Source organism: Cytobacillus kochii, assembly GCF_020171845.1.
In the GTDB taxonomy this organism is placed as follows: Bacteria; Bacillota; Bacilli; order Bacillales; family Cytobacillaceae; genus Cytobacillus; species Cytobacillus kochii.
In genome coordinates, this window is the sequence record NZ_JAIVAM010000003.1 from 403,700 (window position 1) to 461,370 (window position 57,671).

Consider the following 57,671-nt stretch of genomic DNA (forward strand, 5'->3'; position numbering starts at 1 on the left):
AAGCAGAAAACTATATATAGATATCAATAAACGGTTAAGACGTTCCATGAATGTTGTAAATGAACGAAAGCAAAGGGAATTCTCACATCTTATATCAAAATTAGAGACGTTAAGTCCGTTAAAGATTATGGACCGTGGATATAGTTTGCTGTATTCGGAAAAGGAAGAACTCATCAAATCTATCCACCAAGTTAAACAAAATGACGAAATAAAAGTAAAGGTAAAAGATGGTACGATATTAGCTGAAGTAAAGAATATAATCGATAATCGAGGTGAAAAGTAATGGCTAAAGAAAAAACACCTACTTTCGAAGAAGCAATGGAGCAACTTGAGCAAATCGTAGAAAAGTTAGAGGAAGGGGATGTCCCTCTAGAAGAGGCCATTTCCATTTATAAAAATGGGATGGAACTTTCCAAGCTTTGTCACGATAAACTAAAAAATGTAGAAGAGCAATTAACAGAAATGATTACTGATGATGGAAAAAAACAGCCGTTTGTTATACATGAGGAGGAGTAGGGAGAATGGGTGAGTCACTACAAGCTTTTTCACAACATCATAAAACACTACTGGAAGAGAAAATGGCATCCTTTGTTGAGAGATTAGAATCTCCAGCTGTGCTAAAAGAAGCAATGCAATATTCTTTGTCGGCTGGAGGTAAACGCATCAGACCTTTATTGCTTTTCGCTACTTTAGCTGCTTATGGACAAGAAACAATTAAAGGACTTAACAGTGCATGCGCACTTGAAATGGTGCACACATACTCTCTTATTCACGATGACCTTCCTAGTATGGATGATGATGATTTAAGAAGAGGAAAGCCGACAAATCATAAAGTGTATGGGGAAGCCAATGCAATTTTAGCAGGGGACGCGCTTTTAACTTATAGCTTTCAATTAATAGCAGAAACGGATGAAGCATTTGCTTCTCCTGAAGCTAAATTAGATTTAATTAAGGAATTTGCTCAATCAGCAGGAGCAGAAGGTATGGTTGGTGGCCAAGTTGCTGATATGTTGGGCGAACAGAAAACACTTACGCTTCCTGAATTAGAATACATTCATGTACATAAAACAGGAAAGTTACTAAGTTTTGGTGTCATCGCTGGTGCCATTTTAGCTGGTGCCTCAGATAAGGAAAAACAGCTTTTACTTGAATTTTCCACACATTTAGGTTTAGCCTTTCAAATAAGAGATGACATTTTAGATTTAGAAGGTTCTGAGGAACTTATTGGTAAGCCGGTAGGTAGTGATGAAGTCAATGCGAAAAGTACTTATCCAAGCATCCTAACAATGAATGGTGCAAAAGCAGCACTTGATGAGCATACACAGCTAGCGAAAGAAAAATTAGCAAAAACAGGTTTGAATACTTATTACTTGGAAAAAATTACAGATATGCTAGCTGAAAGAAACCATTAAAAGGGATAACATTTGGCTTATTTTTATTTTTGCTGTAATCTAGTACTAATCATGAAAAGGAAATGAGAAGAAGTATACTAATTTATGAATAAGTAATGAAAGTGAGTGATCCGGCTTATGGATCTGTTATCAATTAAAGACCCAAGCTTTTTAAAGAAGCTCTCTAATGAGGAATTAGAGAATCTAGCCTCGGAAATTAGACAATTTTTGATTGAAAAATTGTCAGTTACTGGTGGTCATATTGGGCCTAATCTAGGTGTGGTTGAATTGACCATCGCTCTGCATAAAGCGTTTGATAGCCCAACAGATAAAATTTTATGGGATGTTGGGCATCAGTCATACGTTCATAAAATCCTTACTGGTAGAGCTAGCCAATTCGATACCTTAAGAAAGTATAAAGGATTATGCGGGTTTCCTAAATTGATCGAAAGTCCTCATGATGTATGGGAAACTGGCCATAGCTCCACCTCTTTATCAGGTGCTATGGGAATGGTCATTGCAAGAGATATTAAAAAAGAAAATAGCCATGTGATACCAGTAATAGGGGACGGTGCCTTGACTGGTGGAATGGCATTAGAAGCGCTTAACCATATTGGTCACGAGCAGAAAAACATGATTGTTGTTTTGAATGATAATGAAATGTCAATTGCTCCTAATGTTGGCGCCCTTCATAATGTTCTAGGTCGTCTTAGAACTGCGGGGAAATACCAATGGGCAAAAGATGAATTGGAAGCTTTTCTGAAAAAGATTCCAGCTGTCGGTGGTAAAATTGCTTCAACAGCTGAAAGGTTAAAAGATAGCTTAAAGTATTTACTTGTTTCAGGCGTGTTTTTTGAGGAACTCGGTTTTACTTATCTTGGACCAATTGATGGTCATAATTATGAAGAATTATTTGAGAACATTAATTATGCCAAGAAAACAGAAGGTCCTGTTCTCTTACATGTAATTACGAAAAAAGGCAAGGGCTATGAGCCTGCAGAACGTGATACTGTTGGTACTTGGCATGGAACAGGCCCTTATAAAACGGAAACAGGTGACTTCCTGAAGCCTGTGAATACTGCACCTGCATGGAGTAAGTTAGTTAGTGAAACAGTCAGAGAACTGGCAAGAGAAGATGAACGAATTGTTGCCATTACGCCTGCAATGCCTGTGGGATCTAAGTTAGAAGGTTTTGCAAGTGAATTTCCAGATCGCATGTTTGATGTAGGAATAGCGGAACAACATGCGGCTACAGTAGCGGCAGGTCTTGCTACACAAGGAATGAAGCCATTTTTAGCAATTTATTCGACATTTTTACAAAGAGCATATGATCAAATGGTCCACGATATTGCTAGGCAAAACCTAAATGTTTTTATTGGGATCGATCGTGCTGGTTTAGTAGGTGCTGATGGAGAAACACACCAAGGTGTTTTCGATATTGCCTTTTTAAGACATTTGCCAAATATGGTACTGATGATGCCGAAAGATGAGAATGAAGGTCGTCATATGACATATACCGCTATTCAATACAATGATGGTCCAATTGCAATGAGGTTTCCAAGAGGAAATGGACTTGGAGTTGAGATTGATGAAAAGATGACGGCACTTCCAATTGGTTCATGGGAAGTGTTAAAAGAAGGTAAAGACGCAGCTATTTTAACATTTGGAACAACCATTCCAATGGCTATGGAAGCGGCAGCTCTTCTTGAAACGAAAGGCTATTCAGTAAAAGTTGTTAATGCCCGCTTTATTAAACCATTAGATGAGACAATGTTACATGATATTTTAAGTATGAACATGCCTATTTTGACAGTTGAAGAAGCGGTCTTACAAGGTGGATTTGGTAGCGCCGTGTTAGAATTTGCTCATGATCATCATTACCATCATGCGAAAGTGGATAGACTTGGTATCCCAGATCATTTTATAGAACATGGTAGTGTGGACAAACTCTTAGAAGAGATTAATTTAACATCTGATGAAATTGTAAAGCGCATGAGTAGATTAGCTGAAAAAAAACAAAAGAGGGCATGAAGCGATAATGAGTAAAAAGGAACGAGTGGATGTTCTTCTTGTAGAACGAGGCTTGGCAGAAACAAGAGAAAAAGCAAAAAGAGCGGTAATGGCAGGCATCGTTTATAGTAATGAAATGAGGCTAGATAAACCTGGAGAAAAGGTAAAGAGTGATATTCCATTACAAATCAAAGGGAAAGCAATGCCTTACGTAAGTAGAGGTGGCTTAAAGCTCGAAAAAGCATTAGAGGTATTTGATTTAACCGTTGAAGATAAAATTCTATTAGATATTGGGGCATCAACAGGGGGCTTTACAGATTGTGCATTGCAAAATGGGGCACAAATGTCTTATGCCCTAGATGTTGGATATAATCAGTTAGCCTGGAAGCTAAGACAGGATGAACGCGTGGTTGTAATGGAGCGCACTAATTTTCGCTATGTGACACCTGCTGATTTAGTCGGTCAAATGCCAAATTTAGCTTCCATTGATGTCTCATTTATATCTTTACAACTAATTCTTCCTGTTTTGCGAACATTACTCGTACCTGGTAGTGACGTGATCGCATTAATCAAGCCTCAATTTGAAGCAGGAAGAGAACAAGTTGGGAAGAAGGGAATTGTTCGTGATTCGTCCGTACATGAACAAGTAATCGACAAAATTCTAACCTTCGCTCAAACAGAAGGATATCACATTAAAGGCTTATCATATTCTCCGATTACAGGAGGAGATGGTAATATTGAATTCCTCGCTCATTTGCAGTGGCAACATGGCCCAGAGGAAGTGCATGCTACGAATGATTTTGATATCCAATCAGTAGTAAAAGAAGCCCACAAGCAATTAAAAGCAAAACTGAAAGAATAAACACAGACTAAAGTAAGCAGGCTAGGGGAGCATTTTCCAGCCTGTTCTTTTGTGTCAGGCATCATAACGGATATAAATGATATTTTGAAATTCTCTTAAGAAACAATCTTTTTTACCAAAAAAACACAAATTATGCAGAATAAATTGTACAATATAGAGAAAATCAGCTAACATATGAATTAAAAGATAATGAGAATCGTGTTGCTAGTTTCAGGCAACGCTTTGCATTCATAGAGGTGAAAAGAATGAATAAAGGACAACGACATATTAAGATTAGGGATTTAATTACGAACAATGATATTGAAACCCAAGATGAACTAGTAGAAGAGTTAAGAAATGCTGGGTTTAACGTGACACAAGCAACGGTTTCACGCGATATTAAAGAACTACATTTAGTGAAAGTTCCCCTTTTGGATGGAAGATATAAGTACAGTTTACCAGCTGATCAACGCTTTAACCCTTTACAAAAATTAAAGCGTAACTTAATGGATGCATTTGTTCGTCTAGATTCTGCCGGTCATTTACTTGTGATGAAAGTTTTGCCAGGGAATGCAATGGCGATTGGTGTATTGATGGATAACCTAGATTGGGATGAAATATTAGGAACAATTTGTGGCGACGATACTTGCTTAATTATCTGTCGAACACCTGAACAAGCTGAAGTGATTTCCAAAAGATTTTTAGAAATGCTATAAGCTGGGGTGAAATGTCAGTGTTAAATGAAATATCAATTAGAAACTTTGCTATTATCGAATCAATTACAATTGCCTTTAATAAAGGGCTAACTGTGCTTTCAGGAGAAACAGGAGCAGGAAAATCAATTATTATTGACGCCGTTCACTTGCTCGTTGGTGGCAGGGGTTCTTCAGAGTATGTAAGACATGGTGAAGAGAAAGCCGAGATAGAAGGTTTATTCATATTAGACGATGAACAACATCCGTGTTACAAACGGGCGTTAGAATTTGGTATAGATATCGATGAAGGAATGTTGATTCTGCGACGAGATATATCTAAATCAGGTAAAAGTGTCTGTCGAATAAATGGAAAACTTGTAACCATTTCTATCCTTCGAGAAATTGGTAGTACGCTAATTGACATACATGGTCAACATGAACACCAAGAATTAATGAATGAAAGTTTGCATCTGCCTTTATTAGATCAATTTGGTGGTCCCAAAATCGCTAAAAGTAGACAAGAATACGAAGAGGTCTATAGAGAATACGAGCAAACAATGAAAAGAATCAAGACATTAACAGAAAATGAACAGCAAATGGCTCATCGACTGGATCTTATTCAATTTCAATATGAAGAAATAACAAACGCCAATTTAAAATTGCTTGAAGATGATGCCCTCCTAGAAGAGCGAAACCGCTTACTTAATTTTGAGAAGATGTATGAAGGCGTAAAAATTAGCTATAATGCCTTGCAAGGAGAACAAAAAGGGCTTGATTGGATTAGTTTAGCTATGAATCACCTTCAACAATCGGCAGAAGTTGATGAAGAGTTAGTTGAGTTGCAAGAAGTAGTTGCCAACAGTTTTTATCAATTAGAGGACACGGTAGCTATTTTAAGGAGTAAATTAGATTTTATGGAATTTGATCCTGTTCGTTTGAATGAAATTGAAGAGCGATTAAATGAAATCAATATGCTCAAACGAAAATATGGACCATCAATAGAGGAAATATTAGAATATGTTGCAAAGATTGAGGAAGAAATTGAAACATTAACCAACAAAGAAACACATATCGAACACTTGCTCAAGCAGGCTAAAGAATTACAAGCTGATTTACTTGTCGAAGGACAGGAATTGAGTGAATTAAGAAGAAATGCTGCGGAACGATTAACAAAAATGATTCATCGTGAATTAAAAGCACTTTATATGGAAAAGACTGTATTTGAGGTCCATTTTACTACGGATAAAGAAAGCTTTCATAAAAAAGGTATTGATACAGTCGAATTTTACTTATCCACTAACCCAGGAGAACCGTTAAAACCATTATCAAAAATTGCATCAGGTGGGGAACTATCCCGAATTATGCTTGCTTTAAAGAGTATCTTTTCTAAACATCAAGGGGTAACATCTATTATCTTTGATGAAGTTGATACAGGGGTAAGCGGAAGAGTCGCACAAGCTATTGCTGAAAAAATTCATCAAGTAGCGATTGATTCGCAAGTTCTTTGCATTTCCCACTTGCCACAAGTGGCTGCAATGGCAGATACGCATTTATTTATTTCTAAAACACTCAAAGCTGGCCGTACAAAAACAACGGTAAAGCCGTTGGATGACGAGGAAAAGATTAAAGAAATTGGTCGTATGATCTCTGGTGTGGAAATGACTGAACTGACAAGGGAGCATGCGAAGGAACTACTGAGCCTTGCCAAAAATGTAAAAATACCATGAAAAGCTATCCAATGGAGGGTAGCTTTTTTTATTAAGTTGCCAGTTATAATTGCTCTTGAAGCAGGCAAAATTATATATGTAGCCATGAAACAAGAAGCGAGGAGAGTGTTGAAATGACAAGAGATATATTGAGAAAAATAATTGGTGGAATTCTCCTTGTTTCAATCATATGTATAGGATTTTCTAAACCGTTTCAAGAGTATATTCACATTCCTATAAACCTTACCGTATTTGAGGGTGAACAAGTACGATATAATATGGCGGAAACTGTAAATGCAACAATACAAGCACCCGATGGACAATTGGCGGTTGTTCAGGATAAAGAAGTCATTACACTCTCTGCTAATGAACCAGGCAAGAACGAAATGTTTCTTGATTTGGCTGGTTTCCCGATAAAAAAAGTAGATGTGGAAGTTTTAAAGGACTTTAAAGTTATACCGGGTGGGCAATCAATAGGTGTAAAATTGAATACAGTTGGCGTATTGGTGGTCGGACATCACCAAATTAATACAATAAATGGAAAGATGTCACCGGGAGATTTAGCAGGTATTAAAATAGGTGATATTATTACAGAAATAAACGGAACAAAAATTGAAAAAATGTCTGATGTTGCTCCATTTGTACAAGCAGCAGGAGATAGTGGTAAACCCCTGAAAATATCAGTTACTCGTGATGAAGGAAAATTTGAGACAGAATTATTACCATTGAAAGATAAAAATGAACCAAACTTTAAGCTTGGATTATATATCCGTGATTCAGCGGCTGGAATAGGCACAATGACTTTTTATCATCCACAATCAAAAAAATATGGTGCTCTTGGTCATGTTATTTCTGATATGGATACAAAAAGGCCAATTGTCGTTGATGATGGTCAAATACTACGGTCTACTGTTACTTCCATTGAAAAAGGGAGTAATGGGAATCCAGGAGAAAAATTAGCACGCTTTAAAGATGAAAAAGAAGTTATAGGCAACATTGATCGAAATAGCCCATTTGGCATTTTTGGAAGGCTTAATCGTGGATTGGCTAACGGGCTAATGGATAAACCAATGCCAATTGCTCTTTCACATCAAGTAAAGGAAGGACCAGCAAAAATTCTAACAGTCGTTGAAAATGATAAAGTTCAACTGTTTGATATCGAAATTGTTAGTACGATCCCGCAAAAATTTCCTGCTACAAAAGGAATGGTCATCAAGGTCACTGACGATGAATTGCTTGAAAAAACTGGGGGCATTGTCCAGGGTATGAGTGGCAGCCCAATTATTCAAAAGGGCAAGGTTATAGGAGCGGTGACACATGTTTTTGTTAATGACCCGACGAGTGGTTATGGTGTGCATATTGAATGGATGTTAAATGAAGCGGGCATTAATATTTATGAAAATAATGAAGAGCGAGCATCTTAAACAAAAAAGCGGTTATGCCCGCTTTTTTGTTTGTTTAGATATATAGTCAGGTGTATGTTGAGTTGAAATCATTTAATTTAGATTCTATAAGAAAAAGCATGACAAACATAAATATGTTAAAATAAGCAAGAAACAAAGATTTTTCGACAATGAAGCAGAAAGACATCGATTATAGTCGAATAATAGAGGAAAACAAAGAAAACTTAAGATTTTATTAGTTTTTTAAAGAAAAATAAAATTTGGTAAAGGATTTTTATCCCCTTTGTCGAAATTGTCACTTAGCAAATAGAGACAAAAAAATAGAAAATAGATTCAACTATGGGTTGAGGAGGAAAAAAATAGTGAAAAAAATCAAAGTGTGTGTAGTTGATGACAATCGAGAGCTAGTAGCTTTGCTTGAAGAGTATATTTCATCTCAAGAAGATATGGAAATAGTCGGAGTGGCGCATAATGGACAAGACTGTTTAAATATTCTTGATGAAATCGAAACAGATGTGCTTGTATTAGATATCATAATGCCGCATCTTGATGGACTGGCAGTTCTTGAAAAAATGAGAGAACTTAACTTGAAGACTCTTCCTAGCGTTATTATGTTAACTGCTTTTGGTCAAGAAGACGTGACAAAGAAAGCTGTTGATCTTGGTGCATCTTATTTTATATTGAAACCTTTTGACATGGATAATTTGGCTAGTCATATCCGCCAAGTGAGCGGAAAATCAAGTCCGATGATTCGTAAATCACCTTCTACAACCAATTACCGTACACAAGCAGAGGCAAAACCCAAAAATCTTGATGCCAGTATTACAAGTATCATACATGAAATTGGTGTGCCTGCTCATATAAAGGGTTACTTATATTTAAGAGAGGCAATTTCAATGGTATATAATGATATTGAGTTACTTGGCTCGATTACAAAAGTTCTGTATCCTGACATTGCCAAGAAGTATAATACAACAGCTAGTAGGGTGGAAAGGGCAATTCGTCATGCAATTGAAGTGGCATGGAGCAGAGGGAATATTGACTCTATCTCTTCTTTATTTGGTTATACAGTCAGCATGACAAAGGCCAAACCAACAAACTCTGAGTTCATTGCCATGGTGGCCGATAAGTTAAGATTAGAGCATAAGGCTTCTTGAAAAAGCTAGGCGTGTGAACAGATCGTCCACACGAATAAACAAAAAAGCGTCAGCATTTTATTATGCTGACGCTTTTTATGATTCCTTCTTAAAACGGTCTTGCACTTTATTTCTTTTACGATCACGATGCAAAATAAATCCGGCGATAAAGCCAATTCCTAATATAACAAATAATAATCCACACACAAACTGCAAAGGTAAAGATGGGAAAGGGCTTTGTAAAATGCCAAATACCATATCCCTCATTAATTTAATTCCATATACCGCTAAAACACCGGGAAGTACAAGTATCATTAATGCTATTAGTCTAATCATATTTTTCCTTTCTTCCGCTGCTAAAATATTCAATAAACTCATTATATATGATAGGAAACGTTTATTAAAGGGAGATTTCATTGGTGGAACGTATGAGAAAAATATTAACACTAACAGTAGAAGATATTTGTCAACAAGGACAATTAAGGTTACATTATAAATGAAAGAAGTTGCATAGTAGATTTGAAAGAATATTCAGGGTAAGGTGAAAGTATGCAAAAAGTAATTATCATCGGGGCTGGTCAAGGTGGCTCCTCAATATATCGATTATTAAAAGAAACAGAAATGTTAAAAGTAACAGCGGTTGTTGATATTAATCGCGAAGCAAATGGACTACAACTTGCGAGTGAAGATGGTGTACAAATTGGTTACGATTGGCGCCAATTTATTAAAGAACCTGTTGATATTATTATTGAAGTAACAGGAGACGAAGAAGTTAGTAAACAAATTAGATCTTCAATCAAAGAAGAGATCATTTTTATCCCTGGTAGTGTCGCTTATTTAATGGCCAAACTTTTGTATCAAAAGGAAGAGCTCATATCCGCACTTTCTAATCAAACATATAAATTCAACCTCATTTTTAATACAACCGATAACGGTATGATCGTCATTAATCCTGACGAGGAAATTATACTTTTTAATAAAAGCGCAGAAACGATGACAGGAATAGAAAAGAAACAGGCGATAGGTAAGAAAATCGGAGATGTAATTAGTGGAAGCCTACTGCCGAGAGTATTGCATTCAAGGAGAGTGGAAACAAACCAAGAGTTTGTTTTAGGTAGTGGGTTGAAAATTATTACTACGAGAATCCCTGTAATCGGTGATAACGGTCAATTAATCGGTGCGGTTTCTATTTTTAAAGACATTACGGAGTTAGTTGATTTAGCTGAAGAAATTACTGATTTGAAAAACTTAAAAACAATGCTTCAAGCTATTATACAATCAAGCGATGAAGCGATCTCTGTTGTAGATGAAGATGGGAAGGGATTAATTATTAACCCGGCCTATTCAAAAATCACTGGATTAGCAGAAGAGGAAGTCATTGGTAAACCGGCAACTGCTGATATCTCAGAAGGTGAAAGTGTTCATATGAAGGTGCTCAAAACACGCAGAGCCATAAGGGGTGTACCAATGCGTGTAGGTCCGAAGAGAAAAGAAGTTGTCGTCAATGTAGCGCCAGTAATTGTAGATGGCATTTTAAAAGGAAGCGTCGGGGTTTTGCATGACGTTTCAGATCTGCAAAGTATGAGTCGCGAATTAAACCGCGCGAGACAAATTATTCGAAATTTAGAAGCTAAGTATACTTTTGAGGATATTATTGGTCAATCTGATGAAATGGCCATTGCTATTGAGCAAGCTAAACTTGGAGCAAAAACGCCAGCAACCGTTCTATTGAGAGGTGAATCTGGCACAGGAAAAGAATTATTTGCACATGCCATTCATAATGCAAGTGACCGTAAATATAATAAATTTGTTCGTGTAAACTGTGCTGCCTTATCGGAATCATTACTAGAAAGTGAATTATTTGGTTATGAGGAGGGTGCTTTTTCTGGCGCGAAAAGAGGCGGAAAAAGGGGTTTATTTGAAGAAGCGGATAAAGGAAGTATCTTTTTGGATGAAATTGGCGAGTTAACTGCCAGCACACAGGCTAAACTATTAAGGGTGCTACAAGAAGGAGAGATTACCCGAGTAGGTGGTACAAAGCCTCTTCAGATTAACGTTCGAATTATTGCTGCAACGAATGTTAATCTGGAAAAAGCCATTGCGAACGGCGGATTTAGAGAGGATTTATACTACCGTTTGAATCGAATGCCAATTCATATTCCGTCCTTGAGAAAAAGAAAAGAAGATATTCCTTTATTAGTGGACCGCTTAATTGAAAAAATCAATATTGAATATGGCCGTAATGTAGAAGGTGTAACGGAAGAAGCGATGAAGGTTTTAATGGCATATGATTGGCCAGGTAATGTCCGTGAACTAGATAATATTATTGGAAGAGCGATTATATTTATGGGCTATCAAACACATATTGACAGTGAACATTTATCTACATTAGCGAATAGTGACAGTCCAGTTCTCGTAGATTCCGAAATGCATGCATCTATTCAACAAGGAGAGCCATTAGCAAAGCAACTGGAAGGTTTTGAAAAAGAAATTATTACGAAAGCAATGAAACAAGCTGAGGGTAATAAGACACAAGCTGCCAAACATTTAGGGTTGTCTGTAAGAAATTTATACTATAAATTGGAAAAATATCAGATTGAAAATAAAAGCATGCAATAATTTGCATAGTTTGCAATAAATTTCACAGTGGGTTTTTAGTAATAAAGCGTTTTCATCGCGTTTTAATTTTGGCACGGTAATTGCATAATAAAAAGATGAGTGCAGCAAAAAAACATTTTACTTGCACGCACTTTGAAGTAAAGGGGTTGAGACAGATGAAATTGGATTCGCTTATAGAGAAAGCAACCCAATATGAAGGCAATGTAGTTGCAGTTGCCGCAGCAGAAGACGAAGAAGTCTTAGAAGCTGTAGCTGGTGCACTAAAGAAAAACATGGCAAGCTTTCTGTTATTCGGTAACTCTGAAAAGATTACACAAATACTGAATGCAAACCATGCAGATGTCGCTAGTAGCGACCACTTAACAATTATGCATGCTGAAACAGCTGCTTTGGCTGCTGAAATGGCGGTTAAATCTGTCAAAGAGAAAAAAGCAAGCGTACTTATGAAAGGAAATGTTCCTACAGCAGTTATTTTAAAAGCCGTACTTAACAAAGAATATGGCTTGAGAACTGGTAGCGTTCTTTCACATGTTGCTGTGTTTGAAGTTCCTAACTTTGACAAATTTACGATTGTCACTGATGCTGCGATGAACATTGCGCCTGATTTGAGTCAAAAAGCGCAAATAACAGCTAATGCAGTAGGTATTGCTAAGAGTATTGGGGTGGAAATGCCTAAAGTTGCACCAATTGCTGCGGTTGAGGTAGTAAACCCAAATATGCAAGCAACATTAGATGCAGCGGCATTAACGCAAATGAATCAACGTGGTCAAATTAAAGGCTGCATTGTTGATGGACCTTTAGCACTTGATAATGCAGTTTCTATTGAAGCTGCTGAGCATAAAGGCATTACAAGTGATGTTGCTGGACAAGCAGATATCTTACTTGTACCTACTATTGAAGTTGGAAATGCTTTATACAAATCATTGATCTACTTTGCTCAAGCAAAAGTTGGTGCAGTGATTGCAGGTGCAAAAGCACCAATCGTTTTAACTTCCAGAGCAGACTCAGCAGAGAGTAAGTTATATTCACTTGCTTTAGCTATTTGCTCTGCTAAATAATATATTTTCTTTTAAAAACAAGGAGGATTTACAACCATGGAAATTTTTAAATATCTAGAGAAATATGATTACGAACAAGTCGTTATTTGCCAAGATAAAGAATCAGGATTAAAAGCAATCATCGCTATTCATGATACAACTTTAGGACCTGCACTAGGCGGAACACGTATGTGGACTTATGAGTCAGAAGAAGCAGCGATTGAAGATGCTCTTCGTCTTGCAAAAGGTATGACTTATAAAAATGCTGCAGCTGGACTTAACCTTGGTGGCGGTAAAACAGTTATCATCGGTGATCCTAAGAAAGATAAAAATGAAGCATTATTCCGTGCTTTCGGACGTTATATTCAAGGTCTTAACGGACGTTATATCACTGCAGAGGATGTTGGTACAACTGTAGCTGATATGGACTTAATTCATGAAGAAACTGATTATGTAACTGGTATTTCTCCAGCATTTGGTTCTTCTGGTAACCCTTCTCCTGTAACTGCTTACGGTGTGTACGTAGGTATGAAAGCAGCAGCAAAAGCAGCATTCGGAACTGACTCTCTTGAAGGTAAAACAATTGCTGTTCAAGGTGTAGGTAATGTTGCATATCACTTATGTAAACACCTTCATGAAGAAGGAGCAAAATTAATCGTAACTGATATTAACAAAGAAGCTGTTCAACGTGCAGTTGATGATTTCGGTGCAGAAGCAGTAGGAATTAATGACATTTATGGTGTTGAATGTGATATCTATGCGCCATGTGCATTAGGGGCAACTGTAAATGATGATACAATTCCACAACTTAAAGCAAAAGTAATTGCAGGTTCTGCTAACAACCAATTAAAAGAAGAACGTCATGGTGATCAAATCCACGAAATGGGTATTGTATACGCTCCTGACTATGTAATCAATGCTGGTGGTGTTATTAACGTTGCTGACGAACTTTACGGTTACAATGCTGAACGTGCAATGAAAAAAGTTGAAGGTCTATACGATACAATTGACCGTATTATGCAAATTTCTAAAGAAGAAAATATCCCAACTTATAAAGCTGCTGACCGTATGGCAGAAGAAAGAATTGCGACAATGAAACAATCTCGCAGCACATTCCTTCAAAATGGTCATCACATCTTAAGTCGCCGTAAGTAATTATGGTTCATATTGAAGTGGCGAGCGCTTTAATAAGCGCTAGCTACTTCCTTATGTAATTTCAAAAATGGATAAATAATGGAGGGTCTGTTGTGCAAGATCAAATCAAGAGAATGCTCGTCATCAACCCAGGATCTACTTCAACGAAGATCGGTGTTTTCGATAATGATAGTTCTGTGTTTGAAAAAACATTAAGACATGATACAGACGAGATTAAAAAGTTTAAAACAATTTTCGATCAATATGAATTCCGTAAAAACGCTATTTTAGAAACTTTAGACGCTGAAGGAATTAACATTTCAAAACTAAGCGCAGTAGTCGGTCGCGGAGGACTTTTACGCCCAATTCCTGGTGGTACTTATGCGGTTAATAATGAAATGATTGAGGACTTAAAAGTTGGTTATGCTGGTCAGCACGCATCCAATTTAGGTGGGATTTTGGCTTACGAAATTGCTTCAGGTCTAAATATTCCTTCCTTTATTGTCGATCCGGTTGTCGTTGATGAATTAGCACCGATCGCCCGCGTTACTGGTTTCCCACAAATTGATAAAACAAGCATATTCCATGCATTAAATCAAAAGGCAGTAGCAAGAAGAGTATCAAAAATATTAGGTAAGAAATACGAAGACTTAAACTTAATTGTTACGCATATGGGTGGCGGTGTTTCTGTTGGTGCTCATGAAAAAGGTCGTGTAATTGATGTGAATAATGCACTTCATGGAGAAGGACCATTCAGTCCTGAGCGTGCAGGAACGGTTCCAGCTGGCGATCTTATTGATATGTGCTTCTCTGGTGAATATTACCGTGAAGAAATCATGAGTATGTTAGTTGGTGAAGGCGGACTTGTTGGCTACCTTGGAACAAACGATGCTGTAAAAGTTGAAAAAATGATTGAAGCTGGCGATGAAAAAGCGAAGCTCGTTTATGATGCGATGGGTTACCAAATTGCAAAAGAAATTGGTACTGCAAGTGCGGTATTAAAAGGTAAAGTAGACGCGATCATTTTAACAGGTGGACTAGCTTATGGGAAAGCATTTGTAAATGATATTTCAAGCTATGTTAACTGGATTGCAGATGTCATCATTGAACCTGGTGAAGATGAACTTCAAGCGCTTGCAGAAGGTGCACTTCGTGTTCTTCGTGGCGAAGAAGAAGCTAAGAATTACACTATTGATGAATTAAATACAACAACAGTTAAGTAAGTAGTAATAGGAGGGTTTATTAATGGCACAAGAATATGATTTAGTCATTCTTGGCGGAGGTACTGGTGGTTATGTAGCTGCTATTCGTGCTTCTCAACTTGGTCTTAAAACAGCGTTAGTAGAAAAAGGAAATCTTGGCGGTACTTGCCTTCATAAAGGTTGTATCCCAAGTAAAGCATTACTAAGAAGTGCAGAAGTTTTTGCGACTGCTAAGAATAGTGATGAGTTCGGTATTTCTACTGGGGAAGTATCAGTAAACTTTGCAAAAGTGCAAGAGAGAAAAGGCAAAATTGTTGACCAATTGCATAAAGGCGTTCAACACCTTATGAAGCAAGGGAAAATTGATGTATACGACGGTTTCGGACGTATTTTAGGACCATCCATCTTCTCTCCAACAGCAGGAACAATTTCTGTTGAAATGAATAATGGTGATGAGAATGAAATGCTTGTACCTAAAAATGTTATTGTGGCAACAGGTTCTCGTCCAAGAACATTACCTGGTTTAGAAGTTGGCGGAAATGTAATGACTTCTGATGAAGCATTATCTATGGAAGAGATTCCTAAGTCAATTATTATCGTTGGTGGCGGTGTAATCGGTATCGAGTGGGCGTCTATGCTTGCTGATTTCGGTGCAGAAGTAACTGTACTAGAATTTGCTGACCGTATTATCCCTACTGAAGATAAAGATGTAAGTAAGGAAATGCAACGTCTACTGAAAAAACGTGGCGTTAATATCGTTACTAAAGCGAAAGTACTTCCTGAAACATTGAAACAAGATGGCGGTGTAACGGTTTCTGCTGAAGTAAAAGGCGAAACAAAAGAATTCACAGCTGAAAAGCTTCTTGTATCTGTAGGTCGTCAAGCAAATACTGAAGGTATTGGTCTTGAAAATACTGATATTCAAGTAGAAAAAGGAAGCATCGTTGTGAACGAACATTACCAAACAAAAGAGTCTCATATTTATGCAATTGGTGATGTAATTGGTGGACTTCAACTTGCACATGTTGCTTCACATGAAGGTATTCATGCAGTTGAACATATCGCAGACCAAAATCCAGAGCCAATGGATTATGATCTTATTTCTAAATGTATCTATTCTTCACCAGAAGCTGCAAGTGTAGGTATCACAGAAGATCAAGCGAAGGAACAAGGCTATAAAGTGAAAGTCGGTAAATTCATGTTCCGTGCGATTGGTAAAGCGCTTGTATTCGGTGAGTCTGACGGCTTTGTTAAAATTATTGCTGACGAAGAAACAAATGACATCTTAGGTGTACACATGATTGGACCACATGTGACAGATATGATTTCTGAAGCAGGTCTTGCAAAAGTATTAGATGCTACACCATGGGAAGTAGCACATACGATTCACCCTCACCCAACTTTATCTGAAGCAATTGGAGAAGCTGCATTAGCAGTAGACGGAAAAGCGATTCACGGATAAGCGTTAGGATTTATTAAAGTGGACTTCTAGGTTTTGTTGGAAATCTAGAAGCCTCACTTCATTAAGTGGAGAATATAAGAGCGTTCCACGTTCTTCTATATATATTTAGGAGGTTTTGAAATGGGTAAAACTAAAAATCGTCATAAAGCTTTAGGTTTAAGTGATGAGCAAGTATTAGAAATGTATGAAACCATGCTTCTAGCACGCCGTATTGACGAGCGTATGTGGCTTTTAAACCGTGCAGGTAAAATTCCTTTCGTTATTTCATGTCAAGGACAAGAGGCTGCGCAAGTAGGTGCATCTTTTGCATTAGACAGAGAGAAAGATTATGCCCTTCCGTATTATCGTGACATGGGTGTTGTTCTTGCATTCGGTATGACTGCGAAAGAATTAATGCTATCAGCATTCGCTAAAGCGGAAGATCCAAACTCAGGTGGCCGTCAAATGCCAGGTCACTTTGGGCAAAAGAAAAACCGTATCGTAACAGGTTCTTCTCCAGTTACAACACAAGTTCCTCACGCAGTAGGTATTGCACTTGCTGGGAAAATGGAAAATAAAGATCTTTGTACATTTGTTACATTCGGTGAAGGTTCTTCTAACCAAGGAGACTTCCACGAAGGAGCAAACTTTGCAGGTGTTCATAAATTACCAGTTATTTTCATGTGTGAAAATAATAAGTATGCGATCTCTGTACCAATTGAAAAACAATTGGCATGTGAGAAAGTATCAGATCGTGCAATCGGTTACGGTATGCCTGGTGTAACTGTAGATGGTAACGATCCATTAGCAGTGTACCAAGCAGTTAAAGAAGCAGCTGATCGTGGACGTAAAGGTGAAGGTCCTACATTAGTTGAAACAGTTTCTTATCGTTTAACTCCACACTCTTCTGATGATGATGATCGCAGCTACCGTGATCGTGAAGAAGTAGATGCAGCGAGAGAAAAAGATTCGATTATTACTTTTGCAGCCTACTTAAAAGAAATTGGTCTTTTCGATGATGAAAAAGAAAAAGAAATGAACGATCGCATTATGAAAATCGTGAATGAAGCAACTGATTATGCTGAAAATGCACCATATGCAGATGCAGAAGATGCATTGAAATATGTGTACGCAGAATAAGTAGGGGGGAATAACACATGGCAGTAATGTCTTATATTGACGCGATCACTTTAGCGATGCGCGAAGAAATGGAAAGAGACCCAAAAGTATTTGTACTAGGAGAAGACGTTGGTCGTAAAGGTGGAGTTTTCAGAGCGACAAACGGCTTATATGAAAAATTTGGTGAAGATCGTGTATTAGATACACCACTTGCAGAATCTGCTATTGCTGGTGTTGGTGTTGGTGCGGCAATGTACGGTATGCGTCCTATTGCAGAAATGCAATTTGCTGATTTCATCATGCCTGCTGTCAACCAAATTATTTCAGAAGCAGCAAAAGTTCGTTACCGTTCAAATAACGACTGGAGTGCTCCAATGGTTATTCGTGCACCATATGGTGGCGGTGTCCATGGTGCCCTTTATCACTCTCAATCAGTAGAAGCTGTATTTGCAAACCAACCAGGTTTAAAAATTGTTATGCCTTCTACACCATACGACGCAAAAGGACTTTTAAAAGCAGCGATTCGTGATGACGATCCTGTTATGTTCTTTGAGCATAAACGTGCTTACCGTCTAATTAAAGGTGAAGTACCTGAAGATGATTATGTACTTCCAATTGGTAAAGCTGACGTTAAACGTGAAGGTGAAGATATTACAATCATCACTTACGGATTATGCGTACACTTTGCTCTTCAAGCAGCAGAAAAACTAGCGAAAGATGGTATCTCTGCTCACATTTTAGACTTACGTACGGTTTATCCATTAGATAAAGAAGCGATTATCGAAGCAGCTTCTAAAACGGGTAAAGTCCTTCTTCTTACAGAAGATACAAAAGAAGGAAGCATTATGGGTGAAGTAGGATCGATTATTGCTGAGAACTGCCTATTTGACTTGGATGCACCAATTATGCGCCTTGCAGGTCCAGATGTACCAGCAATGCCATATGCACCAACAATGGAGAAATTCTTCATGGTTAACCCGGATAAAGTAGAAAAAGCAATGAGAGAATTAGCTGAATATTAATCAAAAGTGGCAATGAGAGCGGAAATCCGACTCTTTTTGCCACATTCCAAATAGATGTTGATAAGTAATAAGGAGGTCACTTTAATAATGGCTATCGAACAAATAAAAATGCCTCAATTAGGTGAAAGTGTAACAGAAGGTACAATTAGTAAATGGTTAGTATCTGTTGGAGATAAAGTAAATAAGTACGATCCACTTGCAGAAGTAATGACTGATAAAGTAAATGCTGAGGTTCCTTCATCTTTTGATGGAGTAATTAAAGAGCTAATTGCCGAAGAAGACGGCACATACGAAGTAGGCGAAGTGATTTTAACAATTGAAACTGAAGGTGGCGGAAGCAGCGAGCCTCAAGCTACTGAAGAAACTTCTGCACCAGCAAAAGAAGAAGCGCCAAAATCAGAAAGCAAATCAGTCGCTTCTACACCTGCAGCAGATGCACCTAAAGGTGGACGTTATTCTCCAGCCGTACTTAAGCTTTCTCAAGAGCATGGCATTGACCTTAGCCAAGTAGCTGGTACTGGTGCAGGCGGAAGAATCACACGTAAAGACTTAAACAAAATTATTGAGTCTGGTAATATTCCAACTGCTGATAATGCACCAAAAGCGGAAGCACCAGCAAAAGAAGAAGCACCTAAGCAAGAAGCACCAAAAGCGGCAGCTTCTAAACCAGCTAAAGCAGCAGGCACAAATGTACCAGTTGTACCAGGAGATGAAGAAATTCCTGTGACTGGTGTACGTAAAGCAATTGCAGCTAATATGCTTAAGAGCAAACATGAGGCTCCTCATGGTTGGACAATGATGGAAGTAGATGTAACAAATCTTGTTGAGTATCGTAACTCAATTAAAGGTGAGTTCAAGAAGAAAGAAGGCTTCAACCTTACATTCTTTGCTTTCTTCGTAAAAGCAGTTGCGCAAGCACTTAAAGAATATCCACAAATCAACTCTATGTGGGCTGGCGACAAAATTGTACGTAAAAAAGACATCAACTTGAATATTGCAGTAGCAACTCAAGACGCTCTTTATACACCAGTTATCAAAAATGCTGATGAAAAAACAATCAAAGGTATTGCGCGTGAAATCGGTGAGTTAGCTGGTAAAGTGCGTGCTGGTAAATTAACAGGTGCTGATATGTCTGGTGGTACATTTACTGTAAATAACACTGGTTCATTCGGTTCTGTTCAATCAATGGGAATCATCAACCACCCTCAAGCAGCGATTCTTCAAGTAGAATCTATTGTGAAGCGTCCAGTTGTTATGGACAACGGTATGATTGCTGTTCGTGACATGGTTAACCTTTGTATGTCACTTGACCACCGTGTACTAGACGGATTAGTATGTGGTCAATTCATGCAACGTGTAAGAGAAATTCTTGAAAATACTTCTAAAGAAAACACATCTGTATACTAAGATGTGATTGTAAAAAATGAGAGGCGAATGGCCTCTCATTTTTTTTTGAAAATAAATATCAAGTTTCAACAACCCACAATAAATCACCCCATAAATAATGTATATCTAGATGAATAAATTGATGGAATTCTACAAAAGATTGCAGCTTTTTCCTATCTATACTACAATAAAATTAAGATTTATTAGAATTTTATTAATGTTTTGATCGCTATGATGAGGGGAGGTCCTGTCTTTTTTAGACAGATATTTTATGAATTTAAATAAAATGAAAAATGAGACATTTGCAAAGCCGACTTTACGCGATTGGCAGGAGAAAGCAGAGGAATCATTAAAGGGTGGGTCCATCGATCGTTTATCAACAGTCACTTATGAAGGGATTAAATTGAAACCGCTTTATTCACGAGAAGATTTACCTTCACCTATCCAAAATCCACTTCCAGGAAGTTCAGACTTTCGTCGAGGGTATACCTCTTCAGGATATCTTGAAGAACCATGGAACGTCTCGCAGCGGCTTTCTTCTACATCGGCAAAAGAAATGAAAAGACAATTATTAGAAGAATTAAATAAAGGACAATCAGCCATTTCATTTAACCCTGATCTTTACAAGCTTTCAGAAGTAGCAGAGATTGTTGAAGGCTTAGAAGAATATCCATTTTGTTTAATGACGGAAAATTCTTTACTCGATTTATACAAGACGATTGGTCAGCAAAATTCGAAAGGGTTTATTGGGAAAGATCCGTTAGCCAGTTTAATGAATAATAGTAAAGGTTACGATAATGATTGGTTGGAAGCAATTGTACATGCGAAAAATTCCTCACCTAAGCTAAAAACCATTTTAATTCATACGACCATATATCATGAACTAGGTGCAAATGCTATTCAAGAACTGGCCATTGCCATTGCTTCTGCTGTTTCTCATATTGAGCGCTTGCTCAGCGAAGACTTCTCTATAGAAGAAATAGTAGATAAGGTCGTGTTTCATTTTTCCATTGGCGCCCAATTTTTTACGGAAATCAGTAAATTAAGAGCGGCAAAAATCCTATGGTCTAAAGCTTTAGAAGCATACGGACTAAATGAGAAGCTAATGAACATGACCATTTCTGCTCAAACATCACCATTTACGAAAACATTGTACGACCCTTATGTCAATCTTTTACGGGCAGGGAATGAGGCCTTTGCAGCCATCCTAGGTGGGATCAATTATTTACACGTCTCACCATTTGATGAACCTAGTGAAGCCTCCTCTTTTACTGCGAATCGAATTGCTCGAAATACCCAATTGATTTTAAGGGAAGAAGCGCATTTAAATAAAGTCGTTGATCCGGCAGGAGGCTCTTATTATATTGAAACAATGACGAATCAAATTGCTGAAAGAGCTTGGGATTTATTTTTAGCAATAGAAAATCAAGGCGGTATGGAAGGTGCCATCGAGACAGGTTGGATTCAAGAACAGATCACGCAAGTGCAAAAAAAGCGGCTAGCAGATATTTATACGCGAAAGCAAAGTATTGTTGGCACGAACAAATATGCGAATTTAGATGAATCACCGCTGCAGAATGCAGTGACGCTAGGCAACCGCTTATCCATTCCATATGAAAAGCTGCGCTATCAAGTAGAAATGATGAAGGCGAGTGGCGTTGATATTCAGGTGGGCTTATTATGTCTTGGAGATTTAAAAAAGCATAAGCCACGTATGGATTTTGTAAACGGCTTTTTAGCTCCAGGTGGTATTCGGTCTCATTTTATTCCAATTATGCATACAGAGAACCTAAAGGAACAAATAGAAAATAATCGTTTATCTCATTACGTGATTTGTGGTGCAAACGATCAATATGATGATGATCTTTTAACTGCTGTGAAGGTAATAATGACAGAGAAACAAAGAATATTTAAACTATATTTGGCCGGTCATCCTACAGTAGAGGAACAAAAATGTTGGAAAGAGGCGGGCATCACCGAGTTTCTCCATATGAAAAGTGATTGCTACCATATACTAAGCACCATTGTGGAAGATTGGGAGGGTGAAGTGAAATGACCAAACCTGATTTTACAAAAGTAAAATTATTTGATGAGGGTGTCAAAGCGCAACAACCTGATAAAATCCATCATGATTTGTTTGAAACAAATGAAAGTATAAATATTAAATCCGTGTATTCCCATAATGATCTAACGTCGATGGAACACCTCGATGATATGCCAGGAATCGCACCTTACACACGCGGTCCATATCCAACGATGTATGTTAATCGACCTTGGACAGTTAGGCAATATGCTGGGTTTTCAACAGCGGAAGAAAGTAATGCGTTCTATCGTCGTAATTTAGCGATGGGGCAAAAAGGACTTTCAGTCGCTTTCGATCTTGCCACACATCGTGGCTATGATTCCGATCATCCACGAGTGGTTGGCGATGTCGGAAAAGCAGGCGTAGCCATTGATAGTATTTTAGATATGAAAATCCTGTTTGATGGCATTCCTTTAGACCAAATGTCAGTCTCCATGACAATGAATGGAGCAGTTTTACCGATTATGGCGTTTTATATTGTCACGGCTGAAGAGCAGGGAGTGAGCCAGGAAAAGCTTGCGGGAACGATTCAAAACGATATCCTTAAAGAGTATATGGTGAGGAACACCTATATTTATCCACCTGAGATGTCAATGAAAATCATTGCAGACATATTTGAGTATACTTCACATTATATGCCTAAATTTAATAGTATCAGTATATCTGGTTATCATATGCAAGAAGCAGGTGCGCCTGCAGATATAGAATTAGCATACACGCTAGCAGATGGTCTTGAATATGTGCGTACAGGTATGAAAGCAGGGATTGATATCGATTCTTTTGCTCCTAGATTATCCTTTTTTTGGGCAATTGGGATGAACTATTTTATGGAAGTGGCAAAGATGAGAGCGGCTAGACTGATATGGGCAAAGATGATGAAAAACTTTGCACCTAAAAACCCGAAATCCATGGCGTTAAGAACACACTCGCAAACTTCCGGTTGGAGTTTAACAGAACAAGATCCATACAATAATGTGACAAGAACTTTGATAGAAGCGCATGCAGCAGCGATGGGACATACACAATCATTACACACAAATGCACTAGATGAAGCGATTGCCTTACCAACCGATTTCTCAGCAAGGATTGCGCGCAATACACAATTATTTTTACAAGAGGAAACAGGCATAACCAACGTTATCGATCCTTGGGGCGGTTCTTATTATGTAGAAAGTCTAACAAATGAGTTAGTAGAGAAAGCATGGGCGCATATTGAGGAAATTGAAGAACTTGGCGGAATGGCTAAAGCGATTGAAACAGGATTACCAAAAATGAGGATTGAGGAGGCGGCTGCAAGAAGGCAGGCACAGATAGATTCGAATAAAGAAACAATCATTGGTGTGAATAAATACCGTCTTGAGCAGGAGGAGCCTCTAGATATTCTAAATATTGATAATACCGCAGTACGGTTAAAGCAAATAGAACGCTTAGAGCATTTAAGAGCGACAAGAGATGAAGATAAGGTGAAAGAAGCGCTTGCAGCTATTACGAGAGCAGCTGAGACAGGTGAAGGAAATCTTTTAGCTTTATCCGTTCAGGCTGCACGGGTGCGGGCATCTTTAGGAGAAATATCTGATAGTATTGAATTGGTCGCTAAACGACATAAAGCGATGATCCGTTCTATAAGTGGTGTATATAGCTCCCATTTTTCTAATGAAGAGGAAATAAATGAAGTAAAGGCAATGGCTGATGAATTTTTACAAAATGAGGGGAGAAGACCTCGTATTTTAATTGCTAAAATGGGACAGGATGGACATGATAGAGGAGCGAAAGTCATTTCTACAGCCTTTGCAGATTTGGGATTTGATGTGGATATTGGGCCACTATTTCAAACGCCAGAGGAAACAGCGATACAGGCAGTCGAAAATGATGTGCATGTGGTTGGGTTTAGTTCTCTTGCTGCTGGTCATAAAACATTGTTACCACAATTAGTGGCTGAGTTAAAAAAGCTAGGGCGTGAAGATATTTTAGTTGTAGTAGGTGGCGTAATTCCACCGCAAGATTATGAGTATTTGCTTGCTAATGGTGCATCTGCTATCTTTGGACCAGGAACCGTCATTCCAGTGGCTGCGCAAAAGGTAATAAGAGAGATTTATCATCGTCTAGGCTATGAGGAAGTGACGAATTAATATGGACACATATAAGAAGCGTGGAAGGCCGTCTAATGAAGGTTTTACAGATTCTGTTCAGGATGGTGACTTCTCATCCAGTTTTTCGTCTCTGACAAGAGGAAGTAACTTTAAAAAGAAAAAAGAAACCTCACTACCCATCGATGATCTGGAAAAAGGATTATTAGAAGGTAACCGAAGTGCACTTGCTCGTGCTATTACTTTAATAGAGAGTAATGCTGAGCATCATTTTCAAGGAGCTCAAGAGTTATTGCATAGAGTTTTACCACATGCGAATCAATCTATTCGTATTGGCATTACTGGGGTGCCTGGTGCAGGGAAAAGTACTTTTATAGAATCTTTTGGTTCGTTTTTATGTAATGAGTTAGGTGCAAAAGTAGCTGTTTTGGCTGTTGACCCTAGTTCAAAATTAAGTGGTGGTAGTATTCTTGGTGATAAAACGAGAATGGAGCAACTCGCCAGAAATCCTCTCGCATTTATACGACCATCACCAACATCAGGAAAACTAGGTGGTGTCCATCGCAAAACAAGAGAAACGATGATCTTATGTGAAGCGGCTGGTTTTGATGTCATCTTAGTTGAAACGGTCGGTGTTGGTCAAAGCGAAGTGATTGTACGTGATATGGTTGATTTCTTCATGCTCCTTGTTTTAACTGGAGCTGGTGACGAACTGCAAGGAATGAAAAAAGGAATTATGGAGTTAGCAGACACGATTATCGTTAATAAAGCAGATGGAGATAATAAACATGCAGCCCAAAAAACGAGAGCTGAATATGAAAAGATTCTTCATTTTCTTCAACCTGCAACGAAAGGATGGCCATCTAGGGCTTATGTTTGTTCTTCCCTTTATGAAGAAGGTATAAAAGAAGTGTGGGAAGTGATCCAACAATTTATTGCCAATACACAAACTTCTGGTGTCTTCGAGCAGAGAAGAAGAGAACAAGCGAAAGAATGGATTTATTCCATGATCACAGATCAACTTCATTATCGTTTTTTTGGTTCACCAGTCGTGAAAGAGATGTTGCCTAAAATTGAAAATGATGTGATTGCAGGTAACCGAACCGTAACATCGGTTGTCGAGGAACTTTTTAGGCAGTATACAAGAGAATAAAAAAAGCTGCCCCTTCACCGTGATAGGGGCAGTTCTAGTATATATAAGCCTGCTTTACTAGCAGGAACACCCAGGGGGAGGGTTATATATTGTATGTTACCCCAAAATTTTTCATTTAAAACTCAAAGATAAAAGTTTCTATACTGTAAAAAAACTCACGACCTTGGTATGATATAATTATACGTAAATGAATAAAACGTATAAGGACACTTTGATCCTAATTATTCTTTAGGGGGAATGAAATCATGAGTATGGATTTTAATTTGTTTATGAATGATGTTGTGCAACAAGCTCGTAAAGAAATCGTTCATGCAGGATATACAGAGTTAAGAACAGCAGACGATGTGAAAGAAGCATTAGATAAAAAAGGAACAACGCTCGTAATGGTTAACTCTGTTTGTGGGTGTGCAGGGGGAATTGCTCGTCCGGCTGCAGCACACTCTATTCATTATGATAAGCGCCCTGATCATTTAGTAACAGTATTTGCTGGTCAGGATAAAGAAGCAACTGCTGAAGCGCGTTCATATTTCACAGGTTTTCCACCATCTTCACCTTCCTTTGCTTTGTTAAAAGATGGAGAAATTATTACGATGGTTGAACGCCATGATATTGAGGGACACGATCCAATGGCAGTTGTTCAAAAGCTTCAAGCATCATTCGAAGAACATTGTGAAGAAGTATAATATCATTATTTTATCATGGAAAAGAATAGCCGTTCCGTACGGTTATTCTTTTTTTGCATGTAACACTCCTACCATTTTTTACTAGAGAAATGAAAACTAGTAAAATTTTTCTTTTCATATACAATTCCTTCCTTTATACTAAAAATTAGTTAGAAAAATCAAAAAATATAATTATGCAAATATATCATTGCATATTCATACATATGTGTTAAAATACATCTAGATGAATAAATATTAATTGATTAGAAACGAAATTTATTTTCATACTATATAATTTTTAGGAGGAAACACCGTGAAGAAGCAATGGATACTTTTAAGTGTGTTATTGGTATTAATTGGAGGGTTTTTAGCTGCATGTGGATCAAGTGAAGAAGCTGGTGGCGATAGCGATAAAAAAACATTAGTAATGGGTACGTCAGCTGATTATCCACCATTTGAATATATCGATACAGCACAAGGAGAGGAAATTATTGGGATTGATGCTGATATCGCAAAAGCAGTGACTGAAAAGCTAGGATACAATTTAGAAATTAAAGATATGGATTTTGGTGGACTGATTCAAGCACTTAACTCCGAACAAGTTGATTTTGTTGCATCAGCCATGTCTGCAACGGATGAAAGAAAAGAGAATGTTGACTTTACTGAAATCTACTATACTTCTAAACATATGATTATCTCTAAAGAAGGTAGCGGGATTGAAACAGCTGAAGATTTAGAAGGGAAAACAGTTGGTGTACAATTAGGTTCTATTCAAGAGACAAAAGCAAATGATTTAGCTGAAGAGATAGATATGAAGGTTGAAAGCCGTAATCGTATTCCTGAGATCATTCAAGAGATTAAAGCAGGTCGCTTTGAAGCAGCCATTATTGAAGATACAGTTGCACAAGGGTTTCTTGAAAAAGAGAAAGATTTAGCTGGTGTAACGATTGAGGATGCTGACGGCGGCTATGCGATTGCTTTACCAAAAGGTAGTGAGCTAACAGAAGAATTTAATAAAGCCTTACAAGAAATGATTGATAACGGGGAAATCGAGGACATTATCACAAAGTGGTTCTCTGAACAATAAACCCAAATCAACGTTCAGAAGGGAAAAAACCTTCTGGACGTTTTTTCCCTTCAATGAGTGGATCAAATGAATTTCAAATATTAATTACTGAGAGGAATGGCACTATATGAATTTAGATTTTACCTCTGTCCTCCCTTCTCTACCTTTCATTTTACAAGGGCTCGGTGTCACACTACAGATTGTATGTTTAGCGGGTATTTTAGGGTTTTTATTAGGAATTATCCTTTCTTTATGTAAGATTAGTAAAATGAAGCTATTAAATTGGCTAGCAAATGCTTATACTTCCGTTTTTAGAGGTACGCCATTAATTCTACAATTGATGATTATTTATTTTGGCTCACCACAAGTACTAGGCTTTCAAATAGAGGGTGTAACAGCAGCCATTATCGGATTTGCATTGAACTCGGCCGCTTATATTTCTGAGATTATTCGTGCAGGCATACAAGCAATTGATAAAGGACAGCAAGAAGCAGCAATGGCTTTAGGCGTTCCGTATCGTCCGACAATGATAAATATTATTCTCCCACAAGCAATGAAGAACATTTTACCTGCGCTTATGAATGAATTCATTACATTAACGAAAGAATCTGCCCTTGTGACGACAATTGGGGTAATGGATGTGATGAGACGAGCGTATCAAGTAGGAGCGAATCAGTATCAATTTATGGAACCACTCCTTCTTGCCGGAATCATTTACTATATCTTAGTAACGATACTCACATTCTTAGGCAAACTAGTTGAAGGGCGGTTGAGATCCAGTGATTAAAGTGGAAAAATTGCATAAATCCTTCGGGAAGAATGAAGTGCTAAAAGGTATTTCAACACAGATAAATAATGGTGAAGTCGTTGCTATCATTGGTCCATCTGGTTCAGGTAAATCCACTTTTTTGCGTTGTATTAATAAATTGGAAGAGCCAACAAACGGGAAGATATGGATTAAAGATGAGGATATTACCGATCGACAAACAGATATATTAAAAGTCCGACAAAATGTAGGGATGGTGTTTCAGCATTTCCATTTATTCCCTCATATGACTGTGTTGGAGAATTTAACTTATGCACCATTAAAGGTGAAAAAAATAACAAAATCAGAAGCGGAAAAGAACGCTATGAAATTACTAGAAAAAGTCGGATTAGCTGTAAAAGCGCAGGAGTATCCTAACAAATTATCAGGGGGGCAAAAGCAGCGGGTAGCAATTGCTCGCGCCCTTGCGATGAACCCAGAAATTATGCTATTTGATGAACCAACCTCAGCACTAGATCCTGAAATGGTAAAAGAAGTGTTAGATGTAATGAAAACACTCGCACATTCAGGTATGACAATGGCTATTGTTACTCATGAAATGGGGTTTGCGCGTGAGGTGGCGGATCGCGTATTATTTCTAGATGGTGGCGTGTTAGTTGAAGATGCTCCGCCTAACGAATTCTTTTCCAATCCTAAGTCTTCGCGTGCGCAAGATTTCTTACAAAAAGTGTTATAAGCGAAAAAAACCCATCTAGGGCTGTTGAGAATGTCTAGTCTCAGCAGCCTTTTTTATTTTCAACATCAACTAGTTCTATGAAATTTAGTGCGGTGAATTTATGATCAATTAGTTATTTTTCAATACAAGAACAACTAAGCAAAAATGAAGTTGAACTATTGCACGTATTCCCTGAAGAACATCTACTTTATCAGGTTGGTAAGACTTTTGTGTATCACTACAAGTGAGCTCTTCTTTGATCATTTGTTGATTAATATGTAAAAATCCATTTGTACTTTATATGTGAATCATTGAAAAGTTTTAAGAGTGTTTGCTGGTGATAAAGTTTAAGGGTCGTTTTCCCATATTCATATTCACTTAACATAGAGCTTGATGTAATAATATTGTATTTAAAGTACAGACACCTAATCATTTTTGCTAAATATACTACAGTGTTATAAATAAAATATTAGGAGTAATGTCTATGTTTTATCATATAAAAGAATTACAATATCATGCAAAACCAGAAAGACCTGACCCAGTCTTCGCTCGCCAACTGCAAGAAGTAATTGGAGGGCAGTTTGGAGAAATATCAGTTGCGCTACAATATCTCTTTCAAGGTTGGAACGTTAGAGGCAATGGGAAATATAAAGATTTATTAATGGATACTGGTGCTGAGGAGTTAGCACATATAGAGATGTTAGCAACAATGGTTGCTCGCTTATTAGATGGAGCACCAGTAGGAGACTTAGAAGCAGCTGCTAAAGATCCTATTATTGGGGCTATTCTAGGAGGAATGAATCCTCAGCATGCCATTGTCTCGGGATTAGGTGCAATGCCAGCTGATAGTAACGGAAAACGGTGGTCAGCAGATTATATTATTGCTAGCGGTAATTTACTTGCTGATTTTAGAGCTAATTTAAATGCAGAATCACAAGGAAGGTTACAAGTTGCACGTTTATATGCTGCGACAAATGATAAAGGTGTGAAAGATATGCTTTCTTGGCTTCTTGCTAGAGATACGATGCATCAAAATCAATGGATTGCTGCTATTAAAGAATTGGAAGAAAAAGAAAATGTCGTTGTACCAAGTACTTTTCCGAGAGAACTTGAAAAACAAGAAGTATCTTATACCTTATTTAATTTTTCAGAAGGGAATGAAAGTGCAGAAGGAAGATGGGCACATGGACCGAGTATGGATAAGCTGGGTACTTTTAACTATGTGGAAAACCCTGTCCCTTTTGCAAAAAAACCGAAATTAAAACCTGCACCAGATTATATATTTAATACTCCACCGTCAGTAATGAAGGGTAGAGATGATCAAATACCACCTAGTTTATATTAAACTTTTTGCGCGCCAAAGGTTTCCAGGAAAAGAAAGACGCCTTTAGGAAGAGATTGAAACAATAAATAACTCCTAAGGGAATAGAAAAGGGTCTTTATCTTCATATTTTTGGGAGGTAAAGACCTTTTCCCTTTTTATATCTTATTTTTTCATTATTAGAATGTGATTATTGTATAATAATAAGAAATATCATGTTAGCTAGTGTGATATTCTTTCGTATTGTGGTTGGTGTGTTATCATCAATTATTTTCTGGGCTTTGGTTATAAGAGAAAGTATTGTTATCAGGGCAATAAAAAAAACGAAAATTCACTAAAGTAGATAAACGAGAACGATACGTACTTGATGCTCTAGCATGATGAACATACGAGGAGTAATAAGATGAAATTTAGAATAGGCTATAGAACAGTGAAAACGGCAGTCGGAGCAACTCTTGCTATTATGATTGCGCAAATGCTTGGTTTGGAGAATTATGTCTCCGCCGGTATTTTAACGATTTTATGTGTGAAGGTGACAAAAAAAGATTCCTTGCGTGCTTCATGGGATCGGATATTCGCGTGTTTCATTGCTATATTTGTTGCGTCTCTACTCTTTGAAATACTTGCCTATCATCCATTAGTTATTGGTATCGTCTTACTTGTGTTTATTCCATTAGCGGTAATGTTCAAAGCTAGCGATGGAATTGTTACAAGTTCCGTTATTATTCTACATATTTATTCAGCTGAACAAGTGACAGTGGGACTGATTTTAAATGAGGTAGGAATTATTATCATTGGGGTTGGCATTGCATTATTAGCCAATTTATACATGCCTAGCCTTGACGTGAAATTAAAGGAATATCAAGTAGAAATTGAACAAAATTTCAAACTGATTTTTGATGAGATTGTCATATATTTAAGAACAAATGAAAGTACTTGGGATGGTAAGGAAATCACGGAGACGTATCAATTAATTGAAGAAGCAAAAGCATTAGCATTCAGAGAAGTGGAAAATCATGTATTAAGGAACGAGAGTCTCTATTATAGTTATTTCAAAATGAGAGAGAAACAATTTGAAATCATTGAGCATGTTTTGCCAGTGGTGACGGCGATTGATGAAAATGTTGAGCAAGCAGAGATGATAGCTGATTTTATTGAGGATTTATCCGAACATATCCATCCAGGAAACACGGCCAGTCTTTTCATCGATAAGTTACAACAAATGCGGGCCCAATTTGCTGAAATGCCATTACCACAAACAAGAGAAGAATTTGAAGCACGCGCGGATTTACTTTATTTTATTAAAGAAATGGAAGAATATCTCTTTATCAAAAGTCAATTTGCGGGGTTAAAAGGAAGCAAGAGCTTGTATCAAAATACGGCCACTGGAGAACAATAAAGGGAAAAAAGGATGTGATTCTATTGCTAAATGTGATGAGTCATCTTTTTCTAGTGTTAATGATTTCTCCACTTTGGCCCATTGGCCCAAACCCGTTACCGGGAGATCCTTTCGTGATTGTAAATAAGCGCACAAATGAGCTAACTTTTATTGATAATAGGGAGGTTCAACAGGTTGTTCATGTTGCTACAGGAAAGACTGATAGCTTAACGCCAGAGGGGATGTTTACGATTATAGTAAAAGCGGAAAATCCTTATTATCGAAAAAAAGATATCCCAGGTGGAAAGAAAAATAACCCGTTAGGCACACGCTGGATAGGTTTTGATGCGAAAGAGACAGATGGCAGAATTTATGGCATTCACGGCACCAATGACCCAGAGACGATTGGTCACTATGTCTCTAATGGCTGTATTCGCCTGAAGAATGACCATGTTGAAGCTTTATTTGAGAGAATTCCTATTGGAACGAAAATATTAATTGTTTCAACTGATGAAACCACAGAACAATTAGCAAAAAAATATGGCGCATTATAAAAGGACGGCTCAACATTCGGAATTTCCGAGTGCTGAGCCGTCCTTTTTCTTGTTAAGCTTCAAGTAGTTTCATGCTTTTTAATTTTATATTAGAAGAACATCGTTAGACCCATTAGAAGTGTCGATGCAAGCATAACGAAAATCATCAAATAGACTATGATCTTCATTGTTTTTTTCGGCAATTTCTTTCACCCTCTCCTTGAGTGGTATTCCTCTTTATTTTACTAGGATTTTCTCATTTGAACAACATAGAGTTTTTTTCTTGTATATTCGACATATTCGTGGAAAATTATTATAATTATATATAGTTAGAAAATAATGATATTTTTAAATAGATAGAATAGGGGGGATTTCGTTGATCAAAAAAATTGATCATATTGGTATCGCTGTTCGATCATTAGCGCAATCATTACCTTTTTATACGGAAACATTGCAATTACCTTTGTTAGGAATTGAAGAAGTGAAGAGTGAAGGCATTAAAGTAGCTTTTATTCAAATTGGGGAGATGAAGCTTGAGTTATTAGAGCCGCAAACAGATGAAAGCGCTGTAGCGAAGTTTATCGCTAAAAGGGGAGAAGGTCTTCATCATGTGGCATTAGGCGTCCATTCTATTCAAGAGAGAATCGAAGAAATGAAAACAAAAGGCATTCAAATGATTCAAGATCAGCCAAAAATGGGTGCAGGTGGAGCGAGTGTAGCCTTCATGCATCCTAAATCAACTGGCAGTGTTTTATATGAATTATGTGAAAAGAAGGGAATGACAAGCTAATGGCAGACATCTATGAAAAAATTAATGAACTTTATGATCGTAGAAGAGAAGTAGAGCTTGGTGGCGGAGACGAAAGAATTGAAAAACAGCATGAAAAAGGAAAACTAACAGCAAGAGAAAGAATTGCTTTATTAGTCGATGCTGGCACATTTGTGGAATTAAACCCGTTCATTAAACACCGTAGCAATGATTTTGGTTTAGATAAACAAAAAGGGCCTGGTGATGGGGTTATTACTGGTTATGGAAAAGTGAACGGGCGTCCGATCTTTCTTTTCTCACAGGACTTTACTGTTTTTGGTGGTGCACTAGGGGAAATGCATGCAAAAAAAATTGCGAATGTTATGGACTTAGCCGCAGAGAACGGAGCTCCGTTTATTGGCTTAAATGATTCCGGTGGTGCACGTATTCAAGAAGGTGTCGTTTCTTTAGATGGATACGGACAGATTTTTTATAGAAATTCAATTTATTCAGGTGTTATCCCGCAAATATCTGTTATTCTAGGTCCGTGTGCAGGTGGTGCTGTTTATTCGCCAGCTATTACCGACTTTGTTTTTATGGTCGAGAATACGAGCCAAATGTTCATTACAGGGCCAAAAGTGATTGAGACCGTTACTGGAGAAAAAATTACGGCAGAAGATTTAGGTGGAGCAAATGTACATAATACGATTAGTGGCAATGCCCACTTTAAAGGAAAGACAGAGGAAGAGGTTATTGCGCAAGTTCGGGATTTATTAAGTTATCTCCCGCAAAACAATGAAGAGCGCGCACCAAGAAAAGCAGATGAATCAACAGATGACTATCGACCAGATTTAACGGATATTATTCCATTTGATGCAATTAGACCTTATGATGTTCGCAAGGTAATTGATCAAGTGGTGGATGCTGATTCTTTCTTAGAGGTGCAACCTGATTTTGCCAAGAATATTGTTGTTGGCTTAGCGAGGATAAAGGGCGAATCAATTGGACTTGTTTGTAATCAACCTAAAGTGATGGCTGGCGGGTTAGATATTGATTCATCTGACAAAGCAGCTCGCTTTATTCGTTTCTGTGACTCATTCAATATCCCATTAGTGACTTTTGAGGATGTTACTGGGTTCTTTCCTGGGATTAAGCAAGAACATGGGGGAATTATTCGTCATGGCGCAAAAATTCTTTATGCCTATTCAGAAGCGACGGTACCTAAGTTAACCGTCATACTGCGAAAAGCATATGGAGGGGCTTATGTAGCGTTGAATAGTAAATCTATTGGGGCAGACTTGGTTTTTGCTTGGCCAAACGCTGAGGTGGCTGTCATGGGCCCTCAAGGGGCAGCTAACATTATTTTTGCTAAGGAGATTGCCACGAGTGAAAATCCTGAACAAACGAGAGCGCAAAAAATAGAAGAGTATCGTGAAAAATTTGCCAACCCATATGTCGCAGCCAGTCGTGGTATGGTAGATGATGTCATTGATCCAAGAGAAACAAGAATAAAAATTATCCAGGCATTAGATATGTTAAAAAATAAAAAGGAAACACGCCCGTTTAAAAAGCACGGGAATATGCCTTTATAGAAAGATAGAAGTCAAATTTTCTATAAAACATTCTTTATTTGCTGATAAGTTTCGTTAGGAGTATACTAATTAGTGTTGAAGAGAACTGTTTAAAAGCATAATAAGGCTCGTGAAATTTGGAGGTTATTGACGGATGATTAATGAAGAAAGACTGTTAAATGAGTTTTTAGAACTTGTGCAAATTGATTCTGAAACAAAGGATGAAGCACAGATTGCAAAAGTATTGAAAAAGAAATTCCGTGACATTGGAGTAGAAGTATTTGAAGATGATACGACTGCAGTGACGGGGCATGGAGCGGGCAACTTAATTTGTACACTTCAAGGAAATAAAGAAGGCGTTGACCCTATTTATTTCACATCTCATATGGATACAGTTGTACCTGGTATCGGGGTCAAACCTTCAATTCAGGATGGTTATGTAGTAACAGATGGCACAACGATTTTAGGTGCTGATGATAAGACTGGGTTAGCGGTAATGCTTGAAATCGTCAAAGTACTTAAAGAGCAAAATATTGTTCACGGTACAATCCAATTTATTATTACTGTCGGTGAAGAATCTGGACTAGTTGGTGCAAAAGCATTAGACTCTTCTCTCATTCAAGCAAAATTCGGCTACGCTCTTGATAGCGATGGAAAAGTAGGTAATATTATTGTTGCTGCGCCGACACAAGCGAAAGTGAGAGCAACGATGATTGGCAAAACGGCACATGCTGGAGTAGCACCAGAAAAAGGTATTTCTGCAATCACGATGGCATCAAAAGCGATTTCTAGAATGCCTTTAGGTAGAATTGATGAAGAAACAACAGCCAATATCGGTCGCTTTGAAGGCGGAAAACAAACGAATATCGTATGTGATCATGTCGACGTTCTTGCGGAAGCACGCTCTCTCATTGCTGAAAAAATGGAAGCGCAAGTTGAGAAAATGAAAGCAGCATTTGAAAGTGCAGCAGAAGAAATGGGTGGCAGAGCAGAAGTTAATATTGAAGTGATGTACCCAGGATTCAAATTTGCAGACGGTGACCATGTTGTCGAAGTTGCCAAAAAGGCAGCGGAAAAAGTAGGGCGTAAACCGGAATTATTGCATAGCGGTGGTGGCAGTGATGCCAACATTATTGCTGGATTTGATATTCCTACAGTAAACTTGGCAGTTGGTTATGAAGAAATTCACACAACGAACGAAAGAATGTCAATCGAAGAGCTCAATAAGTTAGCTGAAATGGTAATAGCAATTATCGAGGAAGTAGCAGCTTAAATCCTCATGATAGAGCATAGCTACAGCTCAAGTAAGGACAACCTTGAAAGCCGCAGAGCACACTTTTATTTGTGCTAGCGGCTTTCTTTTTTGTGGATGAAAAATTATTCTGAGAGGGGTTTTGGTGAACATCAATGAGAAGAAAAGTAGCAGAATGAGTTGGGCGGATAACTTTCATACACAGCAAATCTTTGCTGATGATTAGAAAGATATATGAGCAAATGGGGTGTGCTCGTTCAATTCAAAAAGAAGAAAGATTGGAGTACATCATGTTAACTGGCAAAAGCCAAAGGATAAGTTAGAGGGATGCACGAGTCACGTTTTTGTACAAAAATCACTAGAAAATAGATGAAATTCCGGTTATTTATTCCCGTAGTACATATTTGTACTTTCTTAAATAACCCAAAATTGTACATCGTTAGAATTAACATGGACATAAATGAATATCCTCAAAGAATTCAGTGAAAATGTTGGGAGGAGCCTGATAGAGTCCTATCAAAGATATAATTCTCCATTAGGAAAATAGTCCTTACTCTTCTCTCTTCTTTTTTACTTAATATATGATATATTTTTACTATGAACAAAAGAAGGAGTGAATCTTTTGGATAAATATATTGTGTTTCGATGTAGGCAGGAAGAGTATGCGATTACTATTGATCAGGTCATTGCTATAGAACGGGCAGAAGGTTTTACATCTGTCCCACAACTCCCGCATTATGTAAAAGGTATGATACGTTCTCGGGGCCACCTTGTCCCGGTTCTTGATATTGAAATGATATTTTATAATCGAGCGATTGAAGAAAGTAAAGATAGAAGAATCATCATCATTCAAGGAGAAGAATTTGAATACGGCTTACTTGTTGCGGAAACGAAGGAGATTATTGATATAGCGGAAGGTCTTATTGAAAAGCCAGGACTTCTTTTACATATTCGTCTAGACTACTTAAAAGGAATTGCTAATTTTAAAAATAGATTAATTTCTATCATTGACAGCCATCGCTTCGTGAGCTCATTGGATGGTAATGTTTCCATTGCAGAATATATAACAGAAGCTAAGGAAGCAGAGGCAGCTTTATAATCTATTTGCTATAATTGGAGGATACAAACCTAAAGGATGTGCTTTAAGTGAATTCAATGTATCCTAAAGCCGGCCGAGTGATTTTACATGTTGATATGAATAGTTTTTATGCATCTGTAGAAATGGCCTATGATCCGACATTAAAGGGGAAGCCTATTGCTATTGCTGGAAATCCTGAGGAGCGTAGAGGGATTATTGTTACTTGCAGCTATGAAGCAAGGAGATTTGGCGTAAAAACAACGATGCCATTGTGGGAAGCGAAAAGGTTATGTCCGCAGTTAATTATTTTACGCCCTAATTTTGAAAGGTATCGTGCAGCGTCAATTGGTATGTTTGAAGTGCTTAATCATTATTCAGATCTTGTAGAGCCTGTCTCTATTGATGAAGGATATATGGATATTACTGCTAGCGACCAGTTTGGCACCCCTATTGAAGTGGCTTCAATTATTCAGAACCGTATAAAAGAGCAGTTAGATTTACCTTGTAGTATTGGCATTGCACCAAATAAATTTTTAGCCAAAATGGCCTCTGATATGAAGAAGCCTCTTGGCATTACAATATTAAGAAAACGGGATGTTCCTAGTAAATTGTGGCCTCTTCCTGTAAAAGAAATGCATGGTGTTGGTCAGAAGACAAGTGAGAAGCTTGAAAGTATGCGTATTTATACGATTGGTGATTTAGCGAAGGCAGACACGTTCATGATAAAATCTACATTAGGCATAAATGGTGAGCGTTTAAAAGATAGAGCAAATGGCATAGATTCACGTCCGGTTGATCCAGAAGCTGCCGAGGAATTTAAAAGTATAGGTAACTCAACGACACTCCCGCGGGATATGAGTAAGCAGAAAGAACTTTTTGAAGTGTTGAATCACCTTGCTTTTAAAGTGTCTACGAGGCTAAAACGAAAAAAAGTCTATGCTACTGGTATAAGCGTGATGATCCGTTATAAAAACCGCCATACGATTACGAGAAGCAAAAAAATCGGTTTTGCTATTCAGTCAGTGGAAGAAATTTATAATCAGGCTCAGCCTCTCTTTATGAAACACTGGAGTGGTGATGCTGTGCGGTTGCTTGGCATAACTGGTACGGACCTTGTCGAAAAAGGACAAGCTGTGAAACAATTAGATTTATTTCACTATGAAGAAGACGCCAAAAAAGAGCCTCTTTACCAAACCATTGAAAGTTTGAGGAAAAAGTATGGCCCATCGATTGTTGATCATGCAGCGTCTCTTGAGGCTATACAAAAGAAAAAAGCCAACATCGGTACATCAACCAGCTTTAATAAAGATTTTTTACAGCGATTAAAAAAAGAGAAAGAATAAGCGAAAATATGTACACCACAAACGCTCTTGTTGTGGTGTTTTTTTAATCTTAAAAGTTGAATCTAAAAATAAAAGCATAGCATAAGGTTTTTTCCCCTTACGCCATGCTTTATATTGTGCATACATATTAACGATAGTCGCCGCTTTCTACCGGCCACCAGTGGAAGCCGTCTTTTTCTAATAACTCGTCAGCCGCTTTTGGACCCATTGTTCCAGCTTCGTAGTTTGGAAATTGCTCTGCTTGTTGGTTTTCCCAAATTTGTGAGATCTTATCGACGAAGCTCCAAGATAAAGCCACTTCATCCCAATGAGCAAAGTTTGTTGCGTCTCCGCGCATACAGTCATAAAGGAGTCGCTCATAAGCTTCAGGTGTGTTCATGTGATCGACACTATTGTTGGAGAAGTTGAGCTTTACTGGTGTGGCATTCATTGTGTCACCAGATTTTTGTGCGTTTAAGTAAAGACTAATTCCTTCATCTGGTTGGATATGAATGACGAGTAAATTAGGGTTTAACGTCTTTTCATGCTGATAGTATAAATTCATTGGAATATCCTTGAATTGAACGACTATTTTTGTTGATTTCGTTGCCATCTTTTTTCCTGTACGGATGTAAATAGGAACGCCGGCCCAACGGAAATTGTCAATTATCAGTTTTCCGGCAACGAAAGTCTCGGTATTGGAGTCAGCTTTGACCATCGGTTCTTGACGATAACCGTTAATTGGCTCATTATCTTTTTTGCTTGGTCCATATTGGCCACGAACAAAATTCTCCTTTACAGCCTCTCCTTCAAGTGATTTCAAAGCACGGAACACTTTTACTTTTTCAGAACGGATTTCCTCGTCTGTCAGTTTAATTGGTGGCTCCATTGCAAGTAAGGCAACCATTTGCAGCATATGGTTTTGCACCATATCCCTAAGAGCACCGCTATTCTCATAATATCTCCCACGTTCTTCGACACCTAATACTTCACTTGATGTCACTTGGATATTAGATATGTAGCGATTATTCCATAGTGGTTCAAATATGGCGTTGGCGAAGCGAATGACCTCTATATTTTGGACCATTTCTTTTCCTAAATAATGATCTATTCGATAAACTTCTTCCTCAGCAAACGCTTGACGAAGGCGATTGTTCAATTCTATTGCAGAAGGGAGATCATGACCAAATGGTTTTTCAATTACTAAACGTTTAAAACCGTCAACTTCTGTTAGCCCATCTGATTTTAAATGATCGGCAATTGTCCCAAAGAATTCTGGTGCCATCGCTAAATAGAAAATGCGATTACCTTCTAATTGATAATGTGTATCTAAGTCATTTGCTAGTGTTTTTAACGCTAAATAAGAACTAGAATCTGTGACATCATGGGAATGATAATAAAAGTGTGTGATAAACTCATTAAGGTCATCATGATGTCCTTCAGCTTCTTCAATAGATTGTCGCACACTTTCTTGAAAAGCACCGTTCGTTAGTTCTCGTCTAGCAACGCCAATAATACAATAGCGTTCAGATAGTTTTCCTCTTTTAAACAATCGGTAAAGTGATGGAAATAGTTTACGTTTCGCTAAGTCACCTGTTGCACCGAATATCATAATCAATGCAGTTGGATTTTCAGAATTATTCACAATGATATTCCTTTCTATGTAAAAAAGTTCTATTTTTTTAGGTTCATCTCAACGATGAAATATATACCCACTCAAGTATAAAATTTTATCGCTTAAAGTGAAAAACAGCAACCTTTTTTGAAAGGAAATAACTGTAGCGCTTTAGCTTTATCGTGTTTTTCTGTATGATGATAATAATGAATGAGGAGAAAGGAAGAAAAGGCAGTGAAAGTTTTTTTCTTAGGAACAGGTGCGGGTGTCCCTGCGAAAGCAAGGAATGTTACAAGTATCGCTTTAAAGCTTTTAGATGAAAGAAGAGCCATATGGTTGTTCGATTGTGGAGAAGCCACACAACATCAAATTTTACATACAACAATCAAGCCAAGAAGAATAGAGAAAGTTTTTATTACTCATCTTCATGGCGATCATATATATGGTTTGCCGGGATTTTTAGCTAGTCGTTCACATCAAGGCGGCAAAGAAAAGCTAACAGTATATGGTCCAAAGGGAATAAAAGAATATATCGAAGTGTCTCTTTCGGTTAGTCAAACTTACTTGCAATATCCTCTTGAGATTATTGAAATAGACGAGGGGGTCGTTTGTTATGATGATCAATTCATAGTGACAGCAAAGAAACTTGACCATGGTATACCATCTTTCGGTTATCGTGTTGTAGAGAAAGATTTGCCGGGAACTTTAATGGCTGATCAATTGATAGAAGATGGTGTAAGGCCAGGCCCTATTTTTAAAAGAATTAAAGAAGGTGAGACAATTACTCTTGAGGATGGTCGCATAATTAATCCTAAAGATTATGTTGGACCACCACAAATGGGGAGAATCGTGACTATTTTAGGTGACACGCGTTTTTGTTCGGCGGCAATTGAATTAGCACGCAATGCAAATTTACTTGTTCATGAGGCAACCTTTGCGAATGGCGAGGAACAGCTCGCGCATGATTATTACCATTCCACAATTGCCCAAGCAGCTGCTGTAGCCCAACAAGCGGGCGTAGAACAATTATGTCTCACACATATTAGTTCACGCTATGAACGTAGTGAGTGGTCACAGCTAGAAGAGCAGGCAAAGGTAGATTTCCCTGCAGCAATCCTTGCTGAAGATTTTAAAGAAATAGATATCCCTAGGAAATAATTGCGTAGTTTATCAGTTTAAACAAATGCGACAGTAGAACCAACTCAGGACATAAGGAGAAATGTCTGTTTCATTTTATCTTAAAAATTTAAAAAAACAGTTATTGACTTATAGATAGTAATCGTACTATAATCACATTTATACTTTTAAAATTATATTTTATAAAGCAATGAAGAGAAACTAGTAAACCTTATTTCCCTAGTAAAGAGAGTCAGCGGTTGGTGTGAGCTGAACTATAAATAAGATGAATTTCATTCTTGGAGCTTTTTCTTTGCTGTCATGTTCGGCCGAAGACAGTAAGGACGGTCATCAATACCGTTATGAATTCGAGTGGAAAGTCGCAAGCTTTCAAAAAGGGTGGTACCGCGTGAGTCACACGTCCCTTTATGAGCTTTGCGGCTTTTTTGTTTTATTTTTAATAAGGAATAGAGGATTTTTATAACAAAATTCACGTTGACAAATGTCCTAATTTCCAGGGGATGAAATAATGTGGAAGATATAGATAAAGGTTAAAAAAGGAGGAAAAAATCATGCAAAACGAACAATGGTCTTCTAAGCTTGGATTTATTCTTGCTTCTGCAGGTTCAGCAATTGGCTTAGGCGCGATATGGAAGCTACCCTATGTGACTGGGGAAAGTGGTGGTGGCGCTTTTATTTTATTATTCATTTTGTTCTCTTTATTTATTGGTTTTCCATTACTGCTGGCTGAGTTTGTTATCGGCCGTAGTACAGGAAAAGAAGCGATTTCTGCCTATAAAACGATCGCACCTAAAACAAAGTGGCATTGGGTTGGTTACTTAGGCGTATTTACTTCTTTCTTATTACTCTCTTTTTATAGTGTAATCGGTGGCTGGGTTATTCAATATTTATTTTATGGAGTAACAAGTGATAAAGGTGTAGGGATGTCGGGGTATGAGAGTCTGTTTAATGAAACTGTATCTAATCCGTATATTTCTTTAGGTGCACAGGCGTTATTCCTCATCATTACAATTTTCGTTGTTGCCAAGGGTGTACAGCAAGGGATTGAAAAGGTAAGTAAATTTATGATGCCAGCATTATTTATCTTGTTTATTATTATTATTATTCGTTCTGTTACATTAGAAGGCGCCTCAGAGGGAATAAAGTTCTTCTTGCAACCCAATTTCTCTTTATTAAACTCTGAAAGTTTATTATATGCCATGGGGCAATCATTCTTTTCTCTTAGTGTAGGGATTTCTGTAATGGTTACGTATAGTTCTTACTTATCAAAGAAAGAAAGTTTGTTACAACCGGCACTTTCTGTTGTCGCAATGAACTTATTCATTTCTATACTGGCTGGTTTGGCCATCTTTCCTGCCGTCTTTTCATTAGGGTTTGAGCCAACTGCTGGACCTGGGCTACTATTCATCGTCTTACCAGCTGTATTTGATCAAATTATTTTTGGAAAAGTTTTCTTGTTGTTATTCTTGGCTTTGTTCTTATTCGCGACACTGACTTCTGCCTTTTCAATGCTTGAAATCGCAGTAGCTTCCGTTACGAAAGGAGCGACAAAAAATAGGGGTAAAATCGCTTGGTTATTTGGTTTGGCGATATTCATCGTCGGAATTCCTTCTAATCTTTCTTATAGCTTACTATCTGACATAACTATTTTTGGTAAATCTATTTTTGATAGTGCTGATTTCTTAGTAAGTAATATTCTTTTACCTTTTGGTGCTTTGATGATTGCTCTATTCGTATCTTATCGAATGAAAAAAGACTTATTAAAAAGCGAAATTGTCATGAACTCTACGGCGCTGACAGGGATATTTAATGTTTGGTTCTTTTTGATGAGATATATCGTACCAATCATTATTATAATTGTGTTCTTAGATTCTTCTGGTTTATTTGATCTATTCAAGTAACAGTTGAAAGACTGAGACAATATCAAGATGCTCCAGAGTAATAGAAATACGAGCAAATGGCGGTAATCCGGTTTGTTCGTATTTTTTTGTCCCAGTCCCTATCTATAATTATGAAGGAATGCAAATAAAAAATGAATGTGCAGCAGTGTAATTCTTTTAATATCCATTCATTAGGTTAAACTTTCATGTTATTAGCAAAAATCTCACCAAGTTTTTTAGATTGTGCTGTCGCTGCTTTAATGCATTCTACAAATGCTTCTTGTACCGCATGTGCTTCGAGTACCTTTAATCCGGCCTCTGTTGTTCCTCCAGGGCTAGTGACCTCTTTTCGTAATTGTGCAGATTCTTTTGACGATTTCTCAAGCATTTCTGCAGCACCTATTAAGGTTTGGATAATAAACTTTTTTGCTACCTCTTTTTCGAGCCCTATTTCTACTGCACTTTTTTCCATCGCTTCAACTAGATAATATATATAGGCTGGACCACTTCCGGATAATCCTGTAACCGCATCTAAGTCTTCCTCTTTAACGATGGTCGTTAAACCAACTGTTTCAAACATCCCTTTAACCGTTTCTAATTGTAAATGGTTTACATTATGATTCATGGCTAATGCACTGGCAGATTTACCGATTGTTGCTGAAGTATTAGGCATGGCACGAACAATAGCTAGGTCTGTGTCTACCATTTCTTCAATAGAAGTAATGGATACCCCTGCTAAGACGGAGACGATTAACATATCTTTACGTAAATAAGCTCGAATACTTTGAATCGCTTCTCCGACATCCTTTGGTTTCATAGCTAAGCAGACGATATTGACATGAGAGAGGATGTCTTTTATGTCATAAGATATGTTGACACCATAAGATTGTTGTAATTCATAGAGCTTTTCTTGATTGCATTTGTTCGTTACCCATACATTGTTTCCACTTACTAATTTTTGTGTAATGATGCCAGATATTAGAGCTTCAGCCATCGAACCTGCGCCAATAAATGCGATTTTCATTTTTTTTCCTCCTTGATAATGTTGATAAGGTTCGTACTTGCAAACTCCGTCAAGGTCAATAAAAAAAAGCCCCTTCATCCTGTAAAGGACGAAAGGACGTGCTTCCGTGGTACCACCTTCATTTGTCATGTTCTTTGAGTTAGAACAGACAATCTCGACTCCGTTAACGCCGGCTACGGTTAGTTTTGCTAACACTCATAAGGTAGGTTCGATGGACTAGGGGACGGTGAAACCTTTCAGCCTAATTGAGCTTCACTCTCTTTTCGTCTTATGTTCATCTACTATTCTTATTCATCGCGTTAAATCATTAATTTATTGTGATTATGAGGGATAACAAGGGAAATTGTCAATAACATTTTTATTCGTTTTTAGAGATAATTTGTTAAAAGTTATGTGAAAATAATGACATTGTTGAGAAATAAAGCTAAGATTAAATATATATATGTTTAAAGATTAGATTGTTCTACACATATTTTATTTAAATATAATGATTGTTGGAGGGTATGAAAATGGCACAATGGATTAATGATATCGGTCGACTCGTGATTCCTACTCCTTTTCCTGTAGGTGATGTTAACCTTTATGTCATCAAAGGAGAGAAGCTAACCCTTATAGATGCTGGACCTAAAACAGAGGAAGCTTGGGAAGCGTTGCAGTCAGAACTAAATGAGTTAGGCTTAACACTGTCAGATATTGAGCAAGTGATTCTGACTCATCATCATCCAGATCACGTTGGTCTGCTGGATTATTTTCCGGCTGATATGCAAATTATTGGTCATCCTTTAAATGAGCGATGGCTCAATCGGACAGAGGCCTTCCTACAGCAAAATAATGATTTTTATCAGCATGTTCTCACTGAGTTTGGCTTGATTCAGTATTACGATAAAGTAATGACAAGACTACATACTGAGCTTGCCTATTTCTGTGATCGCTCATTAGCACAAGAGATTTGTGAGGGAGACGAACCTCCAGGGTTAAAGGGATGGCGTGTTATCGAAACGCCGGGTCATGCACAAAGTCATATTGGTTTATTGCGAGAAAGTGATGGAATTTATATTGGTGGTGACCATCTGCTGGCTCATATTTCTCCGAATCCGTTAATGGAGCCACCTTTACCTGGGCAATCTGAGCGCCCTAAATCATTATTGCAATATAATGAATCACTTGATAAATTAAGCCGTTATCCGCTTGCACTTGTATTGCCAGGTCATGGAGAAGTCTTCACAAATGTAAATGAAATCATACCTCAACGAAAAAAAGCACAGCATGAACGTGCGATGAAGGTCAAGAAATGGCTCATGGAAGAATCAATGACGGTCTTTGATATATGCAAACGCCTTTTTCCGAAAGCTTACAAAATGCAATTACCTCTTACGGTATCTGAAACAATCGGTCAGCTCGACTATTTGCTTGCGATGGGGGAAGTAAATGAGTATAAGAAGGACGGTGTGTCTTTCTATAGTAGCCAAATGAGGTGATAAAATGGGAAAAGATTTACATGGAAAGAACATTATTATTACAGGTGCATCAGGTGGGATAGGTGAAAAGATGGCAAGGCTTTGTGCGGAAAGAGGAGCCAATCTTGCTTTAGTGGCTAGAAGGACAGATAAATTAGCTGCAATGAAAGAAGAGCTTGAGCAACGCTATGCTATTGATATTTATACATTTTCTTTAGATGTCTCTAATATGGAAAAGGTAGAGGAAGTTTTCCCATTGATTCTCGAACGGTTTAAAGTAATCGATGTCCTTGTGAATAATGCGGGATACGGCATTTTCACTTATGCTCATGATGCAGATATGAAAGAAGTAAAAAGCATGTTCGATGTGAATGTACTGGGTTTAATTGCTTGCACACAGCAAGTATTGCCAAAAATGTTAGCGACCAAAAGCGGGCATATTATCAATATCGCTTCACAAGCTGGAAAAATTGCCACGCCGAAATCAAGTACCTATTCTGCAACCAAACATGCGGTATTAGGTTATTCTAATAGCCTACGGATGGAAGTTGCTTCTCAAGGTGTGTATATTACAACAGTGAATCCAGGCCCAATTGAGACGAATTTTTTTGATATTGCTGATAAAGAAGGCACATATGTGAAAAATGTTCAGCGATATATGTTAAAGCCGGAGTATGTTGCGCGAAAAGTTGTTGATGTGATGTTGACGCCAACAAGAGAGGTCAATCTCCCAAGGTGGATGAATTTAGGGAGTAAAGTATTTGCCATTGCTCCCAGATTATTTGAATGGGCTGGACGCGGTGTGTTTAATAAAAAATAATGTTTCAAGTTGAATGGTTTGCATCGGGCTGTTTTTATCTATATGGTGAAATTCGTGAAGATATTTATAGAGAAAAGGTGATAGATATGAAAGCAAAATTTGAACCGTTATTTGAATCCTATACATTTCCTAACGGTGTGACAGTTAAAAATCGACTTGCACTCGCACCGATGACACATTATTCTTCTAATGATGATGGCTCTATTTCAGAAGAAGAATTAGTCTTTATTAAGGCCCGTGCAAAGGATTTAGGTACAGTTATTACTGCTTGTGCCAATGTAACACCAAATGGTAAAGCTTTTCCTGGTCAACCAGCTATTTACGATGACCAGTTTATTCCTGGTTTAAAAAAACTAGCTGAGACGGTTCAACAAGAAGGGGCAAAAGCGGTGATACAAATTCATCACGGCGGCATTTCATGTCCTTCTGAACTTGTTCCCGATGGTGATGTTGTATCTGCGTCAAATATCGATCGTGATAACCAAAAGGCTCGTGCCCTATCGACAGGGGAAATTGAAGAAATCATCGAAGCTTTTGGAGAAGCAACGAGAAGAGCAATTGAAGCAGGTTTTGATGGAGTAGAAATTCATGGTGCAAACGGGTATTTAGTACAGCAGTTTTATTCCCCTTATACGAATAACCGTACGGATGAATGGGGTGGATCTGTAGAAAATCGGATGAAGTTTCCATTGGCTGTTGCGGAAGCTTGCCAAAGAGCGATTGATAAGCATGCAAAGAGACCATTTATTTTCGGTTATCGCTTCTCACCTGAAGAGCCGTCGACACCTGGTTTAACAATGACTGAAACCTTTCAACTAGTGGATGCTTTATCAAATCTTCCATTCGATTATTTGCACATCTCTCTTATGCATGCACTATCTACTCCTCACCGCGGGGCGGATACAGAGCGCACAAGAATTGAGCTGGTGAATGAAGTAATTAACGGACGTGTTCCGTTAATGGCCGTTGGAAAAGTGAATTCACCTGATGACGCATTAGCTGTTAGAGAACGAAATATCCCGCTTATTGCTATAGGTAGAGAATTACTCATTTCACCAAGATGGGCTGCATATATTCAAGAAGATCGTCTTGAGAAAATAGAATATGCCCTGAATTTAAAAGAAAGAGATAAATATGACATTCCGAACGGATTATGGGAAGTGATCCTAGCTGCAGAAGGTTGGGTCCCATTTACTCGCTAGGAATCTTTAGAAAACATGAACATGAACAATTTGTTCATGTTTTTTTGTCTTATTTGGTTACAAAAGCGGTTTGCTCATACATCAATAGTGAAACGGTCAAAGATAGCGGAAAAACAGTGATTTTTTTGACTATCCATTAAACATTCCCGTTAAATAAAAGAGGAAAAGCTGGGACTTTTTTGATTATAGATTTAGGTAAAATATCATAATATGTCGAATATTTATACATAGGATAATGGAAGGAGCAGCCTTCTGCAGTACAAGAGTTTGTTTTTCCCCATAGTCCATCTCATCTAATGATAGAGCTATTCTTATTTAATCCCAGGTTTTGTCTAGACAGTCGAATATAAGAAATTCGTCGTAAAATTTCCATTGAAAGAGAACGTATATTCGGTTAATATTATGGGTATAAATAAACGGAACATAAGTTCTTATTTTATAGTGGGAAGAGGCAATCTAATGGTTGATTATAGTGTAATGCCAAAACAACAAATTTTATGTATAGATATGAAGAGCTTCTATGCCAGTTGTTCAGCTGTTATACGGGGATTAGATCCAATGGAATGCTATCTTGTAGTGGCGGGAAATCATGATCGTAAAGGCAGTGTCATTCTTGCTGCTTCACCGAGAATGAAGAAAGAATTTGGCATAAAAACAGGATCGAGGCTATTTGAAGTACCCAATGACCCCCGCATTATTATTGAAGAGCCAAAGATGGCTACGTATTTACGTGTCTCTATGGAAATTACACGTGTATTTCATCGCTATGTACCAAAAGAGGCTGTGCACACTTATAGTGTCGATGAAAGTTTTATTCGTATTGACGGAACAGAACATATATGGGGTGACGCCTATACGATTGCCCAAAAGATAAAAGATGATATCGAAAGGGAATTTCAACTACCTTCATCTGTTGGGATTGGTCCTAATATGTTAATGGCAAAGCTTTGTCTTGATTTAGAAGCAAAGAAGGCTGGTATTGCTGAGTGGACTTATGAACAAATAGAAGAAAAGCTTTGGCCGATTTCTCCATTAAGTCAAATGTGGGGTATAGGCAGTAGAATGGAGAAAAATTTGAACAGTATGGGCATTTTCACGGTTGGTCAGCTTGCCCATTTTAATCTAACTACACTAGAAAAAAAGTTTGGTATTATGGGCAATCAGCTTTATTATCACGCATGGGGAATAGATTTGTCAGAAATCGGTGCTCCGATTTTACAAGGTCAAATTAGCTTTGGGAAAAGTCAAATCTTGCTTCGAGATTATACTGATAAAGAAGAAATCAAGCATGTTGTTTTAGAAATGTGTGAGGAGGTTGCAAGAAGGGCGCGCACACATCGTAAGGCTGGAAGAACCGTTCATTTTGGGCTTGGATATAGCAAGGATGAGTTTGGTGGTGGATTTTATCGTTCTCGGACAATGGAGGAGCCGACAAATGTAACAATGACCATTTATCATGTTTGTTTAGCTTTATTAGATGAACATTATAACGGCAAAACGGTTCGGAAGATTACTATTTCTCTTGGACAAATAACCGATGATCACGAGTATCAGCTTAGTTTATTTGATCAAAACGGCTTTAACAAGCGCAAGCTCGGCTATACCGTCGATCGCATTCGTGCCCGCTTCGGATCTGCTTCCTTATTGCGAGCGGTTTCTTATACCGATGCAGGTACAGCGAGACATAGAGCAACACTTGTCGGTGGTCATAAAAAATAGTAAGGAGAAAGAAGGAATAAGTGATGCTTCGTGATCGTGGGAATAAGAAATGGGTTTCAATGATGCTACCGGAACATGTCAAGCTTTTAAGAGAGTATGATGAAAGTCACCATAAACAAACTAAACCTCAGTTAGATGAACAACAATATGAACAGTTCGATGAGGTGATTAGCGAGGCCATGGCGTTTCATACTTTGTTAACATTTACCTTGTTCCGTCGAGGAGAACAAGTGACTATTTCCGGTCGCATTCATTATGTAGATACATTCAAACAATCGCTTCGAGTCGTAAAGGAAGATGACCGTATTGATATCATTTTCCTACCAGAAATCATTCATATAGAAGAAAGTTAAGTTAACTATACCCCGTATCAATCGCCAACACTCTGATCGTCAAAATAAGTAAGAGCGATGTGTTTAAAAAAACGCACCGTAAATTGATGGAGATCAGTCGCAGCCTGAGAGAAATAACGTCCTTTATGCCAGGCGAGTCCAATATTACGTCGACAACGAGGAGCAGTGATTGGGATTTGCACTGTTTTCGGTAAATTCTCTTGTAATAATGATAACTGTGGTGTAAAAGAAATCCCTAAACCGAGCTCAATCAATCGTAAAATAGCTCCTGCTTCTTCAAGTTCAATCGGAGTATGGGGAGTGAAGTCTGCTTCAGAGCAAAACTGATCCGTTAAATCTCTAAAATCATAGCCCATCGGACGATTAATAAATACCTCGTTACATACTTCATTTAAATGAACCGAAGATCGGTGGGCAAGGGGGTGATCAGGTGGGACAGATAAAAAGATTTCCTCATCAAGGAGGGTCATCCACTCAATTTCTGTCCCTTCGATAGGCCTCATAGAAATACAAAAATCAATATCTCCATCCTCTAATTGCTTTTTCATCGCTGCTGCTGTGCCAGTGTATTGTTTAATATGAACATTAGGATGCTCCTTCATGAACTCTCCAATAAAGAAGGGTAAGATATGTGGCAGGGCAATGGAAACCGAAGTGATACGATGTTGTGTCGTTACCATTTCTTCTATTTCACGCTCGCCTTCCTCCAATTCAAAAAACACACGATTGATTCTATTTAAATAAGAGCGACCAAAATCATTTAAGCGAATGGTTCGTCCTTGACGATCGAAAAGAGATGCCCCCAAATCATGTTCAAGCCTTGCAATCATTTTACTCAATGCTGGTTGAGATACATGTAATTCATTCGCTGCTTTCGTGATGCTTTCTAAATGAGCTACTTTTTGAAAATAGCGTAACTGTAAAAGCTCCAAAACTATCCACCTCTTTCATAACTTCAAAGTTATAAATTATAGATAAAGATGTATTATACGTTATTAAAAGACTATTTTACAATAGTAAACGTAGGACAAAGGAATAGGCAATCACTTATCCTAATTTAATTTACGTTCAAAGGGGAGACAGTTATGAGATTACAAAATAAAGTAGCTATTATTACAGGGGCAGCATCTGGTATGGGCAAGGCTGAAGCCCTTCGTTTTGCTAGTGAAGGGGCGAAAGTAATTGTTGCTGACTTAAATATGGAAGGTGCTGAAGCAGTAGTAGCAGAAATAAAGGAAAACAACGGGGAAGCTTTAGCGGTAAAAGTCAATGTAACAGAACAAGCTGATTTAGAAAATATGGTAAAAGCAGCTATGGATCACTATGGTCAGATTGATGTTGTCATCAATAATGCTGGAATTTTTGATAAATACACGAACAGTTTAGAAACAACAGAGCAACAATGGGATTTAATATTTGATATTAACGTGAAAGCCATTTATAAAATTACAAACCTTGTATTACCAAATATGATTAAGCGCGGTGAAGGAACAATCGTCAATATTGCTTCCATTGCAGGTCTTGTTGCACAAATGGGTGGAGCCGCTTACACGGCATCCAAACATGCGGTAGTTGGTTATACGAAGCATATTGCTGCGGTCTATGGTTCTAAAGGTATCAAAATGAATGCGATTGCACCAGGAACAATCCGTACGCCATTAACAGCAGATATGTTAAAAACACGTCCAACCAATAAAATACCGTTAGACCGTTTTGGCAATGACTATGAAGTGGCTGATCTAGCCGTATTTTTAGCATCAGATGAATCGAAATTTATGAACGGTGCAGTCGTACCGATTGATGGCGGCTACACAATCGTATAATTACTTTTTTGAAGATAGTCATTAAGCAGTAAAGGCTTAATGGCTATCTTTCTTTAAAGGTAAAAAGTGAAGCGATTGTTCGAATAAGGGGGATAAACATGTCAACATCAAAGAAAGTACCAAATCGCTGGTTTATTTTCACTAGTGCCTGGATCATTATTTTTCTCGTCGCCTCTATTGCGATTTTTAGTGTTTTTTCGGAACCGATGACAAAATTACATGGATGGTCAAGTGCGGACTATAACTTAGCTTACTCATTGTACACTTTAATTTTTGCTATTGTTGCCATATTTGCCGGCATGATTACTGACCGCTATGGAGTCAAGTGGCTGATGTATATTGGTGGCTTACTCTTTGGGTTAGGTTGGTTTTTAACCGCTTCAGTGACAACCATTCCTATGCTTTATGTAACCTTCAGCCTAGTCGCTGGTAGTGGAGCGGGGATGATGTATAATTCGGCCTTAGTCACAGCTATGCGTTGGTTCCCTGATAAGGGTGGAAAAATTTCAGGGTTATTATTATCAAGTGCAGCAATTGGTCCATTTATATTGTCTCCGATTGCGGCGATGATCATTGAACGTTTCGGGGTGCTAGTATCATTCCGTATACTGGGGATCGTCTTTTTTATCGGTGTTTGGGCTGTGGGTTGGTTAATGTACACTGCACCAGCTAACTTTTGTCCCAAAGGCTGGAAATTACCATCGGAACAAGAACAAAGTCAAAAGAAAAAGGCGGCAATCATCAATCTAAATTGGAAGCAAATGCTTGCTACTCCGCTGTTTTATCTATTATTTTTAACTTTAGTGGCAGCGAGTACGGCAGGAACAATGATGGTATCTTCTGCTTCTGTAATCGCTCAAGACCAAGTTGGGTTAACAGCGACAGTTGGTGCAGTCATTGTCAGTATTAGCACATTATCGAACTTTGTTGGACGCTTAGCGTTTGGGGTTATTTATGATAAATTCGGTTCCTATATCGCTCTATTAATTAATTTAGTTATGACGATTGCTGCATTATTACTATTAACAATGGCGACATCACTTGTGTACTTCACCATTTGTATTGTTATCCTCGGTTTTGCTTTTGGTGGTTTACTTGTAGTGTTTCCGCCTTTAACTAGTCAGTCATTTGGTCCAAAGAATTTCGGTATGAACTATGCCATCGTTTTCCTTGGCTATTCTGGGGGCGCTTTTGTAGGTCCACGTATCGCTTCCTACTTTAAGGAAACGACAGGAAGCTTTACGACTGCTTATATCGCAGCAGCAATCTTAACAGCTATCGGTATTGGGCTTGTAGGTTTAGTGTTATTTTTAAATAAAAAGAAAGAAAAGAAACAGCAAGCAATCATTGCGTAAGCATAAGTGTTCCCCACCTGAGCCTTTTAAGAAAAGAAGTTCAGGTGGTTTTTTATTTTTTTTTAAACCATTGACAATTTATCTACTTAGTCATATTATGTAGTAGTACTTAGTTTTACTATATAGTTAGTGTCGTTTATGTTAAAAAACAAGTTGTTTATGCATACTACTTAGTATTACTATTTAGCAAAGAATGAAAGAGGGGTTTAGCGAGTGAAAGGGTTAACAGAATTATTGAAAGGTGTGTTAGAAGGGATTGTGCTTCAGAAAATAGGGCAGGGGGAGACCTATGGCTATGAAATCACACAGTATTTACAAAGCATAGGCTTTGAAGATATTGCAGAAGGAACTGTGTACACTGTGTTGCTTAGACTTGAAAAGAAAGAGCTTTTACATGTTGAAAAAAGAAAATCGGAGCTTGGTCCACCAAGGAAGTTTTATACGTTAAATGATTCCGGAAAGTATGAGCTCGATAAGTTTTGGGAGAAATGGTTTTTTCTCTCTAGAAAATTAAATGAAATAAAGGAGAATGATAGTAAATGAAAAACCTATTTGAAAAATTAATTGGTAGTAAAAAGCGGTATAACGATTATAAAGCTGAAAAAGAGCAGTTGCCACAAAGTTACAAGGACGCCCTTCATGCGTTAGAACAGTATATGTGGAATTTCGCCAAAGGAGAAAATTTTATGGAAGTGTTAGAAAATATGCTTCAATTATTTAAAGAAAGTTCAATTGAACAACTTCCATTACAGGATATTATGGGTAATGACCCTGTTGAATTTGCAAATGCCATTATGGCGCAATACCCAGAGGAACTTTGGTTTATTAAAAGCCAAGAAAAACTCCGATTGGAAATAGAAAGATTAAATAAATAATATAACCAATTAGATAAATGGCAGTGGGATAGGTTGTCAAATGGTATCTAATGGACTGAAGCTGTTATTCAAACATTTTAGTTGTTATAATCATGGTTAACACAGAAAGAAAGGGCGGTAAAGTTGAAGATAACAATTACACCAAGAGCCATAATAAAAATCACAGAAAAATTAAAAAATAAAGAGGGTTATTTAAAATTAAAATATGATACTGAAGGGTGTGGCTGTGTTGTAAGCGGTGTAACGGCTTTGTGGCTTGTAAAAGAACTAGAGCCAGATGACAGCGAAGTCCAAACAGATTTTATGTCTATTTATATCGAGCCTTCTAAGGAAGTCTTTTTATCAGAAGAGGTAACGATTGATTATAGTGAACAGGCGAGATGCTTTCAATTAAAAAATAATTATGAATACTTGAATCCACGTATGGCTTTCATGGATTATACGAAATGAGAAAGAGAAGAAACAGAAATCTTCTCTTTTTTTGTTGACTAATTTAATAAACATATTTAAAATTTGTTTATATAAGGAGGGTAATATGGACTTTCAATCATTAACTTTCACTGAACTAAAGCAAGGATATCAATATCGATCACAAGAGGCTGTTTACGTATGTAATTATTGCCAACAGACTTTTGAAACAGGGCGGGTTTATCAATTTGCCGAAGAAATGTTTTTAGGAAAACAAGCAGTAGAGTGGCATATATCCGAAGAGCACGGAGGGAATTTTCTGCAGCTACTTTCAGACGAAAGTAAATATAATACGCTTACAGATAAACAAAAGCAGTTGTTAAGCGCCTTTCAATCGGGTAAAAAAGATGCCCAAATTGCAGAAGAGATGAATGTATCTCACTCAACGATTCGCCATCAAAAGTTTTCATTTCGTGAAAAGGCAAAGCAAGCAAAGCTATATTTAGCGATATATGAAAATGCATTTCTAGGTCATATTCAGGAAGAAATCATCCCTATTCATAACGGTGCGACGATGGTGGATGAGCGCTACTTTATGACAATAGAAGAACGAGAGCAAATCATAAAGGAAAATTTCGAGAGCCTCCATCCGCTCAAGTTAAAACGATTACCGAAAAAAGAGAAAAAGAAAATCGCGATTTTAAGTCGCATCATCAAGGAATTTGTTACTGGGCGCACATACGGAGAAGATGAAATGAAAGAAATACTAGTAGGCATATACGATGATTATGTCACTATAAGAAGATATTTAATCGATTATGGATATATGAACAGGACGCCAGATGGCAAAGCCTATTGGGTAAATGATTAAGGAGGAATACTATTGAAACCCGATCGTAAGAAAGAATTAAAACAACAGTATAAAGAGATGAAAACCTATTATGGTGTGATTAGAATAAAAAACGAAAGCAATGGAAAAAAATTCATTGATGCTGTACCAAATGTGAAAAATCGTTGGCTTACTTCTAAAATGACCTTAAATGATGGTCGTCATATGAACAAAGAATTACAAGAAGATTGGCATAAATACGGTGAAGATGTGTTTAGTTATGAAGTACTCTGGCGGAAGGATAAAAGTGAAATCAACGATATGAAGTTCGAACTGCAAAAAAAGAGAAAAGAATGGATTCTTAAAGAAGAGGCTTATGATGACAAAGGCTATCACCATAAACCCGAGGAATAATAGGTTAGAAAAGTTATGCTAAGCAAATTTGATTTTCTATGCCTTGGTGAGGGCATCTATAAAGAGCTGTGTGCGTTAAAAAGAGAAATGAGCATCAAGTAAACAAAAGCTTCAGTCTAGTCAATCATAGAGGGTGGGAATTTGGTTGAAAATCAGCTTGTAGTAGGCTATCGCTCAAATTTATGGGCAGGTGAATCTTCCACTTGAAAGGGGATTCCATTATCCGTAAAGAAAGAGTCGATGGCTGCTTCATAGGCTTCTTTATTTTCATTGTATGATTGAGCATGTGCACCATATTTAGCAATGAACAGTTTTTTTGGTCCATTTTTTTGTTCATAAAGCATTTCCGTCATAACAGGTGGGATAAATGTATCATCTTTACTATGGATAAAAAGAACAGGCTTGCTAATATAAGATACGACAGCGAGTGGTGACACGTCATGGATGGAATATTTGTCACGCAATCTAAGAAAAACGTTACTTATTGGCAAGATTACTTTAGGTGGTAATTTAAAGGTCGTACGCAAATGATGAGTAAGTTGACCAGATAAATCAGAAAAAGGGCAATCAGCAATATAAAAATTAGCATCATCAGCAAGGCTCCCAGCGTATAAGAGCATTGTCGCTGCCCCCATTGATTCACCATGAATACCTAAGAGTACATCAGGACCTTTCTGTCTTTTGAGCCAATCTACCACAGCTTTAAGATCATATTTCTCATAATAGCCATAGCTCGTTGTCTTCCCGCCAGATTCACCATGTCTTCGGTGATCATAAATAACGACATTGAAACCGCGAGATAAAAACAAGTTCATATATTTTATAGAGTTCGTTTTATTCTCTGTCACCCCATGAGAAATGATGACGTATCTATTACTAGGATAAGGTGCAGCAACGACAACTTTAAGAGAGTATCCTAGAGGAGAATGGATAAAATGTTCTTCCTTTTCTAATTGATCATAGGCTGTGACATTTAATCTGCCAGCGATGCTTTCTCTTTCAACGATAACCGCGTTATCTTTTTTACGAATATACATTAATTTATTTGTGAAGTAGGTGCCAATAGAGAGAATAACAGTTAGCAGTAATAAACTATAGCGCAGGATTCTTTTCATTTTTTCCCTCCATGGTGTTTTCCTTTATTTTACCATTTGGACAAAAGAAATATCCATCTTAAAACACCGGTTCGTGTCATAAGATGGACAGATTGTTTAAGCATTTAGTTGAAAATAACTACTTTCAATTGACCTTGTCATATGTGGCTTTACGAGATGAATGGCTTCAACTAGCTTTTGCAAGTCTATATTGGTTGAGATACCCATTCTCTCTAACATATATACCACATCTTCCGTAGCAGCGTTCCCAGCTGCACCTGGAGCGAAAGGACAGCCGCCAAGTCCACCAGCAGAAGTATCAAAACGGTCGACACCAGCTTGAAGAGCAGCGAGGATGTTAGGAAGAGCTAATTTTCGTGTATCATGAAAATGAGCGGTAATGAGTGTTTCAGGAAAAGCATCTTTTAACTTTTTAAATACATCAAATGATTCATGCGGAGCTGCCATTCCGATGGTATCAGCAACACTTAACTCATCTGCTCCTGCATTGACAAAAGCCTGGCATAATTTTAATGTATCATTTACATCTACTTTTCCTTCGTACGGACAATAAAAAGCTGTGGAAATACAAGCACGTACAAAATATCCATTTCCTTTTAATTCTTTGATTATTGGCACAATTTCAGTGACACTTTCTTCGGTTGTTTTATTAATATTCTTTTTGTTGAACGTTTGACTAACACCAACAAAAGTAGCAACGGCTTGGCAATCAGTAGCATAAACACGATCAATCCCTTTTCGGTTGGGAGCAAGTACCATATCTCGCGTATGTGATGTAAGGGTATCAGCTACAATTTCAGCTGCATCACTCATTTGCGGTACCCATTTTGGCGAAACAAATGAGGTAAGTTCCATTTCTTTTACACCAGCACTTTTTAATTTTTGAATAAATTGTTTTTTGATATCTGTTGGAACGAAGTTTTTTTCATTCTGTAGTCCATCTCTTGGGCCCACTTCAATAATCGTCACTTCTTTCGGCAGTGTAAACATTATATTCCTCCTATTATAGAAAGCGTTTACTTTATTGTAGTGGTTTAATATTCAGAAATGCAAGAATTAAGTAAAGTATGGCATAATAGAGAGGTAGATTCATAACAAGGTAACCATGGAGGGGAAAAACAGTATGGAACGAGCAGAAGTCGTTATTGTAAGCGCTACAAGAACAGCGTTAGGAACATTTAATGGGAGTTTAAAAGGGGTATCCGCGATAGATTTAGGAGCAGTAGTTATTAAGGAAGCATTAAAGAAAGCAGGGGTAGAAGCATCAGCAGTTGACGAAATTATTATGGGGAATGTGTTGCAAGCAGGATTAGGTCAAAACCCAGCAAGACAAGCGGCTATAAAAGCAGGTGTACCTGAAAGTGTTTCTTCAATGACTATTAATAAAGTGTGTGGCTCGGGCTTGAAAGCCGTTCATTTAGCAACGCAAGCAATTGTCGCTGGAGATGCAGACATTATTGTCGCTGGTGGCATGGAAAATATGAGCCAAGCACCTTATATTCTAAAAGGTGCACGTGATGGGTTTAAAATGGGTAATACTACTTTATATGACTCCCTTATTGATGATGGGCTAACATGTGCATTTAATCAGTATCATATGGGTGTAACTGCTGAAAACTTATGTGATAAATATGAGATTTCTAGAGCGGAACAAGATCAATTTGCGGCTGAGAGCCAAGAGAAAGCGACGCAAGCAATCGAATCTGGACGCTTTAAAGATGAAATCGTTCCGGTAGAGATTCCGCAGCGAAAAGGAGAGCCAATCATT

General features: G+C 37.7%; 54 protein-coding genes and 1 other annotated feature (2 of these 55 running past the window's edge). Of the genes, 47 read left to right on the forward strand and 7 right to left on the reverse strand.

Annotated features, from left to right (window positions below):
- The 9 genes from xseA to spo0A form a co-directional block, all read left to right on the forward strand.
- Positions 1-283: the 3' portion of an exodeoxyribonuclease VII large subunit gene (gene xseA, locus LCM23_RS05495; protein WP_224936015.1), read on the forward strand. 1,073 nt of this gene lie to the left of the window's left edge; 283 of the gene's 1,356 nt are visible here — the last part of the coding sequence; its start codon lies off the left edge, out of view; it ends in the stop codon at positions 281-283.
- Positions 283-516: an exodeoxyribonuclease VII small subunit gene (locus LCM23_RS05500; protein ID WP_095372615.1), complete on the forward strand. Its 234-nt coding sequence runs from the start codon at positions 283-285 to the stop codon at positions 514-516. The genes xseA and LCM23_RS05500 overlap by 1 nt, the downstream gene beginning before the upstream one ends.
- A gap of 5 nt (positions 517-521) precedes the next feature.
- Positions 522-1,412 (forward strand): polyprenyl synthetase family protein, encoded by an 891-nt coding sequence (locus LCM23_RS05505; protein ID WP_224936016.1) that lies wholly within the window; start codon positions 522-524, stop codon positions 1,410-1,412.
- 117 nt (positions 1,413-1,529) lie between these two features.
- Positions 1,530-3,422, forward strand: coding sequence for a 1-deoxy-D-xylulose-5-phosphate synthase (dxs, locus tag LCM23_RS05510; RefSeq protein ID WP_224936017.1), 1,893 nt, complete (start codon positions 1,530-1,532; stop codon positions 3,420-3,422).
- A gap of 4 nt (positions 3,423-3,426) precedes the next feature.
- Positions 3,427-4,263, forward strand: a complete 837-nt coding sequence (locus LCM23_RS05515) for a TlyA family RNA methyltransferase (protein WP_224936205.1) — start codon at positions 3,427-3,429, stop codon at positions 4,261-4,263.
- A gap of 245 nt (positions 4,264-4,508) precedes the next feature.
- Positions 4,509-4,958: a transcriptional regulator AhrC/ArgR gene (gene ahrC / locus LCM23_RS05520; protein ID WP_224936018.1), complete on the forward strand. Its 450-nt coding sequence runs from the start codon at positions 4,509-4,511 to the stop codon at positions 4,956-4,958.
- Between the two features lie 17 nt (positions 4,959-4,975).
- Positions 4,976-6,664, forward strand: coding sequence for a DNA repair protein RecN (gene recN, locus LCM23_RS05525; protein ID WP_224936206.1), 1,689 nt, complete (start codon positions 4,976-4,978; stop codon positions 6,662-6,664).
- Positions 6,665-6,777: 113 nt separating this feature from the next.
- Positions 6,778-8,067: a SpoIVB peptidase gene (gene spoIVB, locus LCM23_RS05530; RefSeq protein ID WP_224936019.1), complete on the forward strand. Its 1,290-nt coding sequence runs from the start codon at positions 6,778-6,780 to the stop codon at positions 8,065-8,067.
- 341 nt (positions 8,068-8,408) lie between these two features.
- Positions 8,409-9,203 carry a sporulation transcription factor Spo0A gene (spo0A, locus tag LCM23_RS05535; protein WP_224936020.1) on the forward strand — a complete coding sequence of 265 codons (795 nt, stop codon included), beginning with the start codon at positions 8,409-8,411 and terminating at the stop codon, positions 9,201-9,203.
- 75 nt (positions 9,204-9,278) lie between these two features.
- On the opposite strand, the gene LCM23_RS05540 is transcribed toward spo0A, so the two are convergent.
- Positions 9,279-9,518 (reverse strand): DUF2627 domain-containing protein, encoded by a 240-nt coding sequence (locus LCM23_RS05540; RefSeq protein WP_095373649.1) that lies wholly within the window; start codon positions 9,516-9,518, stop codon positions 9,279-9,281.
- Between the two features lie 213 nt (positions 9,519-9,731).
- On the opposite strand from LCM23_RS05540, the gene LCM23_RS05545 reads away from it, so the two are divergent.
- From LCM23_RS05545 to LCM23_RS05630, 18 genes are all read left to right on the forward strand, one after another.
- A complete protein-coding gene (locus LCM23_RS05545; protein ID WP_224936021.1) occupies positions 9,732-11,801 on the forward strand; it encodes a sigma-54 interaction domain-containing protein in 2,070 nt (689 codons plus the stop codon).
- A 155-nt stretch (positions 11,802-11,956) separates the two neighbouring features.
- A complete protein-coding gene (gene yqiS / locus LCM23_RS05550; RefSeq protein WP_233435223.1) occupies positions 11,957-12,859 on the forward strand; it encodes a phosphate butyryltransferase in 903 nt (300 codons plus the stop codon).
- A gap of 36 nt (positions 12,860-12,895) precedes the next feature.
- Positions 12,896-13,993, forward strand: a complete 1,098-nt coding sequence (bcd, locus tag LCM23_RS05555) for a branched-chain amino acid dehydrogenase (RefSeq protein ID WP_095372644.1) — start codon at positions 12,896-12,898, stop codon at positions 13,991-13,993.
- Between the two features lie 113 nt (positions 13,994-14,106).
- Positions 14,107-15,195, forward strand: a complete 1,089-nt coding sequence (gene buk / locus LCM23_RS05560; RefSeq protein WP_263624151.1) for a butyrate kinase — start codon at positions 14,107-14,109, stop codon at positions 15,193-15,195.
- Between the two features lie 22 nt (positions 15,196-15,217).
- Positions 15,218-16,636, forward strand: coding sequence for a dihydrolipoyl dehydrogenase (lpdA, locus tag LCM23_RS05565; RefSeq protein WP_095372646.1), 1,419 nt, complete (start codon positions 15,218-15,220; stop codon positions 16,634-16,636).
- A 120-nt stretch (positions 16,637-16,756) separates the two neighbouring features.
- Positions 16,757-17,755 (forward strand): thiamine pyrophosphate-dependent dehydrogenase E1 component subunit alpha, encoded by a 999-nt coding sequence (locus LCM23_RS05570; protein ID WP_224936024.1) that lies wholly within the window; start codon positions 16,757-16,759, stop codon positions 17,753-17,755.
- Positions 17,756-17,772: 17 nt separating this feature from the next.
- The gene (locus LCM23_RS05575) at positions 17,773-18,756 is read left to right on the forward strand and encodes an alpha-ketoacid dehydrogenase subunit beta (protein ID WP_095372648.1); all 984 of its coding nucleotides are present in this window, start codon (positions 17,773-17,775) and stop codon (positions 18,754-18,756) included.
- 87 nt (positions 18,757-18,843) lie between these two features.
- Complete coding sequence (locus tag LCM23_RS05580; RefSeq protein WP_224936025.1) at positions 18,844-20,163, forward strand: dihydrolipoamide acetyltransferase family protein; 1,320 nt, start codon at positions 18,844-18,846, stop codon at positions 20,161-20,163.
- A 250-nt stretch (positions 20,164-20,413) separates the two neighbouring features.
- Positions 20,414-22,198: a methylmalonyl-CoA mutase subunit beta gene (locus tag LCM23_RS05585; protein ID WP_224936026.1), complete on the forward strand. Its 1,785-nt coding sequence runs from the start codon at positions 20,414-20,416 to the stop codon at positions 22,196-22,198.
- Positions 22,195-24,354, forward strand: a complete 2,160-nt coding sequence (scpA, locus tag LCM23_RS05590) for a methylmalonyl-CoA mutase (RefSeq protein WP_224936027.1) — start codon at positions 22,195-22,197, stop codon at positions 24,352-24,354. The genes LCM23_RS05585 and scpA overlap by 4 nt, the downstream gene beginning before the upstream one ends.
- Before the next feature lies 1 nt (position 24,355).
- Positions 24,356-25,465: a methylmalonyl Co-A mutase-associated GTPase MeaB gene (gene meaB, locus LCM23_RS05595; RefSeq protein ID WP_224936028.1), complete on the forward strand. Its 1,110-nt coding sequence runs from the start codon at positions 24,356-24,358 to the stop codon at positions 25,463-25,465.
- A gap of 245 nt (positions 25,466-25,710) precedes the next feature.
- The gene (locus LCM23_RS05600; protein ID WP_224936029.1) at positions 25,711-26,148 is read left to right on the forward strand and encodes a BrxA/BrxB family bacilliredoxin; all 438 of its coding nucleotides are present in this window, start codon (positions 25,711-25,713) and stop codon (positions 26,146-26,148) included.
- A 292-nt stretch (positions 26,149-26,440) separates the two neighbouring features.
- The gene (locus LCM23_RS05605; protein WP_224936030.1) at positions 26,441-27,214 is read left to right on the forward strand and encodes a transporter substrate-binding domain-containing protein; all 774 of its coding nucleotides are present in this window, start codon (positions 26,441-26,443) and stop codon (positions 27,212-27,214) included.
- A 106-nt stretch (positions 27,215-27,320) separates the two neighbouring features.
- On the forward strand, positions 27,321-27,980 hold the full coding sequence (locus LCM23_RS05610; protein WP_224936031.1) for an amino acid ABC transporter permease: 660 nt from the start codon (positions 27,321-27,323) through the stop codon (positions 27,978-27,980).
- Positions 27,973-28,695, forward strand: a complete 723-nt coding sequence (locus LCM23_RS05615; protein ID WP_224936032.1) for an amino acid ABC transporter ATP-binding protein — start codon at positions 27,973-27,975, stop codon at positions 28,693-28,695. The genes LCM23_RS05610 and LCM23_RS05615 overlap by 8 nt, the downstream gene beginning before the upstream one ends.
- Positions 28,696-29,158: 463 nt before the next feature.
- Positions 29,159-30,019, forward strand: a complete 861-nt coding sequence (locus LCM23_RS05620; RefSeq protein WP_224936033.1) for a manganese catalase family protein — start codon at positions 29,159-29,161, stop codon at positions 30,017-30,019.
- Positions 30,020-30,398: 379 nt separating this feature from the next.
- Positions 30,399-31,394, forward strand: a complete 996-nt coding sequence (locus LCM23_RS05625; RefSeq protein WP_224936034.1) for an aromatic acid exporter family protein — start codon at positions 30,399-30,401, stop codon at positions 31,392-31,394.
- 35 nt (positions 31,395-31,429) lie between these two features.
- The gene (locus LCM23_RS05630) at positions 31,430-31,927 is read left to right on the forward strand and encodes a L,D-transpeptidase (protein WP_224936207.1); all 498 of its coding nucleotides are present in this window, start codon (positions 31,430-31,432) and stop codon (positions 31,925-31,927) included.
- A gap of 89 nt (positions 31,928-32,016) precedes the next feature.
- On the opposite strand, the gene prli42 is transcribed toward LCM23_RS05630, so the two are convergent.
- A complete protein-coding gene (prli42, locus tag LCM23_RS05635; protein ID WP_218971988.1) occupies positions 32,017-32,094 on the reverse strand; it encodes a stressosome-associated protein Prli42 in 78 nt (25 codons plus the stop codon).
- A 188-nt stretch (positions 32,095-32,282) separates the two neighbouring features.
- Between prli42 and mce the strand changes: the two genes are divergently transcribed.
- The 5 genes from mce to LCM23_RS05660 all read left to right on the forward strand — a co-directional run bounded on the left by mce (position 32,283) and on the right by LCM23_RS05660 (position 37,898).
- Positions 32,283-32,696, forward strand: coding sequence for a methylmalonyl-CoA epimerase (mce, locus tag LCM23_RS05640; RefSeq protein ID WP_224936035.1), 414 nt, complete (start codon positions 32,283-32,285; stop codon positions 32,694-32,696).
- A complete protein-coding gene (locus tag LCM23_RS05645) occupies positions 32,696-34,246 on the forward strand; it encodes an acyl-CoA carboxylase subunit beta (protein ID WP_224936036.1) in 1,551 nt (516 codons plus the stop codon). Before mce ends, LCM23_RS05645 begins: the two co-directional genes overlap by 1 nt.
- Before the next feature lie 133 nt (positions 34,247-34,379).
- The gene (locus tag LCM23_RS05650) at positions 34,380-35,498 is read left to right on the forward strand and encodes a M20/M25/M40 family metallo-hydrolase (RefSeq protein ID WP_224936037.1); all 1,119 of its coding nucleotides are present in this window, start codon (positions 34,380-34,382) and stop codon (positions 35,496-35,498) included.
- A 601-nt stretch (positions 35,499-36,099) separates the two neighbouring features.
- A complete protein-coding gene (locus LCM23_RS05655; RefSeq protein ID WP_224936038.1) occupies positions 36,100-36,576 on the forward strand; it encodes a chemotaxis protein CheW in 477 nt (158 codons plus the stop codon).
- A 47-nt stretch (positions 36,577-36,623) separates the two neighbouring features.
- Complete coding sequence (locus LCM23_RS05660) at positions 36,624-37,898, forward strand: DNA polymerase IV (RefSeq protein ID WP_224936039.1); 1,275 nt, start codon at positions 36,624-36,626, stop codon at positions 37,896-37,898.
- Between the two features lie 127 nt (positions 37,899-38,025).
- Here LCM23_RS05660 and zwf read toward each other — a convergent pair whose 3' ends face one another.
- Complete coding sequence (gene zwf / locus LCM23_RS05665) at positions 38,026-39,522, reverse strand: glucose-6-phosphate dehydrogenase (protein ID WP_224936040.1); 1,497 nt, start codon at positions 39,520-39,522, stop codon at positions 38,026-38,028.
- A 204-nt stretch (positions 39,523-39,726) separates the two neighbouring features.
- Here zwf and rnz point away from each other — a divergent pair, with 204 nt between their 5' ends.
- Both rnz and LCM23_RS05675 read left to right on the forward strand, forming a co-directional pair.
- Positions 39,727-40,650: a ribonuclease Z gene (gene rnz / locus LCM23_RS05670; RefSeq protein WP_224936041.1), complete on the forward strand. Its 924-nt coding sequence runs from the start codon at positions 39,727-39,729 to the stop codon at positions 40,648-40,650.
- Positions 40,651-40,810: 160 nt separating this feature from the next.
- Positions 40,811-41,037 (forward strand) — a binding site (T-box leader).
- Positions 41,038-41,177: 140 nt separating this feature from the next.
- Positions 41,178-42,530 (forward strand): sodium-dependent transporter, encoded by a 1,353-nt coding sequence (locus LCM23_RS05675; protein WP_224936208.1) that lies wholly within the window; start codon positions 41,178-41,180, stop codon positions 42,528-42,530.
- 175 nt (positions 42,531-42,705) lie between these two features.
- Here LCM23_RS05675 and proC read toward each other — a convergent pair whose 3' ends face one another.
- Positions 42,706-43,533 carry a pyrroline-5-carboxylate reductase gene (gene proC, locus LCM23_RS05680; protein ID WP_224936042.1) on the reverse strand — a complete coding sequence of 276 codons (828 nt, stop codon included), beginning with the start codon at positions 43,531-43,533 and terminating at the stop codon, positions 42,706-42,708.
- 509 nt (positions 43,534-44,042) lie between these two features.
- On the opposite strand from proC, the gene LCM23_RS05685 reads away from it, so the two are divergent.
- The 5 genes from LCM23_RS05685 (at position 44,043) to LCM23_RS05705 (ending at position 49,084) form a co-directional block, all read left to right on the forward strand.
- Complete coding sequence (locus tag LCM23_RS05685) at positions 44,043-45,011, forward strand: MBL fold metallo-hydrolase (protein WP_224936043.1); 969 nt, start codon at positions 44,043-44,045, stop codon at positions 45,009-45,011.
- Between the two features lie 4 nt (positions 45,012-45,015).
- On the forward strand, positions 45,016-45,810 hold the full coding sequence (locus LCM23_RS05690) for an SDR family NAD(P)-dependent oxidoreductase (RefSeq protein ID WP_224936044.1): 795 nt from the start codon (positions 45,016-45,018) through the stop codon (positions 45,808-45,810).
- An 86-nt stretch (positions 45,811-45,896) separates the two neighbouring features.
- Positions 45,897-47,012 carry an NADH-dependent flavin oxidoreductase gene (locus tag LCM23_RS05695; RefSeq protein WP_224936045.1) on the forward strand — a complete coding sequence of 372 codons (1,116 nt, stop codon included), beginning with the start codon at positions 45,897-45,899 and terminating at the stop codon, positions 47,010-47,012.
- A gap of 459 nt (positions 47,013-47,471) precedes the next feature.
- Positions 47,472-48,731, forward strand: a complete 1,260-nt coding sequence (locus LCM23_RS05700) for a Y-family DNA polymerase (RefSeq protein ID WP_095372669.1) — start codon at positions 47,472-47,474, stop codon at positions 48,729-48,731.
- 23 nt (positions 48,732-48,754) lie between these two features.
- Positions 48,755-49,084, forward strand: a complete 330-nt coding sequence (locus LCM23_RS05705; RefSeq protein WP_224936046.1) for a YolD-like family protein — start codon at positions 48,755-48,757, stop codon at positions 49,082-49,084.
- A gap of 17 nt (positions 49,085-49,101) precedes the next feature.
- Here the strand turns inward: LCM23_RS05705 and LCM23_RS05710 are convergent, their stop codons facing one another.
- Complete coding sequence (locus tag LCM23_RS05710; protein WP_224936047.1) at positions 49,102-50,016, reverse strand: LysR family transcriptional regulator; 915 nt, start codon at positions 50,014-50,016, stop codon at positions 49,102-49,104.
- A 153-nt stretch (positions 50,017-50,169) separates the two neighbouring features.
- Here LCM23_RS05710 and LCM23_RS05715 point away from each other — a divergent pair, with 153 nt between their 5' ends.
- The 7 genes from LCM23_RS05715 to LCM23_RS05745 all read left to right on the forward strand — a co-directional run bounded on the left by LCM23_RS05715 (position 50,170) and on the right by LCM23_RS05745 (position 54,788).
- Positions 50,170-50,907, forward strand: coding sequence for an SDR family NAD(P)-dependent oxidoreductase (locus LCM23_RS05715; protein ID WP_224936048.1), 738 nt, complete (start codon positions 50,170-50,172; stop codon positions 50,905-50,907).
- A 98-nt stretch (positions 50,908-51,005) separates the two neighbouring features.
- Positions 51,006-52,262 carry an L-lactate MFS transporter gene (locus tag LCM23_RS05720; protein ID WP_224936049.1) on the forward strand — a complete coding sequence of 419 codons (1,257 nt, stop codon included), beginning with the start codon at positions 51,006-51,008 and terminating at the stop codon, positions 52,260-52,262.
- A gap of 213 nt (positions 52,263-52,475) precedes the next feature.
- Entirely contained in the window at positions 52,476-52,805 is a 330-nt protein-coding gene (locus tag LCM23_RS05725; RefSeq protein ID WP_224936050.1) for a PadR family transcriptional regulator, read from the forward strand.
- Positions 52,802-53,137 carry a DUF1048 domain-containing protein gene (locus LCM23_RS05730; RefSeq protein ID WP_224936051.1) on the forward strand — a complete coding sequence of 112 codons (336 nt, stop codon included), beginning with the start codon at positions 52,802-52,804 and terminating at the stop codon, positions 53,135-53,137. Before LCM23_RS05725 ends, LCM23_RS05730 begins: the two co-directional genes overlap by 4 nt.
- 123 nt (positions 53,138-53,260) lie before the next feature.
- Positions 53,261-53,587: an iron-sulfur cluster biosynthesis family protein gene (locus LCM23_RS05735; RefSeq protein ID WP_224936052.1), complete on the forward strand. Its 327-nt coding sequence runs from the start codon at positions 53,261-53,263 to the stop codon at positions 53,585-53,587.
- Positions 53,588-53,672: 85 nt separating this feature from the next.
- Positions 53,673-54,416, forward strand: coding sequence for a DUF2087 domain-containing protein (locus LCM23_RS05740; RefSeq protein WP_224936053.1), 744 nt, complete (start codon positions 53,673-53,675; stop codon positions 54,414-54,416).
- Between the two features lie 12 nt (positions 54,417-54,428).
- Positions 54,429-54,788, forward strand: coding sequence for a GIY-YIG nuclease family protein (locus LCM23_RS05745; RefSeq protein WP_224936054.1), 360 nt, complete (start codon positions 54,429-54,431; stop codon positions 54,786-54,788).
- A 167-nt stretch (positions 54,789-54,955) separates the two neighbouring features.
- On the opposite strand, the gene LCM23_RS05750 is transcribed toward LCM23_RS05745, so the two are convergent.
- Entirely contained in the window at positions 54,956-55,903 is a 948-nt protein-coding gene (locus tag LCM23_RS05750; RefSeq protein WP_224936055.1) for an alpha/beta hydrolase, read from the reverse strand.
- Positions 55,904-55,999: 96 nt separating this feature from the next.
- On the reverse strand, positions 56,000-56,893 hold the full coding sequence (locus LCM23_RS05755; RefSeq protein ID WP_263624138.1) for a hydroxymethylglutaryl-CoA lyase: 894 nt from the start codon (positions 56,891-56,893) through the stop codon (positions 56,000-56,002).
- Positions 56,894-57,026: 133 nt separating this feature from the next.
- Here LCM23_RS05755 and LCM23_RS05760 point away from each other — a divergent pair, with 133 nt between their 5' ends.
- On the forward strand, positions 57,027-57,671 hold the 5' portion of the coding sequence (locus LCM23_RS05760; RefSeq protein WP_095372680.1) for an acetyl-CoA C-acetyltransferase. 546 nt of this gene lie beyond the right edge of the window; 645 of the gene's 1,191 nt are visible here — the first part of the coding sequence; the start codon lies at positions 57,027-57,029; its stop codon lies off the right edge, out of view.

What these genes read in the sequence shown, in the direction of transcription:
- LCM23_RS05620 (WP_224936033.1), top strand. Translation starts at nt 29,159, where the DNA reads ATGTTTTATCATATAAAAGAATTACAATATCATGCAAAACCAGAAAGA.
- LCM23_RS05610 (WP_224936031.1), top strand. Translation starts at nt 27,321, where the DNA reads ATGAATTTAGATTTTACCTCTGTCCTCCCTTCTCTACCTTTCATTTTA.
- LCM23_RS05690 (WP_224936044.1), top strand. Translation starts at nt 45,016, where the DNA reads ATGGGAAAAGATTTACATGGAAAGAACATTATTATTACAGGTGCATCA.
- LCM23_RS05750 (WP_224936055.1), bottom strand. Translation starts at nt 55,903, where the DNA reads ATGAAAAGAATCCTGCGCTATAGTTTATTACTGCTAACTGTTATTCTC.
- yqiS (WP_233435223.1), top strand. Translation starts at nt 11,957, where the DNA reads ATGAAATTGGATTCGCTTATAGAGAAAGCAACCCAATATGAAGGCAAT.
- scpA (WP_224936027.1), top strand. Translation starts at nt 22,195, where the DNA reads ATGACCAAACCTGATTTTACAAAAGTAAAATTATTTGATGAGGGTGTC.
- lpdA (WP_095372646.1), top strand. Translation starts at nt 15,218, where the DNA reads ATGGCACAAGAATATGATTTAGTCATTCTTGGCGGAGGTACTGGTGGT.
- LCM23_RS05685 (WP_224936043.1), top strand. Translation starts at nt 44,043, where the DNA reads ATGGCACAATGGATTAATGATATCGGTCGACTCGTGATTCCTACTCCT.
- LCM23_RS05545 (WP_224936021.1), top strand. Translation starts at nt 9,732, where the DNA reads ATGCAAAAAGTAATTATCATCGGGGCTGGTCAAGGTGGCTCCTCAATA.
- buk (WP_263624151.1), top strand. Translation starts at nt 14,107, where the DNA reads ATGCTCGTCATCAACCCAGGATCTACTTCAACGAAGATCGGTGTTTTC.
- LCM23_RS05715 (WP_224936048.1), top strand. Translation starts at nt 50,170, where the DNA reads ATGAGATTACAAAATAAAGTAGCTATTATTACAGGGGCAGCATCTGGT.
- bcd (WP_095372644.1), top strand. Translation starts at nt 12,896, where the DNA reads ATGGAAATTTTTAAATATCTAGAGAAATATGATTACGAACAAGTCGTT.
- LCM23_RS05575 (WP_095372648.1), top strand. Translation starts at nt 17,773, where the DNA reads ATGGCAGTAATGTCTTATATTGACGCGATCACTTTAGCGATGCGCGAA.
- LCM23_RS05540 (WP_095373649.1), bottom strand. Translation starts at nt 9,518, where the DNA reads ATGATTAGACTAATAGCATTAATGATACTTGTACTTCCCGGTGTTTTA.
- ahrC (WP_224936018.1), top strand. Translation starts at nt 4,509, where the DNA reads ATGAATAAAGGACAACGACATATTAAGATTAGGGATTTAATTACGAAC.
- LCM23_RS05695 (WP_224936045.1), top strand. Translation starts at nt 45,897, where the DNA reads ATGAAAGCAAAATTTGAACCGTTATTTGAATCCTATACATTTCCTAAC.
- LCM23_RS05645 (WP_224936036.1), top strand. Translation starts at nt 32,696, where the DNA reads ATGGCAGACATCTATGAAAAAATTAATGAACTTTATGATCGTAGAAGA.
- dxs (WP_224936017.1), top strand. Translation starts at nt 1,530, where the DNA reads ATGGATCTGTTATCAATTAAAGACCCAAGCTTTTTAAAGAAGCTCTCT.
- LCM23_RS05720 (WP_224936049.1), top strand. Translation starts at nt 51,006, where the DNA reads ATGTCAACATCAAAGAAAGTACCAAATCGCTGGTTTATTTTCACTAGT.
- LCM23_RS05650 (WP_224936037.1), top strand. Translation starts at nt 34,380, where the DNA reads ATGATTAATGAAGAAAGACTGTTAAATGAGTTTTTAGAACTTGTGCAA.
- LCM23_RS05700 (WP_095372669.1), top strand. Translation starts at nt 47,472, where the DNA reads ATGGTTGATTATAGTGTAATGCCAAAACAACAAATTTTATGTATAGAT.
- LCM23_RS05625 (WP_224936034.1), top strand. Translation starts at nt 30,399, where the DNA reads ATGAAATTTAGAATAGGCTATAGAACAGTGAAAACGGCAGTCGGAGCA.
- prli42 (WP_218971988.1), bottom strand. Translation starts at nt 32,094, where the DNA reads ATGAAGATCATAGTCTATTTGATGATTTTCGTTATGCTTGCATCGACA.
- LCM23_RS05630 (WP_224936207.1), top strand. Translation starts at nt 31,430, where the DNA reads ATGAGTCATCTTTTTCTAGTGTTAATGATTTCTCCACTTTGGCCCATT.
- spoIVB (WP_224936019.1), top strand. Translation starts at nt 6,778, where the DNA reads ATGACAAGAGATATATTGAGAAAAATAATTGGTGGAATTCTCCTTGTT.
- proC (WP_224936042.1), bottom strand. Translation starts at nt 43,533, where the DNA reads ATGAAAATCGCATTTATTGGCGCAGGTTCGATGGCTGAAGCTCTAATA.
- LCM23_RS05570 (WP_224936024.1), top strand. Translation starts at nt 16,757, where the DNA reads ATGGGTAAAACTAAAAATCGTCATAAAGCTTTAGGTTTAAGTGATGAG.
- LCM23_RS05600 (WP_224936029.1), top strand. Translation starts at nt 25,711, where the DNA reads ATGAGTATGGATTTTAATTTGTTTATGAATGATGTTGTGCAACAAGCT.
- LCM23_RS05585 (WP_224936026.1), top strand. Translation starts at nt 20,414, where the DNA reads ATGAATTTAAATAAAATGAAAAATGAGACATTTGCAAAGCCGACTTTA.
- LCM23_RS05500 (WP_095372615.1), top strand. Translation starts at nt 283, where the DNA reads ATGGCTAAAGAAAAAACACCTACTTTCGAAGAAGCAATGGAGCAACTT.
- LCM23_RS05740 (WP_224936053.1), top strand. Translation starts at nt 53,673, where the DNA reads ATGGACTTTCAATCATTAACTTTCACTGAACTAAAGCAAGGATATCAA.
- LCM23_RS05755 (WP_263624138.1), bottom strand. Translation starts at nt 56,893, where the DNA reads ATGTTTACACTGCCGAAAGAAGTGACGATTATTGAAGTGGGCCCAAGA.
- LCM23_RS05705 (WP_224936046.1), top strand. Translation starts at nt 48,755, where the DNA reads ATGCTTCGTGATCGTGGGAATAAGAAATGGGTTTCAATGATGCTACCG.
- meaB (WP_224936028.1), top strand. Translation starts at nt 24,356, where the DNA reads ATGGACACATATAAGAAGCGTGGAAGGCCGTCTAATGAAGGTTTTACA.
- LCM23_RS05730 (WP_224936051.1), top strand. Translation starts at nt 52,802, where the DNA reads ATGAAAAACCTATTTGAAAAATTAATTGGTAGTAAAAAGCGGTATAAC.
- LCM23_RS05505 (WP_224936016.1), top strand. Translation starts at nt 522, where the DNA reads ATGGGTGAGTCACTACAAGCTTTTTCACAACATCATAAAACACTACTG.
- LCM23_RS05580 (WP_224936025.1), top strand. Translation starts at nt 18,844, where the DNA reads ATGGCTATCGAACAAATAAAAATGCCTCAATTAGGTGAAAGTGTAACA.